Origin of the sequence: Paenarthrobacter sp. CCNWLY172 (assembly GCF_037402035.1) — a bacterium.
Taxonomy (GTDB): Bacteria; Actinomycetota; Actinomycetes; order Actinomycetales; family Micrococcaceae; genus Arthrobacter.
In genome coordinates this window covers 224,969-282,639 of sequence record NZ_JBBEGB010000004.1, presented here as the reverse complement: position 1 = coordinate 282,639, position 57,671 = coordinate 224,969, and the positions used below count along the sequence as shown (strand labels likewise).

Sequence of the window (57,671 nt, the reverse complement as noted above, 5' to 3'; positions counted from 1 at the left end):
CGCCGAAGCCACGGAAGCGGGCGACTGGCAGGCCAAGTTCCGGGACTCTGAAGAGATCCCCGCCGTGGTCATCGTTGAGAGCGATGCTGCGTTCACCCCGGCCCAACTGGGCGAAGCAGCCCAGCTGAAAGCCGACATTGAGGCACTCAAACTGGGGAGTGCCGTCGTCGGGCCCATTCCTTCGGAAGACGGCAAAGCCGTCCAGTTCATCGTTCCGATGGCGTCCTCTGATGAACTCCGCGAAAAAGTTCAGGAACTGCGCGACGTCGTCCAGCCCGGAGCGCCCGACGGCATGAAGGCCTTTGTTACAGGACCCGCGGGCCTGACCGCCGACCTCGTCAACGCTTTCGGCGGGATCGACGGCATCCTGCTCCTGGTTGCCTTGGGAGCCGTGTTCGTGATCCTGCTGCTGGTGTACCGCTCGGTGGTGCTGCCACTGGCGGTGCTGTTCACCTCGGTCTTTGCGCTGTGTGCGGCTATTTTGCTGGTGTTCGGCATGGCCAAGGCTGGCTGGATCCAGCTCAACGGCCAAAGCCAAGGCATTCTGTCCATTCTGGTGATCGGTGCGGCTACCGACTACGCGCTGTTGTACGTGGCCCGGTTCCGGGAGGCGCTGACCCATACCGCCAACCGCACGCACGCCGTGATCACGGCGTGGAAGGCATCGTTTGAGCCGATCCTCGCTTCCGGGGCCACCGTGATCATCGCGCTGCTCTGCCTGCTGTTCTCCGATCTGAATTCGAACAAGGCGCTGGGCCCGGTGGCCGCCGCCGGCATCCTTTGCTCTTTGTTCGCTGCGCTCACGCTCCTGCCCGCGCTGATGGCATTGCTTGGCCGTGCAGCCTTCTGGCCCTTCCGGCCCAAGCTGCTGCCCGACGACGAACGCGAACCTGAGATTGTCACTGGACTTGAAGGGCAAAAGGGACTGTGGCGCGCCACGGGTCGTCTGGTCTCCAAGCGGCCGCGCGTTGTGTGGGTGGCTTCAGTGCTCCTGCTCCTTGCGGCCTCCACCGGCCTGATGCAGTTGAAGGCCAACGGTGTTCCTCAAACGGACGTCATTCTCTCCGCTTCCGACGCAGTGGACGGACAGGAAGCATTGGCCCGCCACTTCGACGCAGGCAGCGGCAGCCCCGCCGTCGTGGTCGCCTCCGAGGGTTCCGCCCAGCAGGTGCTGGACAAGGTCAAAGCCGCCGACGGCGTGGGCGACGCCTACCTGCTGGCCGACGGAAACGTGCCCATCACCGGCGCTCCCGGTGCTCCTGCTGACCCGGCCGTGCGCGAGGGCAGGGTCCTGATCAATGCGACGCTGAACTCGGCCGGGGACTCCATTGAAGCGGAAGAGGCGGTGAAGTCGCTGCGGGTGGCCGTCAAGGAAGTTGACGCAGACGCGTTGGTGGGTGGAGTCACGGCCACCGCCCTGGACACGAACACCACGGCGCAGCGCGACCTTGTGGTCATCATCCCGATTGTGCTGATCGTCATCCTGTTCATCCTGATGCTCCTGCTGCGATCCGTAGTGGCGCCGGTGTTGCTGGTGCTGTCCGTGGTGCTTTCCTACGGCGCCGCCATGGGTGTCTCGGCGTGGGTGTTCAACGGGGTCTTCGGATTCTCGGGTGCCGATGCCACGGTGCCGTTGTTCGGCTTCGTGTTCCTGGTGGCACTGGGCGTGGACTACAACATCTTCCTGATGAGCCGTGTCCGCGAAGAGTCGTTGAAGCATGGGACCCGCCCGGGAATCCTGCGGGGGCTGGCTGTTACTGGTGGTGTCATCACGTCCGCCGGTGTGGTTTTGGCTGCTACCTTCGCGGCCCTTGGGGTCATCCCCATCATGTTCCTGGTGCAGCTCGCCTTTATCGTGGCGTTCGGTGTGTTGCTGGATACCGTGTTGGTCCGGTCTTTGCTGGTACCTGCCCTCGCGTACGACATCGGCAGCAAGATCTGGTGGCCGAGCAAGCTGAGGCGTTCGGCTTCGGCGGCCCCGGTTGAGCTTCGCGAGGAAGAGGCACCGGTGGGTCGCTAGGTGTTAGCCGTCCACCGGCGAGCGGCGCTCAAGCAGCAGGGTGTCGCGCCATTGTCCGGCGGCGGGTTCGGTGCTCATGCGAGCAATACGGTTCCCGCCGCCCGACGATGGCAAAAAAAGGTGGCCTGATGGTCAACGGCGCCCCGCGGGCACCTTGTTCTGTTTCTGTTTGTCCCGCGACCGGCGTACCTTTTTGCGCTTACGACGCCGTTTCTCCTGGCTGCTGAATGGTGGCCGGGGTGTGCCCTGAAGCGGGCCGCTCCAATAATGCCCTCCCAAGAGGACACCAGCCAGGGCACCGTACGTCCACACGAACGGAAGAGCCATCTGGCTGGTATTACTTCCCAGGAATGCCAGCAAAAAGAACTCCACCGGGATGATCAAAAGGAGTGCGTTCCTGGTAGCGGCCGATGGTGGAAACCGGAACAACGCCCAGCCGCAGATCAAGGCGCCTGCCAAAACGGCGCCGACTGCCGCCGTCGGGCTCTGGAAGATGAAGTGGGCAAGGCCGGCCCCCATCAAGACGGCCGCGCAGGATCCATTAATTAGCGCCTGACGCCGGCCTCCAACGGATTCCTTGCCGGCTTCGATGCTTCCACTGGGTTTCTTCCCCGCCGGACTCCTTCTTCCTGACCACGGGTATCCACTTGCAATTCCCCCGGCGATGACACCCAAGAACCACGATGCGGCGGCAGGAATCCCTAGACCGTCTTCAAACGAAAGCGCTGAATAGGATGCCAAGGGCAATGCACAGAGCATCAGCATGGAAGCGCGCGATGACTGGGGCAGTACCCGAAATGGGAGAAAGGTGTAAGTCGCCCCTGGGGCGAAGAACAAGGATGCCCCAAGCAAGGTGCTGTGGGCCATCCACACAAAGGTGGCCAAAATGACCGCGATCATTCCGCCGTAGAGGATCCGCGGATCCCACTGTTTTGACTTCTTCTTCACGTCAGCATTTCCCCCGGTATCAAGGGTAGATCAGACGGTGACGGTGTTCCGTTCCCGGTAACCGTCCGCGGCGTAAACACCCAGAACGCGGACCTCGGTAGTGAAGAACTCCAGTTCTTCCAAGGCCCGGCGGAGACGGGCGTCTTCGGGGTGGCCTTCGACGTCGGAGAGGAACATGGTGGCAGCGAACTCGTCGCCCACCATGTAGCTTTCCAGCCGTGTCATGTTGAGGCCATTGGTCGCAAAGCCACCAAGTGCTTTGTACAGGGCCGAGGGAACGTTGCGGACCCGGAAGACGAAACTGGTGATCGCAGGGCCGGGCAGCTCTTCCTTGGTAGGGAGCTCGCGTTCCCGGGCCAGGACAACAAAGCGGGTGGTGTTGGTGGGATCGTCCTCGACGCCGGAAGCCAGGACTTCGAGACCGTACAGGCCAGCGGCGAGAGGCGGAGCCAGGGACAGCTTGTGGGGATCATTCCAGTCCCGGACCTCACGGGCTGATCCTGCAGTATCACCGGCGATGACGGGCTTCAGGCCCGCTTCCCGGATGATCCTGCGGCACTGCCCCAGAGCGTGGATGTGGCTGTGAACTTCGGTAGCTCCCTCGATGGTGCTGCCCGGAATGCCCAAAAGGTCGAAGCGGATCGGCAGGAAGTACTCGCCAACGATCTGCAGCTTGGACTGCGGGAGCAGGACATGGATATCGGCCACACGCCCGGCGATGGAGTTCTCAATGGGAATCATGGCCAGATCGACTTCCCCGGTGGACACCAGCTCGAAGGCGTCCTCAAAACTGGCGCAAGGCACGCTCTCGAGTTCAGGGAACATTTCCTTGCACGCGAGATCCGAGTTAGCTCCGGGCTCGCCTTGGTACGCAATCTTCTGGGCCATGATGCTCATGGTTACACGCTGAGCGCCCGGCCTCCCAACCGCGTCCACCCTGTGACTGGACAAGTGGGTGCCACCGACCCTAGGTTCGCAACAAGGATTGGGGGCGGCCGATGACGACTGCGACAGCGTTCAGAAGTAGCGCAACAAACACTGTCAACGAACAGCGGGTTGCAAGGTTTGCGGGCACGACGATCGGCCTGTTCACGCTCTCTTGGGCCATCCTGCTGGCAGGACCACCGGGACAGAACGTGCTGGCATCAGAGCCGTGGCAGCTCGCGTCCCATGGGTTGAGCCTTCTTTCAGCGCGGAGCACTGGGAAAGCAAAAGTAGGTGACAGATAACGTCACTATGAGGGCTCATTGCGACGTTATCTGTCACCTACTTGGGTAAGCGCAGCGGGGGTTAGCCATTGATGACCTGCGGGACCCCCAGTGCTTTGAGGCCCTCGGCGCCGAACTCCAAGCCGTAGCCGGACTGCTTCGCACCGCCGAACGGGACGCGGGGATCCACGGCTCCGTGCTTGTTGATCCACACGGTGCCGGCCTGGATGCGGGATGCTACTTCGCGCGCGGCACCCAAGTCTGAGGACCAGACCGAGGCGCCGAGTCCGACGTCGAGCGCGTTCGCCTTGGCGACTGCCTCATCAACGGTGCTGTACTTGATGATCGGCAGTGCCGGACCGAACTGTTCCTCGGCGACGAGCGGGTTGTCGTTGTCGATGTCCGCCACGAGAGTGGTCGGGTAGAAATTGCCCGGCTGGTCGGCGTCGGGGTTGCCGCCGATCAGCACCCGGGCACCGGAATCGCGAGCGGCTTCCACCAAGCGGGACACGATGTCGTATTGCTGCCGGTTCTGCAGCGGGCCCAGAACGTTGTTCTCATCCAGGCCGTTACCCATGGGCATGGCCTGAGCCACGGCGACAAGTTCGGAGCACACGGCGTCGTACTGGGATTCGTGGACGTACAGGCGCTTCAGTGCCGCACAGGTTTGGCCGGTGTTGATGAACGCACCCCAGAACAGGCCCTCAGCAATCGCCTTGGGGTCGGAGTCCGGAAGGACGATGCCGGCGTCGTTGCCACCGAGTTCCAGCGTGAGCCTCTTGACCGTGTCGGCCGACGATCGAATGATCGCCTTGCCCGTGGCGGTGGAGCCGGTGAACATGACCTTGCCGATCGCGTCGTGCGAGGCCAGCGCTTCACCGACGTCGCGGCCACCGGAGACCACGGACAGCAGGCCCTCGGGCAGCTCCTCGTTGATGATCGAGGCCAGCGCCAGCACGGACAGCGGAGTGTATTCAGAAGGCTTGACCACCACGGCGTTGCCCATGCGCAGCGCTGGTGCGATCTGCCAGACGGTGATCATCATGGGCCAGTTCCATGGGCCAATGGCACCGACGACGCCGATGGGCCGGTAATGCAGTTCAGCGTGGGTCTCGCCGTCGTCCACCACTGTTTCAGGGTCGAGCGGGGTAGCGGCGGTGGCACGAAGCCAAGCTGCGCACGCGCCGACTTCGAAGCGGGCGTTCGGACCGTTCAGCGGCTTGCCTTGCTCGCGGGAGAGCAGTTGGGCGAGTTCTTCCGCGGAGCGTTCGACGGCGTCGGCTGCTTTCATGAGCGCAGCTGACCTGGCGTCGTGGCCCAGGGCAGCCCAGGCAGGTTGCGCTGCCGTGGCGGCGGTGATGGCTGCTTCAAGATCCTGGACGGTGTGCACGGGGGCTTCGCCAACGGCTTCACCCGTAGCAGGGTCAAGGATGGTGCGGCTGTTCTGGCCGTTGGCCGGGGTGATCGAGGCCAGCAGGGCGTCGTAAGTCTCCATTGGTACTCCGCTCGGGTAGTAAGTCTTGGCGGCCGGTGAGGCGCGCGCCGGTGTTTCCAGTGTGGTCGGCGTCACGCAGTTGGGCCTTGTCTATGCACGAACAGCCATTGACGGGAAGCGAACGCTTTCCGTGCGTGCCGCCGTGCCCGATAATCGAGCTTGTGACTCTTGCTTCCCTTGCGGCCTTCGCCGGTCTCTGCCTCGTCCTGTCCGTCACTCCCGGTCCGGACACATTCCTCGTGCTGCGGATCGCGCTGAACCGGCCCAGCGCTGGTATCGCTGCGGCTGCAGGGTCTGCCGTTGGTGCGATTGCCTGGGCTGCGTTGGTGGGCGTCGGTCTGGCCGCCATCCTGGAGCAGTCCGCGGAATTGTTCCGTTGGGTCAAGATCGCCGGCGGCCTGTACTTGCTGTATTTGGGCGTCTCTTCATTCATGAAGTCCCGGAAAGCGGCAAAAGCAGGTGCCGACGGTTCTGCACCGGAGGCGGCCCTCCCGTACAGCAGGCTTTCCGCGCTGGGGGCAGGGGCACTGTCCACGCTCCTCAACCCCAAGGTCGGCTTGTTCTACCTGGCCGTGGTGCCGCAGTTCATCCCGCACGGCGGCGACACCATGGGTACCTCGCTTATCCTCGGCGTCGTGGTGGCCGTTATCGCCTTCGCCTATCTTTCGATGATCGCCGTCGTGGCCTTCAAGGCGATGCGGTGGCTCAAACGACCCAAGGTGAGCACCGTCGTCGAGCGTGTCAGCAGCGGTGTGATTGCCGGTCTTGGCGTGGGCGTGGTGGCCTCGGGCGCCACCAGCTAGCTGGCAAGCAGCGCGAGGTAGTTATCCAACTGCCCCGCAAGATCCTGCGAGAAATGTTCAGCAGGGGACAGCGCCACAACAATTTGCGCGCCGAGCATCATGTTCAGCAAGTGGTCAGCGACGGCGGCGTCCCCGATGGGGGCTTTGATCTCACCGGCCGCGCGGGCTGCTGCGGTGTGCGCGGTGATGGTGGTGTGCCACTGGCTCATGGACTCGCTGTGGAGCGCAGCCATGTCAGCGTCGTTGAGCGCCTTCTGCCAGAACGGGATGACGATGCGGGCTTCGTTGACGCGTTCCTCATCCAGGGGCAGGACTTCAGTGCAGAACGCGCGAAGCGCAGCGACGCCTGACAGCCCCTCGGTCATGGTGGCGATGCGCTGGTTGGTGCGGTTGAAGACGTGCCCGAAAGCGGATGTCAGCAGCAGGTCCTTGGTGGGGAAGTAGGGCTTGAGGGCGCCGTTGGCGAAGCCTGCTTCCTCGGCAATCTCCCGCATGGTGGCACCTTCCATGCCGAGCCTTGCGATGATCCGCCACGTTGCGTCAACCAGTTCGAGGCGTCGTTGATCGTGGTCCACAATCTTTGGCACTGAGTGGGCTCCCGGAAAAATATTTGGCAGAAAGGTCTTGTGACCCATCTTACGTTTTGGTTATTCTCTACACCTATAGAAAATAAATCCTGACCCATCATAGGTCCCGGAACACTAGGCAGCCATGACGCCCACAGCAACTGAGACAGTAAACCAGTACGGCCTGGCAACAGGGGCCGAAATCTCCCAAGTGCAGGGGATTCTCCAAGCCGCCGGCCTCCTTGGTGACGGACACCGGATCGCCTACCTTGGGCTGGTGGACCCTTCCCGCGGTGCCAGTGAGGAGGACCGCCGATTCCGCGTCTTCATCCACGACATCTCGGGCGGAGCTCCCACGGACGTCCTTGTTTCGGTGACCCGCGGCGAGCTGGTGTCCGCCAAGGAACTGGACACCAAGGTTTCCGGCGAACTGCCCGTGCTCGAAGAAGAATTCGAGGTTGTCGAGACGCTCCTCGCTACTGATGAGCGCTGGCTGACCGCGCTGGCAGCCCGGGACCTGGACGTTGAAAAGGTCCGCGTGGCTCCGCTGTCCGCGGGCGTCTTTGAGTACGCCGAAGAGAAAGGCCGCCGCATCCTCCGCGGTCTTGCGTTTGTGCAGGACTTCCCGGAGGACAGCGCCTGGGCCCACCCCGTGGACGGCCTGGTGGCTTACGTGGATGTGGTCAACAAGGAAGTCACCCAGGTCATCGATCTTGGGGTGATGCCCATCCCCGCGGAGCACGGGAATTACACGGATCCCGAACTGACGGGCCCGCTTCGCACCACGCAGAAGCCCATCAGCATCACCCAGCCTGAGGGTCCGAGCTTCACGGTCACGGATGGGAACCACGTGGAGTGGGAGAAGTGGAGCGTGGACGTCGGCTTCGATGTCCGGGAAGGAGTTGTCCTCCACAACCTGTCGTTCAAGGATGGCGACAAGAAGCGCCCCATCATCAACCGTGCCTCGATCGCCGAGATGGTGGTTCCGTACGGCGATCCCTCTCCCATCCGGTCCTGGCAGAACTACTTCGACACCGGCGAGTACCTGGTGGGCCAGTACGCCAACTCCCTGGAACTCGGTTGCGATTGCCTGGGTGACATCACCTACCTCAGTCCAGTCATCAGCGACGCTTTCGGCAACCCCCGTGAAATCCGCAACGGCATCTGCATGCACGAGGAAGACTGGGGCATCCTCTCCAAGCACTCCGACCTCTGGACTGGCATCAACTACACCCGCCGCAACCGCCGCTTGGTGATCTCCTTCTTCACCACCATCGGCAACTACGATTACGGCTTCTACTGGTACCTCTACCTGGACGGCACCATCGAATTCGAAGCCAAGGCCACCGGCGTCGTGTTTACCAGCGCCTTCCCGGAGGGCGGTTCGGACAACATCTCCCAGCTCGCTCCCGGCCTAGGTGCCCCTTTCCACCAGCACCTCTTCAGCGCCCGCTTGGACATGGCCATTGATGGCTTCACCAACCGTGTGGAGGAAGAAGATGTGGTCCGCCAGGCCATGGGCGAAGGGAATGAGCGCGGCAATGCGTTCTCCCGCAAACGCACCGTCCTCACCAAAGAGTCCGAGGCCGTCCGCGAAGCCGACGCACGGGCGGGCCGCACCTGGATCATTTCCAACCCGGAATCGAAGAACCGCCTCGGCGAACCCGTCGGCTACAAACTCCACGCCGAGAACCAGCCCACGCTGCTGGCCGACCCCGGTTCCTCCATAGCGAAGCGCGCGGCCTTCGCCACCAAGGACGTATGGGTCACCCGCTACGCCGACGAGGAGCGCTACCCCACGGGCGACTTCGTGAACCAACACTCCGGCGGTGCCGGTTTGCCGGCCTACGTTGCCCAGGATCGCGACATCGACGGCCAGGACATCGTCCTCTGGCACACGTTCGGCCTCACGCACTTCCCCCGCGTGGAGGACTGGCCGATCATGCCCGTGGACACCGTCGGCTTCAAACTGCGCCCCGAAGGGTTCTTCGACCGCAGCCCGGTGTTGGACGTACCGGCCAGTGCCTCGGGTTCGAGCTGCCACGCCGAGGCCGCCGCTTCCGCCGAAGAACACGGCAAGCCCGCCGGGCACTGTCACTAAAGCGCATCGGGACATCCATAATGGCAATCGTCGCGGGACAGGTCCGGGCGTCCGGGCCTGTCCTGCACCCCCGGATGTGCGCGGCCCTCACGGCTGTCTCTTGCCTGGTGCACCTGTGGCTCGCCGTCTCGGGACATCATGACGCCTGGTTGGGCATCCTCATGATCGGGTTGGCGGCGGTCTGCGTCCCGTGCACGGTCCACATTTGGCGGCACAGCCGGGTTGGTGCCCTGCATCAAGTGACCATGTCCGCTGTGGCCATGGTGGGACTTCACGCTGTCCTGCTCTTCGGAGCAGGCGGTGCCGGCCACGCCCACGGCGGCAGGCCGTCGTCGAACGTTGGTGACACGTCCGGCACAGTTGTTTCCTCCGGCTCTGCCGGGTTGTTGCTGGTCATCGGACTGGAAATCACGACGGCGTTACTCGCCGCCACGCTGGTAGCACGCCTGCGGCGCCGGGCAGCTGTGGCGTCCTGACCCTGTTTGCCGGAGTGGCCGCGGGAACTCAACCAGAGCAGGTTGAGAACACTCAACACGGAATCCAAAGAAGGTCAGGAAGCAACGCCTGAGCTACCCGTCCAGCGAGACCCGCGTCAGCTTGTCCGGGTTGGACACCTGACGCAGCTCACGGATGCTGCCATCCGGGGCGGTGTCGATCACCAGGATGTCGGAGCGGCCATGATGCCTGAGCACCAGGGCCGCATCGCTGTTGACCTCGATGACCCAAGCACGTACCGGCTGCGCAGGATCGAAAACCACCGCCTTGCCGAGGATGCCCGCAAAAAACCGCGCAATCCTGGCCGCCCCGAACAGCGGGTTCATGGCGCTCTTGACCTTGCCCCCGCCGTCGGCCCAGAGAACGGCGTCCCGGTCCAGCATGGCAACAACCGTGTCGATTTCACCCTGCTCGATGGCACGAACCAGCTTCTCCAAGGCCGCGCGATCCTTGGCCCGGGGAGCGGGGGCTTCAGGATCGATCTCCAGGCGACGTTCGGCCCGTGAAATCATCTGGCGGATGGCGGCAGGGGATTTTTCCAGGATGTCCGCAATTTCCGGGGCGGACATTGCGAAGGCCCGGTGCAACACGAGCGCCGCCCTGGCCTCAGGCGCCAATTGTTCGGCCAGATGCAGCAGGGTCAAGGACAGGAGCTCGCGGTTGGCTATGGTTTCTTCCGGAAGTTTGGACACATCCACTGGTTCGGGCAGCCAAGGCCCGGTGTACTCCTCGCGCACTGCGGCGAGTTGCCGTACCCGATCAACAGAGCGCCGCACACACACCGTTGTCAGCCACGCCGGCCAGGAATCCACGCCGGCCGCTTCGGATTTGCGTTCCCGCTGCACGGCGTCGATCGCCACCTCGGAAACCACGTCCTCCGCATGCCCGAAGTCGCCCAGCATTCGGTAAGCGATTCCGAGGAGGCGATTCCGTTCACTCTGCCACGCCGACGTGGCTGACACCGCAAGAGTCATGCTGCCAACGCTACCTTTCAGACGATCGGGTTCTTCTCATCTACCGGCGGTTCCATCTGCGTGCTGACGGCAATCCTGTTCCACACATTGATGGTGGAGATGGCGAGAATCAGGCCGCCCATCTGGCTGTCGTCGAAGTGGGTGGCAGCAGCGTTCCAAATCTCGTCCGTGACTGTCTCCGGGCCCAGCTGGGTTACGGCATCCGTCAGGGCAAGTACGGCCTGTTCGCGGGCGTCGAAGAACACTTTCGAATGCTGCCACGCCGCCACGGCATGCAGCTTCCTCTCCGGAATTCCGCGCTTCCGGCCGTCCGTGGCGTGCATGTCCACACAGAAGCCGCAGCCGTTGAGTATTGAGGCGCGGAGCTTGATCAGTTCATACAGATCTGGATCGACTGACTTGCGGGCATAGCCTTCCAGCCCGGTGACGGCGGCGTAGCCGAGTTTGTTGCTGCGGCCGATATTGATGCGGGTCATGCTGACGTCCCTTCAGAGATGGTGCCTTACATCAGGGATGTCGGATGCTGGACCGAAAGTGTGACAGCTGCGGCACATTGTTAGAGTCGATCGATGCGCGCCGTAGTTTTTGATGAGGTCCGGACCCAGCCCGACGTCAGGGAAGTAGCCAAGCCCCAGGCTCCCGTTGGAGGCGTGGTGGTGAAAGTGCTGGCGACAGGCATGTGCCGCAGCGACTGGCACGCTTGGGCCGGCCACGATGACATCGCAATGCCCCACGTGCCGGGTCACGAGCTCGCCGGTGTCATCGACGCGGTCGGGGAAGGCGTCCAGCATTGGAAGGTGGGCGACCGCGTCACCGTGCCCTTCGTCTGCGGATGTGGCACGTGCGAATGGTGCCTGGCCGGCGATGCCCAGGTTTGCCCGGACCAGCAGCAGCCCGGTTTCACCCATTGGGGTTCCTTCGCCGAATTTGTGGCCCTGCACGCCGCCGACAGCAACCTGGTTGCCATTCCTGACAGCATTGAATATACGACGGCGGCAAGCCTCGGTTGCCGCTTCGCCACGGCATACCGAGCGTTGGCAGCCCGTGCGCAGGTGAAAGCCGGTGAATGGGTCACTGTGGTTGGCGCGGGCGGTGTGGGGCTGAGCGCTGTGATGATCGCCAAGGCCATGGGCGCACGGGTGATTGCCGTGGACCGGAACCCCGAGGCTCTGACCGTCGCTGCACGCTTGGGCGCCGAACATACTGTCCTCGCTGATGGTACGGATATTCCGGCCGCAATCAATGCCCTTTCCGGCGGAGGCAGCCACGTGGCGGTGGACGCCGTCGGAAGTGAACAGACCTGCGCCGACGCGATCCTCAGCCTCCGCAGACGAGGCCGGCATGTGCAGATCGGCTTGTTGCCGTCCATCGACGGCAACCCGCAAGTGCCCATGGCCCGTGTGATCGGTTGGGAACTGGACCTCTTGGGCAGCCACGGCATGGCTGCGGTGGATTATCCGGGCATGATGTCGCTCATTGAACAGGGTGCCCTCCAGCCGCAGATGCTCATCGAACGCACCATTGGCTTGGAAGAAGCTGCTGCACTGCTGCCGGGCTTCGACAAGGCCAACCCTGCCGGCATGACCATGGTGGACCCTGCCCGGTAAGGGGCGCGGGCGCCCAAGGAAGTAGCAGCAGAGCGCGCTTTGAGCGATCAGAACGCGCTCAATTGCGATTTATTTGGGAGCGTCCGCAGGGCGGTTCCGGTAGGCGGCGAGGAAATGGTCGATCCGGCGCACTGCTTCCTCGATGTCCTCCACGGCGGGCAGGATCACGAAGCGGAAATGGTCCGGCGTGGGCCAGTTGAAGGCGGTGCCGTGTGAGACCAGGATCTTCTGCTCCTGCAGGAGTTGGAGGACAAACTTCTCGTCGCTCTCAATGGGGTAGATCCCCGGATCCAGCTTCGGGAAAAGGTACATGGCACCGGCTGCCGGAACGCAGCTGACGCCCGGGATCGCGGTGAGGAGTTTCCATGCCAGATCCCGCTGATCGCGGAGCCGGCCGCCGGGACGAATGAGCGCTTCGATGCTTTGGTATCCACCCAGGCAGGTTTGGATGGCGTGCTGGGCTGGGACATTGGCGCACAATCGCAGCGAGGCCAGCAGCTCCAAGGATTCCCGATAGGCCGCGGTGGCCGTCAACGGGCCGGTGACGGCAACCCAACCTGCCCGGTAGCCGGGCATGCGGTATGCCTTGGACAACCCGCTGAACGTCAGGACGCAGACGTCGTCAGCAACAGCCGCCGTATGAATATGCGGTGCGTCCACGTACCGGATCTTCTCGTAGATCTCATCCGAGAACAGGACGAGGTCATGCTTCCTGGCAAGCGCGGCGAACTGCTCCAGAATGTGGCGCGGATAGACGGCGCCGGTGGGGTTGTTCGGGTTGATGATGACGATGCCCTTGGTGCGGGGGGTGATCTTGGCTTCGACGTCGGACATGTCCGGCCACCAGTTCTCATCCTCATCGCACAGGTAGTGCACGGGGTTGCCGCCGGTGAGTGTCACGGCCGCGGTCCACAAAGGGTAGTCCGGGGCAGGGATAAGGATCTCGTCGCCGTTCTCCATGAAGGCCTGCAGGGTCATGGAGATGAGCTCGCTGACGCCGTTGCCAATGAAAACATCCTCGACGCCGATGGTCATCAGTCCGCGGGTCTGGTAGTACTGCGAGATGGCGGTTCGGGCGGAAAAAATGCCTTTGGAGTCGCTGTACCCCTGGGCTCCGCGGAGGTGGTGGATCATGTCCACCACAACGGACTCCGGCGCCTCCAACCCAAACGGCGCCGTGTCCCCAAGGTTCATCTTGAGGATACGATGCCCCTCGGCCTCCATGGCCTTGGCCGCTTGGAGGATGGGTCCACGGAGTTCGTAGCGGACATTCTGGAGTTTGCTGGAGTGCTGCATCGGACGCATGGTTGATCATTTCATGGCACCGGCCCGGGCGGGCAAATGGTTTCAGACAACCCAGCGAATGATGACAGGAAGTCTCTTTGTGCTGGCCGAAACTTCCCGCTCGGTGCCGTCCACCGCAACAGCGAAGTGTTGAACCTCCTCAGCGGACGCCAAAACCTCAAAGTGCCCTGTCGCATCGCTGACGGCGGCCGTAGCCGATGAATGGGCATGGATATAGGCGTCGGGGATGCCCTTGTTGTGTGAGTCCACCAGCCGTCCCCGGATCCGGCGGCCAGCAGCTGGTTTGCCCGGGGCAGGTTGGGCGGGAGGGTCGGAAGGTTCTTCGAACCGGAGGGATACCGGGATGCGTACCAGGAACCCCAGACCCTGCTGGATGGCCCCGGAGTATTCCTCGGGCCGGAATTCGCCGTTGGACACTACGGAGTACTGGCTGTGGAGTTCCACGGCCAGCAGCAATTGCTCCATGTTGTCCAGCTGTTCCGGACCGTGGCATTCCACCGCCACCCTCAGCTCAAGGTCCAGGACAGGCCCTTCGCGCCGGGACCTGCCCACGCGGTTGAGCGTGACGGCCCGGACGGTGACCGGAGCGTCAGGTGGGGGAACAACGGCGGTGGGGGAGCCGTCGTCGAACCTTACATGCTGAGGGGCGACGGCGTCGGAAAGTACCCCCAGGAGGTCGGACAGCGACGAACGCACATGGCCCACGGCAGAACCCCAGCCGGACAGAGATCCACTACTTCAACTGGAACTAGGCTACTCCCGCCGTTCCCCGTAGTCACTGGGATTCAAACCCAAGTAGGTAACAGCACATGTCGCAATGAGGGCTCATTGGAGCACGTGCTGTCACCTACTTGGGTGAACCACGCTCAGGCGAGGCCGGGGACTCCGTCGGTGATCGTGTAGGACTTCTTGGTGCTGACCGGAGCGCCCGGTGTGGTGATGTAGTCCAGCACACGGAAGTCCGCGGTCATGGCGTCCTTGGTGATGCGGGTGTTCACGTAGCCGCGGTTGTCGTTGTAGAACTTCAGGTGCGGGTTCCAGGCCATGGTGGGGTCGGTGGTGGATCCCGTGCCATTGCCCGTAGAGGTGATGGATGAGCACACCAGTTCCGAGCCCACCACAGCTGCCGCCGGGTCCTTGTAATCCACCTTGAGGTCGGTGGCCCAGTGGCGGTGAACGTCGCCGGTCAGTACGACGGCGTTGCGGACCTTTGCGTCCACCCAGCCTTGGGTGATGCGGCGGCGGGAAGCGGCGTAACCGTCCCAGCCATCCATGGAGACGTCGTCGATTTCCGGCGCCTTGTCACGGTCCCGCTCGGCGAAGAAGACCTGCTGGCCCAGAATGTCCCACCGCTGCGTGGAGTTCTTGAAGCCGTCCAGCAGCCATTTCTCCTGCTCGGCGCCGGTGATGGTGCGGTTCTCGTCCAGGCGTTCGGCCACGTTCTTCCGCCAGCCATCGCCCGCCAGCTGGTCGTCGCGGTACTGGCGCGTGTCCATCATGTGGAAGTTGGCCAGCTGGCCCCATTGGATAGTGCGGTAGATCTTCATGTCGAACCCGGCGGGGACTGATGAGCGGCGCAGCGGCATGTTCTCGTAGTAAGCCTGGAACGCTGCCGAGCGACGCTGCCGGAAGTGTTCCGTGGTGTCGTTGAGCTGGCTCGCGTCGTTGTTCTCGGGGATCTCATCCGCCCAGTTGTTGTCCACTTCGTGGTCATCCCACACCACCAGCCACGGTGCGATCGCGTGCGCTGCCTGCAGATCGGCGTCGGACTTGTACTGGGCATGCCGCTGGCGGTAGCCCGCCAGGGTGCTGGTCTCGGGTCCTTCATGATCGCGCGGGTTGCCGCCGCCGATCACGTAGCTGCCCTTCTTGTACTCGTAGAGGTAGTCGCCAAGGTGCAGCACCAGGTCAGGGTGGTCCTCGGCCAGCCGCTTGTACGCCGTGAAATAGCCGTGCTCGAATTGGGCGCAGCTGGCGAACGCCATGGCCAGGGCCGCGGGGGTCTCGCCGGACGCCGGACTGGTCAGAGTGCGGCCAACCTCGCTCACGTGCCGCCCGGTGCGGAAACGATAGAAGTACTCCCGTCCCGGCCGGAGGCCACTGAGTTCTGCGTGCACCGAGTGGGCGGTTTCGATCCTGGCATGTTCGACGCCGCGGGCTACTACCCGGCGCATCGCCGGGTCTTCCGCGACTTCCCAGGCGACGGCGACGGAGCGGGAAGGCATGCTGCCCAGGCCGTCCTCGGCCACGGGGTTCACCGCCAGGCGGGTCCAGATGACAAAGCCGTCGGGCCACGGTTCGCCCGACGCGATGCCAAGCGTGAACGGATCGGTGCGGAGACCGGCGTCGTCCGCTGTTGAAACCGCGACGGCGGCCTGCGGCAGGGCGGCTGACACACCGGCGGCGAGTCCGGCACCCAGGCCGGCTGAGATGAGGGACCTGCGGGAGATTTTTTCCATAAGACCGACCCTAGGAAACCGGGGTTGACTGGACCCAAGGACGGCGTGAATGCGTGGTTAATTGTGTGACAAGAGGTGTCACCCCACCCCGGGGCGGTGTCTGCCCGCAGGGAGGCTCGTCTATGCTCAGTTCATGATCAAGGGGGAGCGCCCTCAGCGGCCGGGTGTGGTGACATTCTCGGTGGTGCTGATGTACATCGGTGGCATTGCCCAGATCCTTCTCGGGATCCTGACGATTTTCCTGCGGTACACCCCGGAAGCCCAGTCCGGCGGCATCGCCTTGCCCATCACCTTGCTGGGTGCCGGAATGATCTTGTTCGGGCTGCTTGTCATTGGACTTGCCTCCGGCGTGGCGCGGGGAAGCAACGCGGCACGCCGTGGGGCAACGGCGGTCATGCTGCTGGGGCTGGTCTTTGCCGTGCTGGACCTCATCATTGCCGGGGATGGAGACTGGTTGGCAGTCATCTCCCAGTCCATTGCCACGGTCGCCGTGCTGGTGCCGCTGTGGGTCGGACGCGGACGCCGCTACTTCGAGACCCGCTGATGCAGTGCCTCCTGGGCATCCCGGTAGGCAACGCGGCGATGAACGAAGCGGACGATCTCAATCAGCGCGATGCAGGCTACGGACGTTCCCAGGATCAGGAGTGCCGTGGGAAGCGTTGGGTCGGTGAATTGCAGGAAGTCCCGGGCGATCGGAACGGAATAGACCAGGACCAGCCCGATCATCATGGCGCCGATGACCAGCCCTTTGAAGCGTGTGACAGGGCGTGAGAGCACCACAAGGATCCAGATGCCGATGATTGTCAGGATGAGGGTTGACCCGGTCCTTATTTCGGCTTCCGGAATCTGCAGATTGGCGGCGAGGCGGGCGTAGGAGGCAAGGCCCAGGGTCACGGAGACACCCGCCGGCACGGCGAAGGTCAAGGAGCGCCGGAGGAAACCCGGAATATAACGCTGGGCGTTAGGCAGCAAGGCCAGGAAGAACGCCGGAATGCCGATGGTCAAACCATCAGTGACTGAGAGCTGCCGGGGAAGGAACGGGAAAGGCAGCAGGAGAATGCCGAACGCGATGGCCAGGAACGTGGCGTAGGCGGTTTTCGTCAAGAACAGCATGGAGACGCGCTCGATGTTGGCGATGACCTGCCGGCCTTCAGCCACCACGCTGGGCAGGTGCGAGAATTTTCCGTCAAGGAGCACCAACCGGGCCACCGCCTTGGTAGCTGCCGCACCGGAGTTCATGGCGACACCGATGTCGGCCTCCTTGATGGCCAAGGCATCGTTCACCCCGTCTCCGGTCATGGCCACCGTGCGGCCGGCCGCCTTCAATGCCACCACGATCCGCTTCTTCTGGTCCGGGGTCACCCGGCCGAAAACCACGTTGTTGTTGATGACGTCCAGGAATTCCTGGTCATTATCCGGCAACTCGCGGGCGTCAAAGCCGTGCGGCGCATCGAGCCCGACCTCCCGGGCTATGGCTGCTACTGTCTGCGGGTTGTCACCCGAAATGATGCGGACATCCACGTCCTGTGCCGCGAAGTAGGTGAGCGTCTCCGCAGCATCAGGGCGGATGTTCTCCTTGAAAGTCAGGAGCGCAACCGGGACGGCGTCCGATGGTACGGTCTCGTCATCGGTGGGCGTTCCGTGGGCCAGGACCAGTGTGCGGCGACCGGTGGTGGCCAACTCTGCGGCTTGAGTGGCCAGCTGCAGCCGCTCCGGATTGGTGGAATTGTCCCCGGGGAACACCATTTCGGGGCCGCCCAGGATCCACATGCCGTCGTCGAAAATCACCGCGCTCCATTTGCGCGCTGACGAGAAGGGAACCCGGTCGATTGGCGCGTCCGGGGGCGGAGTGGTGAAGTGCCCTGCAAGGCTGCGGGCCGTGGCGTTGGCATCGTTCTGCACCCCGTACCAGGAGAGCACGGCCTCCCAACCGGGGCGTTTGGTCAGGGGATGCGCGGTGTCGAAAATGATGTCGCCTTGGGTGAGCGTCCCGGTCTTGTCGAGGCAGATGATGTCTACGCGCGCCAGGCCCTCGACGGCGGGTAGCTCCTGCACCAGGACCTGTTGGCGGGCGAGCTTCACCGCGCCTACGGCGAAGGTAATGCTGGTCATCAGCACCAGCCCCAATGGGACCATGGCGACGACGGCGGCAATGGTCGCCGTCGCCGCGTCACGCCAAGCGCCACTCGCCGAAGCCTCAGCCCACCCGCCTTGGGCAATCATCTGGGCGTTCAGAACCAACAACGCCACGGGACCCACGAACCACGTGACCCATTTCAGGACGCGGTCTATGGAGGACCGAAGTTCCGAGGCCACCAGGGAGAAGCGCTTGGCTTCGGCCGCGAGGGAATTCGCAAAGGAATCCGCGCCCACCCGGTCCACCACCGCTGTGCCTTCCCCGGCCACCACCACGGACCCGGACAGGACGCGATCGCCGTCGGCCTTTTCCACGGCGTCCGACTCCCCGGTCAGCATGGACTCGTCCACTTGGAGGCCCCGTGATCCGGCCACTAGCCCGTCGGCGGGCACTTGGTCACCGGCCCGGAGGACCAGGGTGTCATCCAGCACTACGTCGTCCAGATCGATTTCGGCCTCGGAGCCGTTGCGCATCACCCTGGCGTGCGGGGCGTTCAGGAGGGCGAGGCGGTCCAGGGCACGTTTGGCCCGATACTCCTGGACGCTGCCGATCACCGCGTTGGCAATGGCACTGAACCCGAACAGGGCATCCTGCCAGCGGCCGATCGCGAAAAGGACAATGAAGCAGGCCAGGATGATGCCGTTGAACAGGGTCAGCACGTTGGCGCGGACAATGCTCCACACGCTGCGGCTGGTGTCCTGGACGAACGCGTTGGTTTGTCCGGCGGCGACCCGCTCGGCGACCTCGGCAGTGCTGAGCCCTTGCGCTGCAGGCGCTTGTTGGACGGCAGCCCCGGCTTGGTCCTTCTCGTTTGGCACTCAGGCCCCCGTCGTTGAGTCGGTTCAGGGATGGGTGGTGCGATGGGATTGAGTATGCCAGCCGCGGCGGGGTATGTCGCCGTAGTGATGGTGGTGTTGATTACCGCCCTGGTTCGTGCTGGGACGGCGGTACGCACCTGCCGTCGAACGCTTCCGTTTTTGCCTGCTCTAAAGTGCCGCCGGCTCCGCGAGCGGCGCGGGCTGCGCCCGTCCCCGCACAACGATCAGTGCGATGACAGCGATCACTATGTAGACCATATTGGCCGGGCCGGCCAGCAACACCAGCGGGCTCTGGGGTCCCGCAGCCGCCTGGTTAATACCGCCCGTGGACAGGAAGAGTGTGGGGTCGTAGAGGGCGTGCACGATCATGGGCCAGATGAGGTTGCCCGTGACCCGCAGGGTCAAATACATGCAGATGCAGCGTCTCAGCGAACCCATCGATTGGCGCTGGCAGGAGCACTGGAATGACGACGACGGACTCTAGCCCGCCGCGGCTCCTGGACTGCTGCTACCTTGCCAACCGCTCGGCACCCTTCCACCACGCCACTGTTGCCGCTGCAGCTTCCGGCAGGGGAGTCGGGTGTATCCCCAGAAGTCTCTGGCTTTCCGAGGAGTCCATCACGAACGGGCGCTCGAACTGGTACAGGAGTTCGGCCAGCTCGCGCATGTCCGTGGAGAAGATGCCCGCCACTCGCAGTACCCAACCCGGTATGGCACCCACCTTGGGTGCAGCAACACCAGCGGCGTTAGCGTGCGCGGTTGCCATTTCCCGTTGGGTCACAGCCGGGCCGGTGGGGGCATGCAGCACGCTGTTCCAGAGTTCGGGCTTCCGGGCAGCTGCAATCATGGCCGCTGCGAGGTCCGGGACGTACGTGAAGGAGTGGGGCTGGTCCGTAGCTCCGATGAACTGCACGGCCTTGCCCGCCAGAATCGGCGTGACCATGCGCTCGCCGGCATGAGCTGTCTTCACGCGTGGCCCGAAGAAGTCGCCGGCCACCACGCTGATCGTGTTGGTTGCGTGGGCCTGCCGCGCCTTCAGCAACGCAGTCCGAATGCCGCGTTTGCCTCCGGTTGCTTCCCGCGGGCTCGATTCCGTCATGATCCGGTCCGGCTCGCTGTACGAGTAGAGACTTTCGGGGAAGACGACGACGGCGCCCGCGGCCGCCGCTGCGTCCATCACCACTTGCTCGGCGTGGGGGAGTTCGGCGGCCCACGCTGCTGCCCTGTAGGCGGATCCGTGGATGCAGTGGAAGACGGCGCTCGCACCTTCCACTGCTTGATTCAACTGCGCAGGGTCCGAGGCGTCCGCCCGGACCCGCTCAATAAGGGGATGCTCCGGACCGCTGCCCGAGCGCGTCAGAACGCGTACCTGATGCCCTTGGTCTGCCAGTTGCTCCGCGACGGTGTAGCCAACGGGGCCTGCTCCTGTGACGACGTACATGGGGTCCTCTTCCGGGGTTGATGTCGCAAAGATCAAAAGCGAGAGCACTGCTCTCTCAATCAGAATGAGCGTTCATCGTCGGAATGTCAAGAGCACTGCTCTCATTTGTTGACAGCGCTCTCGATTGTGGCAAGCTGTGGTCATGACTTCTGCCGAACCCGCCGCCGCCAAAGGTAAGGGCAAGCCCCTCACGCCCCGCGAACGTGCCCGCACGCAGACGATCGCCGACATCATCCGGCTCGGACGCGAACACCTTGCTGTTCATGGTGCGGCCGCTCTTTCACTCCGCGCAGTGGCGAGGGATCTCGGCGTCGTGTCCTCTGCCGTGTACCGCTACGTGGAGAATCGGGATGAACTCCTCACGCTCCTGCTGATCGACGCCTACAACCAGCTTGGCGACGACGTCGATGAAGCAGTGAATGCCGAAGCGCACGATGACTTCGCAGCGCAGTTCAGGGCGCTGGCCCATGCGGTGCGTACGTGGGCCATCCGCGAACCGGCCAGCTATTCCCTCCTTTTCGGCAGCCCCGTGCCGGGATATCAAGCGCCGGGTGAGCGCACTACCGTCCCGGGAACCCGGGTCATTGTTCGGCTCGTCGGTATCCTCGATGCCGCCTACCGGGCAGGCGCGATCAACGCCGCGGTGAGTCCCGCCGTCGTGGTTCCCGAAGGGTTGGCCGCGGACCTGGCAGCCATTCGCGGCGAGATGAATCTCGCCGCGCCCGACGCCACCTTGGCGCGGGGCGTTCTGGTGTGGACGTCCGTGTTTGGGGCCATTAGTTTTGAGGTTTTCGGGCAGTACGGGCGCGATACCTTCGCCGCCCGCGATGAGCTCTTCGACCACCAGCTGAGCGTCCTCCAGGGTGTGGTGGGGCTCCAAGGCTAGGGCGCTACAGTATTCAGATGGTTCGAGGGCTGGCAGACATCGGTGCGGAGGGCGTCCTGCTCGCCGGTGCCGGACGCGCCATTCTCCTGCAAATCGCCGACCCCAAAGTAGGGCACGGCGTAGCTGAGCACAGCAATTTCGCTGAGCGTCCCATGGACCGGCTGCGCGCCACTATGACGTACGTCTACGTGGTGGTCTACGGGTCAGAGGAGCAGCTCAAAACCGTTCGTCGCGCCGTCAACCGCGCCCACGCGCCGGTTCGCCGGGAACCCGATGGCGCCACCAAGGGATACAACGCTTTCGACGCCGAGTCCCAGGTGTGGGTGGTCGCCACCCTCTACGAGACCGCTGTCACCGTTTACGAGCAGATCCACGGAAAGCTCGACGACGACACCGCCGACCGCATTTACCGCGAGTACGCGCGGATCGGGACAGCCCTGCAGCTTCCGGCGGACAGGTGGCCGGCCGACCGTGCTGCGTTCGCTGCCTACTGGGACGATCAGGTGCGCGGACTCCACCCCGACGATAAAGCGCTGAGGGTTGCCCGGGACCTGCTCTATCCTGCTGGTGGACCGCTATTCCTGCGGCTGGTGATGCCGCTGGCACGCTTCCTGACCGCTGGCCTGTTGCCGGACCATCTGCGTGAAGGCTTCGGTTTTGAGTGGAGTGCCGGCCAAGCCCGCCGGTTCGAGCGGACCATGCGGATGATGGGCCGTGTTTATCCGCGGCTGCCGGAGAGGATCCGGCACTGGCCCCGCGACTACTATCTGGGCCGGCTTGTTGTGGAAGCCGAGGTCCCGCATGCGTAGTTCCACCTCGGTGGAAGAGTCCATCGACGCCCTTGCCCACCGCTACTTGGACCGGTTCCGGGGAGGCCGCCTGCAGGCCGGGCTCACCGAGTTCGTGGTCTTTGGGCTCAAGCAGGCCTGGGCGTGCGTGTTCGGCGCTGCGTTGCTCGCCGTGATCATCGGGGCCCGTCTCTGGTATCCCTCGGATGCAGGGCTGGCCAGGAACGATTTCCTGACCCTTGCCGCCGTCGTCATTCAAGTCCTGATGATCGCTTTCAAGCTGGAGACACTGCGGGAACTGCGGGTGATCCTGCTGTTCCATGTGGTGGGCACGGTGATGGAGTTGTTCAAGACGGACGTCGGATCCTGGGCCTATGAGGCGGAGGGTGTCCTGCGGATCGGCGCCGTGCCCTTGTTCAGCGGGTTCATGTACGCCGCCGTTGGGTCCTACATGGTGCGGGTTTTCCGGCTGTTCGACCTCCGCTTCGATCGATACCCCCGCCGGTGGATCACGGCCCTCGTTGCTGCCGCGATCTACGTGAACTTCTTCTCGCACCACTACATCTTCGACGCGCGCTGGGTGCTGCTGGCCGCCGTCGTGCTTGTCTATGGGCGGTGCGTGATGCACTTCAGGGTGTTCCGCCGTCGCTTCCGTATGCCCATTCTGGTGTCTTTCTTGCTGGTGGCCCTCTTCATTTGGTTCGCCGAGAACATCGGCACGTGGTCCCGTGCATGGCTGTACCCGAACCAGCTGGAGGGCTGGCAGGCGGTCTCCATCGACAAGCTTTTGGCCTGGTTCCTGCTCATGATCATTTCCGTGGTGCTGGTGGCGTGGGTGTACAAGCCGGAGCCGCTCGATGCTCCTGCTGACGCGGAGACTCCTAGGCTTCGCCGCGTAGCGCCTTGAGTGCGGCACGCCGGGCCTGAAGCAAGGGCTCGACGTCGGACACCCGGGTTAGGCGGACGGCTTTCGGTGGGTTCGGGGTGCCTTGGGCATCAATCACGACGCCGAATCCGCCCACGGAGCCGGCCGCCAGCCACGAGGTGGTTCCCGGCCAGAGGGTGAAATCGGCGGGGATGCCTTCAACGGTGATGGTGAATCGCTCGGCCACGAGGGCTTTGAAGGTTGCGTCCTGGCGATGGAGCTCCTCCAAGCTGTGTGGGATTCCTGCCGAGGCGCGCCATCGGTTTCTGGCAGTCTCGCCGGGATCCTGGTTTGTTGTGATCACGTCAACCAGAGGGCCTGTGGGCGAGAAGGCATCGCCGTGCACCACGCTGCCCTCACTTCCGTCGAGTTGCCAGGATCCCAGCGTGAGGGGGGCGTCCCAGGCCTCTAGACAGAACAGTGGGAGAAGGTGCACGCCGTCGCGGACCTCTTGGTCTAGCCGGTCGTTCATCGCCCAGAACTCGTCCGGAGGCACGTATCCAGTGATCTCCATCGCGCCAGTCTGGCAGTTCACCGTCGGCGAAACCAGCCCTTGCGCCCCGTGATTCCCGGGGAATTTCCCAGCCAAATATTCAAACTTGAGCGCACTTCGCTCAAGTTTCGATTGACTTAACCCTGAGGCTGAGTACAGTTGAGTGCAGAACGCTCAACTAGCCGATTGTTGAGCAGGCTTCCGGCAGGTAAACGCACAGCGGACCACTGCCAGGTGCAATCTCCAACATCGGCCATTGAAAGGAAACAAGATATGTCACGTGCAGTAGGTATCGACCTCGGAACCACCAACTCCGTGGTCTCTGTTCTCGAAGGTGGCGAGCCCACCGTTATCGCCAACGCAGAAGGCGGCCGCACCACGCCGTCCGTCGTTGCGTTCTCCAAGTCCGGCGAAGTCCTGGTTGGTGAAATCGCCAAGCGCCAGGCTGTCAACAACATCGACCGCACCATCGCGTCCGTCAAGCGCCACATGGGCACTGACTGGAATGTCGCCGTCGATGACAAGAAGTACACGCCGCAGGAAATTTCCGCGCGTATCCTCATGAAGCTTAAGAACGACGCCGAGAGCTACTTGGGCGAAAAGGTCACCGACGCTGTGATCACCGTTCCGGCCTACTTCAATGACGCCGAGCGCCAGTCCACCAAGGAAGCCGGCGAAATCGCAGGCCTCAACGTCCTCCGCATTGTCAACGAGCCCACCGCGGCTGCACTGGCCTACGGCCTGGACAAGGGCAAGGAAGACGAACTCATCCTGGTCTTCGACCTCGGTGGCGGAACCTTCGACGTCTCCCTCCTCGAGGTTGGCAAGGACGAAGACAACTTCTCCACCATCCAGGTTCGCGCAACCGCCGGTGACAACCGCCTCGGTGGCGACGACTGGGACAACCGCGTCGTCGAGTGGCTCCTGAGCCAGCTCAAGGTCAAGGGCATCGACCTCTCCAAGGACAAGATCGCCCTCCAGCGTCTCCGTGAAGCTGCAGAGCAGGCCAAGAAGGAACTGTCCTCCTCCACCAGCACCAACATCTCCCTCCAGTACCTGTCCGTCACCCCCGACGGCCCGGTTCACTTGGACGAGCAGCTGACCCGCGCCAAGTTCCAGGACCTCACCAAGGACCTGCTGGACCGCACCAAGAAGCCGTTCCAGGACGTCATCGCAGAAGCCGGCATCAAGGTTTCCGACATCGACCACATCGTGCTCGTCGGTGGCTCCACCCGTATGCCTGCTGTCTCCGAGCTCGTCAAGGAACTCGCCGGCGGCAAGGAGCCGAACAAGGGCGTCAACCCGGACGAGGTTGTGGCCGTTGGTGCCGCTCTGCAGGCCGGTGTCCTGAAGGGCGAGCGCAAGGACGTCCTCCTCATCGACGTCACCCCGCTGTCCCTCGGCATCGAAACCAAGGGTGGCGTGATGACGCACCTTATCGAGCGCAACACCGCTATCCCCACCAAGCGTTCCGAGACCTTCACCACCGCTGACGACAACCAGCCGTCCGTGGCCATCCAGGTCTTCCAGGGCGAGCGTGAATTCACCCGCGACAACAAGCCGCTGGGCACGTTCGAACTGACGGGCATCGCTCCGGCACCGCGTGGTGTTCCGCAGGTCGAGGTCACCTTCGACATCGACGCCAACGGCATCGTCCACGTGTCCGCCAAGGACAAGGGCACCGGCAAGGAACAGTCCATGACCATCACCGGTGGCACGGCACTGTCCAAGGACGACATTGACCGCATGGTTCGTGAGGCCGAAGAGCACGCCGCTGAGGACAAGGCCCGCCGCGAAGCTACGGACACCCGTAACTCCGCAGAGCAGCTCGCCTACTCGGTGGACAAGCTGATCGCCGACAACGACGACAAGCTGCCCGAAGAGGTCAAGACCGAGGTCAAGGCCGACGTCGACGCCCTCAAGTCCGCGCTGGAAGGCACCGACGACGCAGCCGTAAAGACTGCGTTCGAGAAGCTCCAGGCCTCGCAGACCAAGCTCGGCGAAGCCATCTACTCGCAGGCCGCCGCAGCTGATGCTCCGGGTGCCGGTGCTGAAGGTGCTCCTGCCGGTGAAAAGGCTGCTGACGACGAAGACATCGTTGATGCCGAAATCATCGACGAAGACGAAGCGAAGAAGTAGCCATGCCTCACCACGGCAACGAAGCAGAGCACTCTGAAGGCAACGAGCCGCGCAAGCCAGTCATTCGGGACAACCGCAAGGTTGACCCGGAGACCGGCGAGGCACGTCAGCCTGACAGCGAAGTTACGGCTCCCACCGACGGCAACGCCGCTCCCACGGACGGTGACGCCCTCTCCCAGGCTGAGGAAATCCTCAACGGGGTAGAGGTGCCGGCCGAGGAATCGGTAGCCTCCGGTGCCGCGGCTGAAGCCCAGGCAGCGGAGCTCCGTAACGACCTCCTCCGCCTTCAGGCTGAGTACGTCAACTACCGCAAGCGCGTCGAACGCGACCGCGCCGTAGCAGGAGAGATGGCCGTCATCGGCGTCTTGAACTCCCTGCTCCCGGTGCTGGACGACGTCGACGCCGCACGCCAGCACGGTGACCTCGAAGACGGCCCCTTCGCCGCCATCGCCACCAAGCTGGAGAGTGCGCTGAAGACGTACGGACTGGAACGCATCGCGGACACCGGAGTCGAATTCGACCCCACCATCCACGAGGCACTCATCCAGCAGCCCGGCGAGGACATCGAGGTTGACACGGTCAGCCAGGTACTGCGCTCCGGATACCGCTCAGGCGAGCGGGTCCTGCGTGCGGCCCAGGTCATCGTGGCTGTCCCGGCGTAGGTTCCACCTTGTCGCTACACCGGATATGGGGCGGTGCCCTCCACACCGCCGCCCCATATCCGGTTTCGCGCCCGCTGTAAGCTCGCCTGAGGTGAGTTGAATGGGCCGTACTCATTATTGATTTGAAAGGAAACGCTCTTGGCCAGCCAGGACTGGGTTGAAAAGGATTTTTACGCGATCCTTGGTATTGCCAAGGACGCGTCCGACGCGGATATCAAGAAGGCTTACCGCAAGCTTGCCCGGCAGTACCACCCGGATACGAATTCGGGGGATGCTGCTGCGGAGAAGAAGTTCAAGGACATTTCCGAGGCTTACTCGGTGTTGTCGAGTCCTGAGGACCGGCAGCAGTATGACGCCATCCGTGCCATGGGCGGTGCACGGTTTGCTCCGGGTGCCGGTGCCGGCCGCGGTGGTGCGGGAGCCAACGGTGGGTTCGAGGACTTGTTCGGTGGTTTGTTTGGTGGTGGGCCCGGTGCCCGTCAGCCTGCGGGCGGCGGTATCCCGCCCGAGTTTGCCGACCTGTTCGGTGGCGGCTTCGGCGGCGCAGGCCAGACCGGATTCCAGCGGGCTCCGCAGAAGGGATCGGACCGTACGGCGACCACGTCCATCTCGTTTGCCGGCTCCATCAAGGGCACCACAGTGAGCCTGCGCGAAAGCAACGGCAACGTGATCGACGTCAAGATCCCGGCCGGAATCAAGGACGGGCAGAAAGTCCGTCAGCGCGGCAAGGGCAACGTTGGCCCGGCCGGCAATGGCGATCTCATCATCACGGTGAGCGTGAAGCCGCATGACTTCTTCCACCGCGACGGCGACAACATTCGCATCCACGTGCCCGTCACGTTCGCGGAGGCGGCGCTTGGCGCCACCATCGAGGTTCCCACGCTCGACGGCGACACCGTCAAGGTACGCGTTCCGGCCGGAACACCGTCGGGCCGTACCCTCCGGGTCAAGGGCCGTGGCGTGAAAACGTCCAAGGCCACCGGAGACCTGCTGGTGACCATCGACGTCGCGGTCCCCCAAAACCTGAACAAGGAAGCGGAGGAAGCCGTGAAGGCGTTCGCTGCCGCCACCACCGACGCCGACCCGCGTCACGACCTGGCCGCAAAGGCCCGGTTGTAAGGAGGCGGTCATGGCTATCGACGTCAACCAGCCGATATTTGTCATCTCCGTCGCTGCGGAGCTTGCCGATATGCATCCGCAGACGTTGCGCCAGTACGACCGTTTGGGCATCGTTTCGCCCAGCCGTGCGCCCGGGAAGTCCCGCCGCTACTCGCAGAACGACGTCAACAAACTGCGGGAGGTCCAGCGCCTCTCGCAGTCCGGCGTCTCGCTTGAAGGCATCAAGCGCATCCTAGACCTCGAAAACCAGGTAGCTGCGCTGCAGTACCGGGTGGCCGAGCTGACAGAAGAATTGTCCCGCCGTCGCTCACCAGTGGACGCGCGCATCTTTGCGGCAGGCGCGGCGGGCGACGTCGTCAGCCTGGCCCGTGGGCAGAGGCCGCGGGCGCGATCGCAGGCCGTTGTGGTGTGGAGGCCGCGGGTCGGGGAGTAGCCAGCTACGCCCGGCTTCGGTCCCAGCTCACCACTACCCGGGCTGCACCCTCTTCAGTCCGTTCCACGTTGGTGACGATCTGCGATTCTTTGGCACCCATGGCACGGATCTGCCGCCGGTAATCCTCAAGATGCTCCTGCAGCGACGCTTCAGTCCATTCACCGGGCCGCATTCTGGTGGAAATCTCCACCGGTTCTTCGCGGACCAGGATCTCGTCAGGCTGTTCGGGTTGTTCGGGCTGCGAAGGTTCGGGGTTTGGAGTTTGCGGAGCCAGCATCCGGACGGCGAAAGCTCCGCCGGCGATTCCGGCAACGAGGCCTGCTGCGATGAGCCAGAGGGTGCGGCCGGGACCGCGCCGTTTGGAACCCGTTCCGCTGAGGTTTGCCTTGGTGGAGTCTCTGCGTGCCATGGGGAGTTCAACTTTCCGTCGGCGATAGGTAGTCCGTGCATGAGCAGGCCGTAACCCGCCACACCATCGTAAGCATGCTGAGTTGGACCTGTGGCTTGATCGCCAAAACGGGCAGATAATGTAGGCATGGCACGGCAAGCAGCGCGCGTGCTGATGGCTCGATCATCGTGAGGGTGATGACGGTGTCGTTGTCCGATGAAGAACGCAGGAGCTTGGAAGAGCTGGAGCGGGAACTCGCTTCGACCGATCCGGATCTCGCATCCGAGCTGACATCGGGCCGGCCCCGGGGACAGGCTGCCCGCACCATCCTCGGGAGTCTGGCCGTTTTAGGTGGCTTTGCGATGGTGATCGCCGGGATCATCACCCAGCTTGTTGTTTTGGGCGTGCTGGGATTCCTTCTGGCCAGCGGCGGGGCGTATTGGTTGCTGTCCGGGACCTCGCTTAGGAGAAAGTCTGGAAGGCACGACGGCGAACCCGTACCTTAGCCCTCAGGCCCGCCGGACTCGGGCCCGCCGGACTCGGGCACTCAGCGATAGTGATGCTGGTGCGGGGACGTCCCCTAGGGAACCGGCGGCACGGGCGGCTGGACCGGAGCCTCAGGCTGCTTCACGGGCTCAGGTTCGCCCGGGGGAACCATCATGCGCCACGCCAGGACAGCGCCCGCGCCGGCAACAGCCCCGATGAGCAGGCCGATCATCCACCCGGACAGGCGCGGTGCGCGCTGCCGGCTGTTCCGCTTCAGGGCCTGCGTTGTCCTTGTCACAGCTTTGGCCGCCGCGCGCTGGGCTTCCTTGGCGGCCTTCTTGTTGCCCGTCAGCGTAAGCATGACGCCGTGAACCACGGACGGAACATCGGCATGATTGATGCGGGTCAAGGCCCACTTCACCACCGCATCGGCCTGGGACGACGTGCCGTCCGCCGCGTGTGATACCCACTCCCGGGCCAGATCCTGCGCGGCGGGAATGATGTTCTGTGCTTTGTACATAGTGCACCCCTCCAAGCGTAGATGTCCCCGTTAGCCAGCCTACGCCGGAGCCCCTGTGTCCAACAGATGCCACCGGCGCAGTCGGGTCAGTCGCGGACTACGGCAGCCAACTCCACCGGGCTCTCCAGCCCAGCCCACTGACCGCTGAGGGTCAGCTCGCTGTGCAGTTCCGGAGCCGCGGCCGAGTTGGCGGAAGCGTCCGCTGCCACGTCAACCACCCGGGTCACTTTCAACCGCAACTCGCCGGCATCAATGATGGTCACGCCGCTGCCCGAGACCGGTGCCGAGGCACTCAGGGCGGGGACGCCGCCGTCGAGCTTTCCGCTGCCTTTGACCGTCACTGAGCTGGGGCGGGGCTCCGGCTCGCCGTCAACGATCAGTTGGGCCTCTTCCTGGCCCGTCAGAATGGCGGTGGCGAGAGCCTTGACGTAAATGGGGTCGGCGCATGCGTCGTACACCCACCTCTTGCCCAGGACCGAGTGATCCATGGTGCCGATGAGCCACTCCTCAGCGCCGGCCAGCTCGTAGCCCCGATAGCTGAGGGGAACCTGGTAGATGCGATCGCCCGCCGCGACCACGTGTGTCTCGATCCCGACCTCGCCGGCGGGATCGTCAAAACGGTAGGCGCCAATAAGCTCCGGCGTGCCATCCTGGATGAACCAGGGCTGCTTCGGCAGGTAGCCGGCGATGAGTTCGAGCTTGGACGGGGAAAGGTTTGCCTTGTGAATGATCGCCATGGTCTCCAGCCTAGGGCAGGGTGTGGCGGCTCCCGAAGACCAGCGGGCTGACCGGCTTCCCTAAGCGCCGGGTTTCGAAGCCAGGGAGCCGGGGGCAGCGCCCACCATCCCCTCCACCGCGCGGGCCAGGTGTGTGCCGCGATCGTTGACGCCATCCCAGCGGACCAAGGCCTGCGCATTCAGGCCGTCCACCATGCCGAGGATCTGCCAGGCGACGGCGGCGGCATCGGAAACGTTGAACGCTCCGCTCGCGTTTCCGTCCTCCACTACTCCTTGGAAGACCTCCTGCCAGGCATCCATTTGCTCGCGGACTGAGGCGGCCAGCGTCTCGTTGCGCCGTCCCAGCGTCCAGGCTTCCACCCAGATTGCCGTGACGTCGAGCCTGCTGTTGTCCAGGAGGGTGTCCACCAGCAGTCCGAGCCGTTCCGAGGGGCCTGGACGCTGGCTCAGCAGGCCTGCAACTTCCTGGGTTTCCGCGGCCACGATGCTGGCGAATGTGCTGGAGACCAGCGCATCCATATTGGGCTGATAGTGCGCCACCAGGCCGGAAGCGACGCCCACGCGTGCGGCAACATTGCGCAGGGTGAGTGAGGTGAGACCCGCCTCGAGGGCGAGCTCGCGGGCGGCTTCGGTGATTTCTGCGGCGCGTTCTGCCGGTGACTTCCGGAGTGCGCGCTTCTGTGGAGTGCTTGACATCAAGGACCAGTCTAGATTACCTTTTCAGCATTGTTGATCGTATGATCAACAAGAGAATTGCACTGAAGACGAAGGAGTCACCCATGGCTTGGAGAATGCCGGCCGAAACCGCACCGCATGAGCGCACCTGGATGGCGTTCCCCCGCACCGGCCTGACCCTTGGCGACGACGCCGCCTCGGCCGAAGAGGCGTATAAGGCCTGGACCGCCGTCGCCCACGCAGTGGCGGAATTCGAACCGGTCACCATGGTGGTGGACCCGAGCGAGCGCGAACGCGCCGCCCGGATGCTGGGTGGCGGGATCGAACAGATTGAGGCGCCGCTGGATGAGTTCTGGATGCGCGACGTCGGACCCACCTTTGTGCTGGACGATGAACGTCCCGGCGTGCTTGGTGCTGTGGACTGGATCTTCAACGGCTGGGGTGCGCCGGCGTGGTCCGAGTGGCAGAAGAGTGCCGGCATGGGCCGTTTCGTCGCGGAACAGTCCGGTGCCGAACTGGTCAGCTCGCTGCTGGTCAACGAGGGCGGCGCCATCCACGTGGACGGCGAAGGAACCGTGCTGATTACCGAAACCGTGCAGCTGGATCCGGGTCGGAACCCCTTCGCCGACAAGGCCGCAGTTGAGGCTGAGCTGGCCCGCACCATCGGCGCCACAAAAGTCATTTGGGTACCCCGCGGACTGACCCGCGACTACGAGGACTTGGGCACACGCGGCCACATCGACATGGTGGCCACCCTGCCCACCCCCGGCCGTATCCTGCTGCACTCCCAGACCAACCCGGAGCACCCGGATTACGAAGTCAGCCGCATGCTCCAGGCATTCCTGGAAACCCAGACGGATGCAGCGGACAAGCCGTTCGAGATTGTGCCGCTGCCTGCGCCGGAAACTTTGCGCGACGAAGACGGCTTTGTGGACTGGAGCTACGTCAACCACCTGGTGGTCAATGGTGGCGTCATCGCCTGTGGCTACGGTGAAGAACGTGCCGAATCCCTCGCGGCCGAGATCCTGGCCGAGGCCTACCCCGGCCGCCGCGTGGTCACCGTGGATGCCCGACCGATCCTGGCCCGCGGTGGCGGCATCCACTGCATCACCCAGCAGCAGCCGCGCCTCAGCAGGGCGCAATTCGCCGGGGATGAGGCGTAATGGCCAACTTCGACGTCGTAGAAGCCTCCATCGCGCAACTGCGCGAGGCCCTGGAGGCAGGCGAGGTGACCAGCGAACAGCTCACCAAGGCCTACCTCGAGCGCATCGAGGCCTATGACCGCAATGGCATCAAGCTCAACGCAATGGTGGTCATGAACCCCGAGGCCTTGGCGGAGGCCCGGGCTTCGGATGAACGCCGGGCGCAGGGGATTGTGCGCGGCCCTCTGGACGGTATTCCTTACACAGCCAAGGACAGCTATCTGGCCAAGGGCCTCACTGCCGCGGCCGGCTCGCCGGCCTTTGAGAATCTGGTGGCGCAACGGGATGCGTTCACCATCGAGCGGCTTCGGGATGCCGGTGCGGTGCTGATCGGCCTCACCAACATGCCGCCCATGGCCAACGGCGGCATGCAGCGTGGCGTCTATGGCCGCGCCGAAAGCCCGTACAACGCTGAGTACCTGACGGCAGCCTTCGGCTCCGGTTCCTCCAACGGTTCCGGAACCGCGACGGCGGCCAGCTTCGCGGCCTTCGGCCTGGGTGAGGAGACCTGGTCAAGTGGCCGCGCACCGGCGTCGAACAATGCCTTGTGCGCCTACACGCCCTCGCGCGGCGTCATCTCGGTGCGCGGCAACTGGCCATTGGTCCCCACCATGGACGTAGTGGTCCCGCACACCCGCACCATGGCCGACATGCTCGAGCTGCTGGACGTCATTGTGGCCGACGACGCCGAGTCCCGCGGTGATTTTTGGCGCGCCCAGCCGTGGGTTTCGCTTCCGAAGTCCTCCGAAGTCCGGCCGGAGTCTTACGTGGCGCTGGCTTCGGAAACGCTCGACGCCGGACGGCTGGCGTTGCGGGGTAAGCGTTTCGGAGTGCCGCGCATGTACATCAACGCAGACCCGGCCGCCGGGACCAGTGAGCAGCCGGGCATCGGTGGCCCCACCGGGCAGCGAATCGAAACGCGGGCTTCCGTGATTGACCTGTGGGAAGCAGCGAAGCGCGACCTCGAGGCCGCGGGAGCCGAGGTCGTCCTGGTGGACTTCCCCGTGGTCTCAAATTACGAAGGCGACCGGCCGGGAGCGCCTACCATCGCCACCCGCGGCCTGGTCAGTTCCGCGTACCTCAAGCGTGAAATCGAGGACCTCTCGGCCTGGGCATGGGACGATTTCCTTCGCGCCAACGGTGATCCTGCCCTCAACAGGCTTGCCGATGTTGACGGCGCTGCGATCTTCCCGCACCCGAAGGGCGCCCTGGCAGACCGCTACACCGGATTCGACGACCACATCTCCGAATATCCCCGGCATGTCCGCGAATACGGCGTATCCCAATTCACTGAGATCCCCGAGCTGGAAGACGGAGCGCGCGGGCTGGAAGAGACCCGGCGGGTTGACCTGGAGGACTGGATGGACGGGCTCGGACTGGACGCAGTCCTGTTCCCTGCCGCGGCCGACGTCGGATTAGCCGACATGGACGTCAACCCTGCCTCCGCGGACCTCGGCTGGCGAAATGGGGTCTGGGTGTCCAATGGCAACCTCGTCCCACGCCACCTCGGCATCCCCACTGTCACGGTGCCGATGGGAACCATGGCAGACATTGGTATGCCCGTAGGCCTCACCTTTGCTGGCCGCGCCTACGACGACACGGCACTGCTGACGATGGCTGCCGCTTTCGAAGCGACGGGCTCGCGGCGCACGACTCCGCCCCGGACGCCGGCGCTGTAGCGGCGGAGATTCGCCTCCGTGTGGTGGCCGATGCGTGGCCGGGCCCCGGCTCTGATTACAATCAAAGGGACGTCGACCACTGAGGGAATCATGAAGAAACTCACCACTGTCCTGATCGCTGCCGGGCTCATCGCCTCGGCATCCGCCTGTTCCGCCCAGCAGCAGCTGACCACAGCGGAAACCTGCGACCGCGTTAACGTCGTGGTACCCAGCTTCCCGCAGAGCCCGAGCCAGACTGCAGCGAACCGTGCTGCCAATGCGGTCCGGCCCATCGAGTCCGTGGCTTCCAACGACATGAAGCCGGTTGTCACGGCAATCCTGGGATACCTGGATGCTCTGGCCGAGAAGGAGCCGACCGACGATGGCAAGAAGGCGGAGCACCAGGCAAAGCTGGACGAGGCCAACTCGGCCTTCCAGGAAGCCGGCACCAAGTACGGCGAGCTCTGCCGCGGCTAATGACGCCCGCGCGCTGAACACGCAGTCGCTCAACATACAGGGCTGAACATACAGAAGGGACCGGTTGATCGACCGGTCCCTTCTGTATGTCGCAAACGCACTCTCATATCCCGTCACCTTGGAAGGAAGCCTCTCTCACTCTCCTGGAGAAAGTGAGAGAGGGCGGACGGGAAGGGCTTGGGATGTGAGAGAGGGCTACTTTTCGTCGGGGCCCAGGTCAGGCCCGACGGCGAAACCCACCTCGCGCGTCGCGCTTCCGTGGAGTTCCAGGATGGCGAGCTCGTTGGCGCCTTCGCGGATCAGCGGACCAGGAACGTACAGCGTGCGCTGCGGTCCGCGGCTCCAGTAACGGCCAAGGTTGAATCCGTTCACGAAAACAACACCCTTTGTCCAGCCATCGAGGCGGAGGAATCGGTCTCCCGGGCCATCGGCGTCAAAGGTCGCAAAGGAAACGGACGGACCAGCCACGCCGGCCGCAGCATCGCCGGGTGGCAGCGGCACCGCGGCCGAGCGGAATGCCTCCAGCGAGCCCAGGTCCACGGCACCCACTTCCCAGTCCACAACCTCCACGCCGTTCAGCAGCGCCGGTCCGATCAAACCCTTGGCTTCGCCGATTCTCTGCCCGTAATTCACCCGGCCTTGGTCCTCAAGGAGAACCTGCAGGCGGCCACCACCGGGGATGACAACCGAGCGCTCGCCCAGTTCCCGGCTCAGCACCCCCACGGGCACGCCGTCCAGGAAGAACTGTGCCCTGTCACGGACCTCTGTGAATGACAGGACCCCGCCACCAGGAAGTGAGGCCTCGTACAAATAGAAGCCGCGGTACTGCCCAGTCACCTCGACGGGCGGAACGGTTCCTGGTACCAAAGACGTAACTACGGCGTCGGAGAGCGCAGGCGCCGTCGAAGAAACCGCCACCACTGAAGCAGGGACGGGCGCCCGGAGAGCCGGCACCTCGGCCGGAACCGGGAAATGCTTGGCAATGACGTCCCGGAAGGCGAAATACTTGGCCGTCGGATGCCCGTCCTCGGAGAGGGGAGCGTCGTAGTCGTACGAGGTGATGGTGGGCTCGTAGATGCCTTTGTCGTTCGCCCCATTGCTGAAGCCGAAGTTGGTGCCGCCGTGGAACATGTAGATGTTCACTGAAGCCCCGGCGGTGAGCAGGGCATCGAGTTCGGCGGCGGAAGCCGCGGCGTCGGTGGTGTGGTGGTGTGTTCCCCAGTTGTCGAACCAGCCGTTCCAGAACTCTGCGCACATGAGCGGCCCCGAGGGCTGCCTCTCCCGCAAGAAGCCGAGCCGCTCCTCAACACGCGAACCAAACGTTCCCGTCTTGTGCAGTTCGGGCAGTGATCCGTCCTCGATCATGGTCCCAAACGGCTGGTCGCAGGTGAACAGCGGAACATCAACACCCGAGCGCTTGGACAGGTCCACCAGTTGCTGCAGGTACTCCTTGTCGTTCCCGTAGGCGCCGTACTCGTTCTCAATCTGGAGCATGATCACTGGACCGCCCTGAGTGATCTGTCGAGGCACCACCAAAGCCAGCACAGACTCCATATAGGAAGAGATAGCCGCCAAGTAGCCCGGTTCGCGGCTGCGGACACCTACGGTGGGGTCGGTGAACAGCCAGGCGGGCAGCCCTCCGTTGTCCCATTCGGCGCAGATGTAGGGGCCGGGTCGGACAATGGCGTGCATCCCGGAAGCGGCAACCAGGTCCAGGAAGCGACCCAGGTCTAGCCCGCCGTCGGCAACAAACGAACCAGGCTCGGGCGAGTGCTCATTCCAGGGCACATACGTTTCGATGGTGTTCAAACCCATCAACCGGGCCTTATGGATCCGGTCGGCCCACAGATCGGGGTGAACCCGGAAGTAGTGGATGGCTCCGGAGAGGATGCGGAACGGCTGATCGTCCAGGAGGAAGTCCTGATCGCCGATGGCGAAGATGCTCAAGAAGGGTCCTAACAGGGTCTACGCGGAACGCAGCACGGCGTGGAAAGCGTACGCGGCATTGCTCCAGATCACGAACAGCAGCGGTGCCGGCGCCAACGCTATACCCAGGACCGGCTGCATCACGGAGGCGGACACGATGATCCCCAGCAGGATCAGCATGGCCACGCTGAGGTACCAGCGCTGCGCCACTAGATAAAGCGAAGCCTTCAGGATGCTTTTCAGCTTCGCTTCAGGCAGAAGTACGACGCCGGCAATCGCCGTGACGGCAAGGCTCACCGTCACGGCGGCTGCTACGACGATCACCGGCACCAGCAGCGCAGCGCCAGGAAGGCTCTGGACGTTGTTCTGGACGACGGCCAGGTCCACGCCGAGGAACAGCAGCACGGCCACAGCGCCCACACCCAGCACCGCGGCCTTCGCGAAACTGCGTTTGTATCCCCGAAGGAAAGCGGCGACCGGCTTGACCGCGCCGTCGTCGTCGTTCAACGCCTTGAAGGCAGCGAAGATGCCGGCGAGCGACGGCGCAATGGTGACGGAGAGCGCCAGGAAGAACGGCCACGCAGCGGCGGGGTCGGCCACCAGCGAAAGGCTGAGGACCAGCGGGGCGTTGGCCACGGCGAGCAGGGCGTTGCCGGCCAGGAACGTGTAGATGAACCCGAAGATGTTCCCGAAGGTTTCGAATCCCGGTCCGGCCCACCGCCGTCGTTTCTGCCCAGCCACAACACTCATCCTTTCATCCCGCTGGTCGCGATGCCCTGGATGAAGTAGCGCTGGCCGATGAGGAAGATGATGAGGATCGGGATCACGGAGATCACGGAGCCGGTCATGATCATGGCGTACTCGGCGTCGAACTGGCCCACGAAGGACCGCAAGCCCAGCTGGACGGTCCAGAGTCGGTTGGACGTGAGGTAGATGAAGGGACCCATGTAGTCGTTCCACGTGTTCACGAACGTGAGCAGGGCAAGGCTGGCGAGGGCCGGCTTGGACAGGGGCAGGATGACGCGGGCCCAGATGCCGTATTCGCTCAAGCCATCGATGCGGGCCGCTTCGCAGAGCTCGTCCGGGATGGTCATGTAGTACTGGCGCATCAGGAACACGCCGAACGCGCCGAACGCCTGCAAGAGAATGAGGGCGTTGAAGCTGTTGGTCAGGCCAAGGTTCTGCATCATGATGTACTGCGGCACCATGTAGGCCTGCCACGGAACGGCGATAGTACCGATGTATGCGAGGAACAGCACGTCGCGGCCCGGGAAGCGGACCTTGGAGAAACCGTAGGCAGCCAGTGAGCCCGTGAGGACCTGCAGGCAGGTGATGATCACGGCGAGGTACAGCGAGTTCTGCAGGTAGCCCATCATGGGGATACGGGTCCAGATGTCCGTGTAGTTGCTCCACACGAACTCCTGCGGAATCCACTGGATGGGAACCGTGAGGACCTGGTTGTTCTCCTTCAATGACGAGGAAAGCATCCAGATGAAAGGCACCATCAGTGCCGCCACCAGGACCACCAGGACACCGTAGATCACGATGTTCGCGGTCCGCTTCTTCTGCTCGCGCGGGGAACGCTGACGGTCAGTACGACGGCGGTCTTCCGCAGTAGGTGCGCCGTTTGGGAGCGGTGCTGCGTCCGTCACATGAGTGGCTTTAAGGTCTTCGGCCATGTTGGTCATCAGCGTTCCCTCCGCTGTTGGATCTTGAACTGCAGGACGGTAACCGTCAGCACGATGATGAACAGGACCAGCGAAATGGCAGAGGAGTACCCGAACTTCCCTTCGCCGATGCCCTCCTGGTAGATCAGCTGGGACAGCACCGTGGTGGAGCGGCCGGGGCCACCGTTGGTCATGACCACAATGAGGTCGAACACCTTGAAGCTGGAAACCGTCAGCATGACCACCACAAAGAACGTGGTGGGACGCAGGGACGGGATGGTGACGTTCCAGAAGCGCTGCCAAGCACTGGCGCCGTCTACTTCGGCGGCTTCATACAGTTCGGTGGGGATCGCCTGCAGGCCGGCTAAGTAGAGGACCATGTAGTAGCCCATGTCGCGCCACACACTGGTGATGATGACAGCGGGCATGGCCCAATCGGAACTGGAGGTCCAGCCCGGCGGGTTGGCGATGCCGATGGCACCGAGGAACTGGTTGATGGGGCCGCTGTCCGGGCTGAACAACATGTTCCAGACGACGGCGACGGCCACCAGCGAGGTGATGTACGGGAAGAAGATGGCAACGCGGAAGAAGCCGATGCCCTTGAGCTTGCGGTTCAGCAGCATGGCCAGGATAAGGGCCAAGGCCATGGTGAGCGGGACGTGGCCCAAAGCGTAGACAAGGGTGTTCCGCAGCGCGATCCAGAAGGAGTCGGATGCGAACATGCGCTCGAAGTTGGCCAGGCCAACCCATTTGGGAGCGCTGAATGAGGTCCATTCCATGAAGGAGAGCGCGAAAGCGGCCACGACTGGAATGAGGGTGAAGGCCAGGAAGCCCAGGAAGTTCGGAAGGATGAACGTCCAGCCGATCAGCGTGTTGCGCCTGGCTTGCTTCCTGTTGCCGCGGCTGTGCACGGGGGCAGGTGCCTGGGTGATTGTTTCTGTAGTCATGATGACCGCTCCCGGCGTCGGGGGCGTTCCTCCATTTCAGGATCCGGAGAATTCAGGTCCGGGTCCGGTGCCGCGTCCAGGGACGCAGCACCGGAACCAGTGGCTTGCCTGGCCTTACTTGCCCAGGACTTCGCTGGTGACGCGCTTGCCCATCTCGGCTAGGCCATCACTGACGGAGCGCTCGCCGACCATGATGAGGTCGTGCTCCTGGTTGAGGATCTTGTCCGTGGCGGCAGACTTGTCGCTGACGGGCATTTCCAGGGCGGTCTGATCTGGGGCGAAAGCCTTCTTGGAGAGCTCGTCCGTAGGCAGGCCGTCCAGCTTGAAGTACTCAGCGGTGACGGACTCGTTCTGCAGCGCCGGGACAACACCGATCTTGGAGATGGCCTTGGCGCCCTCTTCACCGGCGGCCCACTCAATGAACTTCTTTGCCTCATCGGAGTGGGTGGCGTTCTTGTTCACGGCGAAGGCCGTGGGCGAACCGAACGTGGTGACCTTGCCGTCGTCGTTCTTCTGCGGAAGTGGAGCCAGGCCCCAGTTGACGTTGGTCTTGCCGTCCTTCTTGGCCTGCAGGATGCCCGCCGTGTACCAGGTGCCCATGGGCATCATGGCAGCCTGGCCGGTCTCGAACATGGTGCGGTAGCTGGTCTTCTGGCTCTTGGCGGTGCCGAAGTCCAGGGTGGTGCCGGACTTCTGGAGGTCCAGGGCGGTGTTGTACTGGTCCTCCATGAAGCCGTAGTCGCCGCTGTTTTGGTCAGCGTCGTTCTGGGCCGCTGCGATGGCCTGGACCACGGAACGCCAGATGTGGTGGTAGGTGCCGTACGTCTTCTTTCCGCCGGCCTCGGTGGTGAGCTTCTTGGCGATCTCCGTGTACTTCTCCCAGGTCAGGTCCTTCGGCTCCTCGATGCCGGCAGCCTTGAACAGGTCCTTGTTGTAGTACAGGAGCCAGAAGTCCTGGCGGTAGGGAGCAGCGAAGTACTTGCCGTCGATGTCGAACGCGTCCAGGCCAGCGAGGTTGTCCTTGCCCACCTTGTCCACCACGCTGTTGATCTCCTGCAGCTGGCCGTTGCTGGCGTAGCGGGAGTAGTCGATCACGTTCTTCATGGTGAGCACGTCAGTGGTGTCGCCACCGGCCAGCATGGTGGTGACCTTCTGGGGGTAGTCATCAGCAAGGATGTCCACGGGTTCGATGTCCACGGTGGGGTTGGCGGCCTCGTAGCCGTCAAAGAGGGCCTTGAACTCGGGGGTGCCCTCGTAGTTCCAGACTGAGACGGTCAGCCGGGTCTTGCCTTCGGCCGCCTGCGGTTCGGCGGGACCGGCAGCGCCGGCACAGCCGGTGAGTCCGAGCCCTGCAGTCACCGCAAGGGCGATTGCGGCGAGGGTTGTGCGCTTCATTGCGTTCTCCTTTAGTACTGGGTTACAAGTTTGCCGCAGCTGCGGCTTCATGGTGCTTGGGTTCAGGCGCTGAGGCCAAGGTCCTCATGGACTACCTGGGCCAGGAGGTCCTTGCCGGCGAGGTATCGTTCAAGGTCATCGAGTGCGGCATCGGACATCCGCCGGGTTTCAGTCCCGAGCGAACCTGCGATGTGCGGGGTGATGATGACGTTGGGGAGGTCGTACAGGGTGGACTCAGCCGGCAACGGTTCAGGTTCCGTGACGTCCAGCAGCGCCGTGATTCGACCGGTGGCGCACTCCTTTTCGAGGGCTTCCGTGTCTACGAGCGAACCGCGGGCGGTGTTGATGAGCGTCGCGTGGTCCTTCATGGCGCCGAGCTGGGCCGTGCTGATCATGTTGCGGGTTTCGGGGAGTGCGGGTGCGTGGATGGTGACCACATCAGATACGGGCAGGAGTTCTTCGAGGGTGACCAGTATGCCGCCGGCCGCCGCCACGTCCAGTGGATCGGCGTACGGGTCGCTGACCAGGCAGGTGACGTCCTGGAGTTGTTGGACCAATTGGACCACCCTGCGGCCAATGCGGGAGAACCCGACGACGCCTACCACCCGGCCGATGTTGCCCAGTTCGCCGCGATCACCGATGTAGCTCCAGTCTTCCCGGTGCGTCCGGGCGTCGTTGGCCAGCACATGCGCCTTCTTGCCCGCCAGGACGATCGAAGCGAAGGTGAACTCGGCCACCGGGATCGCGTTGGCGTCGGCGCCGTTGGTGACGGTGATGCCGCGATCCCACAGTTCTTCACTGACGAAGCTGCGCACTGTTCCTGCACAGTGGAACACTGCCCGGAGCTTGGGCATGCGTTCCAAACGCTCAGCGTTGAGGTGCGGCACTCCCCAGCTGGTGAGGAGGATTTCCACCTCTTCCAAACGGCCCAGCAATCCGGGTTCGTCCAGGGAATCCGTCCACGGCTGATCGCCGAGATCCACCATTTTGGACAGCCGCTCCAGTCGCGTGGAATCGAACTGGTCAGCAAAGGTTCCGCTATTCATGACCAGCAGTGCCTGGGGCTTGAGCGACATTGAGGGGATCCTCCCTTCGAAGTTTTTGGCGGCCTGTTCGACCGTGATTTATGTGTTGCATCACATCTAATAATCAGTACATACTCATAAACAAGACAGTACATTCAACTCAATCGAACTTGATCTAAAACATTCAAGATCGAACAAATGAGAGAAGAATTTATATGGCAACCGGCATCCCCGCCGTTGACGCGCCACCACTGAGGCCCCTGTTGGGCGCATGGGGTACGTCTGCAGGCGCACCGGCTCTGATGGAGTCGCTCCGCGGCGCCCGGGACCGCCTCGCCGTCCGTCCAGCGTCCGACGCCGGATGGCAGCGCGCTGCTGGCCGCCCCCTCGCGGAACTGCGCGCCCAAGCAGCGGAGGAAAAGGGGAGTCACTGGCCCCAACCGCTCGTGTCCCATTACGCGCGCTACTTCCGCGACGGCAACCGCACGGCCTACGAGGGGCTGGTGGCGGGGCGGCAGCAGCGACTGACGCGCGCCGTCGTGATGGCTGCTGTGGCTGGTCCTGCCTCCGACGACGGTTGGCTTAACGAGGTGATTGACGGCGCCTTCCTCCTGTGCGAGCAGAGTTCGTGGAGCTGGGCCGCGCACGACGACGTGTTCACCCGCAGTGGCGATGTGGTCCCTGAGCGTTCCCGGCCGTACCTCGATCTCGGCGCAGGGGAGGTGGCGGCGCAGCTCGCGTGGCTGGACCATGTGCTCGGTTCACAGCTCGATGAACGTGCTCCCGGTCTGCGTCGACGCATCCGTCTGGAGACACAGGAACGGGTCATCCGGCCGTTCCTGGACAGGCTCGACTGGCATTGGCTGGGGTTGGACGGCGACGTTCATAATTGGAATCCGTGGATCCACTCGAACATCATCGCCGCGGCATTGCTGCTGGTGGATGACCCTGGGTTGCAGGCGGCGGTTATTGCACGCTGCATCGAGGGCCTGGACCGCTTCCTCGCCTCCATTCCCGCCGACGGTGCCATCGACGAAGGCTTCGCCTATTGGTGGAACGGGGCCGGCCGCGCGCTCGAAGGCCTTGCCCTGCTGGAGGAGGCAAGCGGCGGCGAGCTCGATCCGGACCTGCCCGTCATCCGCGCACTGGTGGCATTCCCGCACCGCATGCACTTGGGGCATGGATGGTTCCTCAACGTTGCCGACGGCCCGGCCCGCGCCCACCACGGACTCCCGTGGGACATGCTGCAACGCTGGGCTGTCCGGCTGGGGGACTCTGAGGCCGCCGCGCACGCGGCCGCCTTTGCCGCCGTCGAACCCGAACCCAACGCCGCCGCCGGCCTGGGCCGCGTCCTCACCCAACTGAGTGACAGCAAACGTCGCAATGAGCGTCCATTGGGACATGTGCTGTTACCTAGTTGGGGGACGTACCTTCCGTCCGTCCAGATCTTGGTGGCGCGGCAGACTCCGGGCTCATTCGTCGGGCTCACCCTCGCGGCCAAGGGCGGACACAACGGCGAGCACCACAACCACCGCGACGTCGGTTCAGTGGTGGTCGCCGTGGATGGTGTGCCCCTCTTGGTCGACGCCGGCCAGCCCACGTACACCGCGCAAACGTTCGGACCTGATCGGTACCGGATTCGGGCCATGCAGAGTGCGTGGCATAGCGTCCCCGCACCGTTCGGACTGGAGCAGGGGACCGGGTCTTCGTTCGCGGCGACCGTTCTCCAGGAGCCGACCCTTGAGGAACCCACCCTCGCGCTGGGACTGGGAGCGGCCTACGGTTTGGACCACGCTGAGCAATGGATCCGCACCTCGCTCATGAACCGTGAGCTGGGGACCGTGGTGATTGACGACCGCTGGAACCTGCCCGAACCCGCGCCTGAGGGCACGCGTCCGCCTGAGGGAACGCCCGACGTCGACATCACCTATCTGGTTGCCGGCACCGTCAGCGTCGGTACAGACGCGACCGCGAGCGTCGCGCCCGCCGGGATTCCGGCTGCGGAAACCGGCAGGGGCCTGCACCTGCGCTGGAAGCCGGCCACCGCCGTCGTACTCGTGGACGAATGGCACCTCGACGATCCTCTCCTCAGCGACATCTGGGGCGAAAAATTGACCCGGATCCGTTTCCGTATGCCCACCGAAAACCGCGCTTCGGGCGCGTTTACCCTCACAGTGGAGGCAACATCTTGAGTTCTGAACAGACCCCGGAAGCGGGCGGCAAGTCCCTCTTTTCCCTGCAGCGCCGTGAACGGCTCATGGAGGAGCTGCGGGCGCATGGAGCCATCACCGTGCGCGATATTGCCGCGAAGTTGGGCGTCAGTGAACTGACTATCCGGCGTGATGTGAACACCCTCGCCGACGAAGGACTCGTGTCCCGCGTCCATGGCGGCGCCACGCTGCCCAGCCCGTTAGACCGTTCGGTGGCTGTGGGGCGGCCGTCGGCGCACAGCTACTCCATTGGCATGGTGGTTCCGTCGCTGGACTATTACTGGCCGCAGGTGATTTCCGGTGCGCGTGGCGAGGCCGAGGCGCAGAACCTCCGCATCCTGGTCCGTGGCTCCGCCTACGACGCTGCCGACAACCGCCGCCAGGTCCAGGCGTTGCTGGATACCCAGAACATCGACGGGCTGATCGTGGCCCCCGATATGGGCGGTGAGCACGGGAAGGAATTGCTGAGGTGGCTCAATGCCCTGCCCATTCCGGTGATCCTGGCCGAACGGCGGGCGCCGTCGGAAATCCCCGCGCATCGTCTGGAGTGGGTCGCCACCGATCATTCCTTTGGCGCCGGGATGGCCGTGCGCCATCTGTGGCAGGAGGGGCACCGGATGATCGGATGCCTCACGGATTCCACCAGCCCCACCAGCCCGCATGTGGTCCGCGGTTGGAAACAGGCCCTTGCCGCGCTCAAGATTCCGCTGGAAAAGTCCATCCACGAGGACTCAGCCAAGCTGGACAACGGCGATCGTGCCAAGCACTTTGATCACGTCCTGGATCTGTGCCGTTCCACCGGAACTACGGCAATGCTGGTGCACTCGGACACCCAGGCTGTGGCGTTCGTGCAGCACTGCGTGGACCGGGGCGTGGATGTTCCAGGCAGCATGGCGATTGTGGGGTACGACGACGAAGTGGCCTACCTTGCCGAGCCCGCCATCTCCGCGGTTAGGCCACCCAAAAGCTACGTCGGCAAGGTGGCGGTGCAGCTCGTGGCTGCGCGCCTGGCCGAAGGAAGGATGCGCCCTGTGCATCGCATTGACCTGAACCCCGAGCTGATTGTGCGGGAATCCTCCGTAGGCGCACCGCGAGGGTTGGCTGGAGTCGTCCTGGAGGATTCGCTCTGATGCTTCTGCCGCCCCTGGATTACCAGCTCTCACCCTTCACCGGCCTGACCCGCGAGCACTGGTGTGCGTACGCGGATCACCTCCTGCGTTCGGCGCATCAGTTCGGCACGGACGATCACGCCAACATCCACCTGCCCGGAGCCAACAGCCGCTACGGCCCGCGAAGTGATTCTCTGGAAGCCTTCGCCCGGACGTTCCTGCTGGCCTCTTTCCGGATGGCGGGCGACCCTGCCAGCACGGGCTGGATCGCCGAGTGGTACGCCGCCGGACTGGACGCCGGAACCAATCCCGCCAATCCGGACCGGTGGCCGACGCCTGGTGAGCTGGGGCAGGCGAAGGTGGAGGCGGCGTCGTTGGCTGTTGGCCTGGCACTGACCCGCGATGTCCTGTGGGACAAACTGCCGGAGCGCGTGCAGGAGCAGCTCATCGCATGGTTCGAGACCGTGATCGGTGAGGAGTACCCGCCCATCAACTGGGTCTGGTTCCAAATTGTGGTGGAGACATTCCTGGCATCCGTGGGCGGCCGGTACTCCGATGAGGACATCGACGCCGGACTCGCCATCCATGACTCCCTGTACCGGGGCGGTGGCTGGTTCGCGGACGGTTCCGAGCGTGCCTACGACCACTACGTGGGCTGGGCATTCCAGGTGTATCCGCAGCTCTGGGCGTTGATGGCGCCTTCTGACCCCCGGGTTACTGCTCGCAAAACGCTCGACGGCGACCGGCTGGCTGATTTCCTGGACGACGCTGCGTTCCTTGTGGGCGCGAACGGTGCTCCGCTCATTCAAGGCCGGAGTTTGATCTACCGGTTCGCGGCCGCCGCGCCGTTCTGGGTGGGGGAGTTGTCCGGGCACACACGCTTGTCACCTGGCGTTTCCCGGCGTGCGGCCTCTGGGATGCTCGGCTACTTTGCCCGGCACGGCTCCATCACGGAGGACGGGTTGCTTTCCATCGGGTGGCACGGCGAGTTCGCGGGCATGAAGCAGGCCTACTCCGGCGCTGGGTCACCCTATTGGGCGGCGAAGGGGATGCTCGGGCTCGCGCTGCCCGCGGATCACCGGGTGTGGGCTGCGGTGGAGGCGCCTTTGCCCGTTGAGGTTGCCGACACGCAGCGGCTGATCGCAGCCCCGGGCTGGCAGGTGGACGGGACTCGAGCCGACGGCGTGGTCCGGATCCGGAACCACGCCACGGACCACGCCGTCGTGGGTGCTGTGGTGGCGGACTCGCCGCTGTATGCGCGGATCGGGTACTCCACCCACACGTTCCCGGACCTGACACCCGAGTCCGTGGACAATGCGGTGGCGTTCGTTGATTCCGATGGCCGACTCACGCATCGGACGGGTTTTGAGTACCTCGGCTCGTACTCCGAGGGCGGGGTTCAGGTGGGAGCTTCCCGGTTCGCCGCCCACTGGATTGAACCCGACCCCGACGCCGGCCCCGATCACGGCAGCGGGGTAGCCGGCGTTGCGACTCCCGGGCCATCGGTCACCGTGGTTTCGGCGACGCGTGGGGCAGTAGAGCTCCGGCTGGTGCGTGTTTCCGGGGCTTCCGGCTCTTCCTCGGGGAGTGCCTTGCGGATCGGCGGCTGGCCGGTGGATGCTGCGTCGTCGGTGGTGGGCTCTGTGATGCCAGTTCCAGGATTCGGCATGTCGTTGGATTCGTCCGGGACGTTCGTCCGCTCTGGTGCCCACCCCATGGGTTCGGAGCTCACCATTCCATGGGTGGGAACCTCGGGTACCGCGCACGACGGTGACTACGCCGCCGTCGTCGTCCTCGCTGGTGACGGAGGTGCTTCGACGGATGCGGCTGTCACGTATGTTGCCGGGGAAGGGGAGGTCGAGGGGGATGGTCGGTTCGTGTTCTCGGATGGCGCCTCCGTGAGCATCTCGCAGCTTGCCCGTTTCGATGCGTAGCTGCGGGTTAGACGACTCCTACCGTCTAGTGTGCAGCGGGTCATCGAATCGGGCGAGCTCACCCTGCAGTAGGCTCGCGGGATGAGCCAAACCGATGATCGAGCACGCTTCCTCGCGGCATATGACCAGGACCTCCGCACCGACGCCGAGACCCCGAGTGCCCTCAAAGTGACCCAGCACGGCCCTGTGCGTTTGGTGACCTTCATGAAGGGCCGGGGCTTCGTCACGTACCAGGATCTCGGTGACGCGGATTCGCAGACCATCAAACGGCTCGTAGCCGAGGCCATCGCTTATTTCCGCGCTGAACCTGACATCACCAGGGTCGAATGGAAATCCCGCGGGCATGACCACGCGCCGGGATTGCACGAAGCGTTGATCGAAAACGGCTTCACCCAGGATGATCCCGAGTCGATCATGATCGGTGAAGCCCAGGCATTAAGCACAGCTGTGCCACTTCCCGACGGCGTGACCCTGCGGCAGGTCACGGAGGAACCGGACGTGCGGGCCATGAGCGCCATGCAGGACGAAGTGTTCGGCGAACCCGTGTCAGATGAGATGGCTGATGCCCTGCTGCGCCGTCTCTCCCTCGATGACGGGATGCAGTTGTGGGTGGCCGAAGCTGAAGGGCAGATCGTCAGCGCCGGACGTTTGGAACCGGTTCCAGGCACAACCTTCGCCGGTATCTGGGGCGGCGCCACCAGGGAAGAGTGGCGCGGTCGGGGGATTTACCGGGCATTGACGGCCCGCCGTGCGCAGGCCGCACTCGAGCTGGGAAAGACCCTCATCCACAGTGATTCCACCGAATTCTCGAGGCCAATCCTGGAGCGCTCCGGGCTGCTCAAGGTCTCCACCACCACCCCGTACCGCTGGGTGCGTGACTGAAAGCTCAGATGGCTTTGGCGGCCAACCGCCTGTTCAGTCGATCAACCTCATCCAAGACTTCCATTGCTGCCCAGGCGCGATTCCGCTGCGATTGCGAGACGAGGGACAGTACGCCGGCTTCGGTCATTCGGTTCAGCGTTTTGTATATGGACGTTTCCTCAACACCAGCGATGTATGCTGCCCGGTGCGCTTCGAAAACGGGCTGTTCCAGCAGCCAAGGGACGAGCTTTGCTTCCGCAGAGTTTTTCCTGGGGCGGAGTAAGTCGGTCCACAATGCCGGGAGCTCATCGAGAGCCGTGACCGATTCACTGGCGGCTTGGGAAGCACGCATCGCAGACTTTGCCAGATAGAGGACGAATGGATCCACGTCACCGTTGCGGTAGTTGTTGAGTAAGGAAAAGTAGGTCTCCACGTCCGCTACCATCGCAGAGGCTATGGGAGTGACCGTGTTCTTGGTCAGTCCTCTACGCCGTGAAATGGAACCGATCAGAGCACGTCCTATGCGGCCATTACCGTCGGTAAAAGGGTGGATGGACTCGAAGTGGGCATGGGCAATGGCCGCCTGCGCCACGATGGGGATGTCCTTTCGGGCACAGAATGCCATGAGGTCGTCCATGAGTTCGGGTACCAGCGCCGGGGGAGGGGGAACGTGGATGGCTCCTCGAGGTGAATAGTCACTTCCGCCGATCCAATTTTGCACATCCCGGAATGAACCAGCGTTGTGCCCGTCCATTGGGTCATCTTTCATCAGGGCTTTGTGGGCCTTAAGTAGAGCCTCCACACGGACCTCGCCAGTGTCCCCCGCATCGCTAATCATGCTCTGCACGGCTTCCGCCGCTGCCACCATGGATCTCGCTTGATCGGTGGCCTTTAGCCCGATCATGGCGCGGGCGTAGTCGTTTCGATTGGCGTCGACGTGTTCGATCTTTGAAGAGGAGACCGCTTCGCTTCGCAGCAGAAAGCCGCTGATGGCAGCCATGCGAGAACCCGCCGACACGTCCAACGATGCGACGGCAACAGCGGCCTCTTCGAGTGCCACGATCGTTTCCCGGCTGGGTTCGAACCAAAGCCCCGCAATTTTGGGGGGAAGTGAAACTTCGACTTCGGTGAATAAGCGGTCCTCCCGTGGGGGACGACCTGAGGATTTCCAGGGCATGACCTTGTTTCTATGCGCTGGCCAAGCTGGCAAGAGGTGCTCCAAAGCCTAGTAGGGTGTCCTTTACTGTTATTTTAGCCTTTAAATAACAGTAAAGGGCACGTAGCTGTTCATTTGCACGTACTCATCACAGTTGTGTCAAGGCGCAGCAAGGCCCCTCAGGATCAGAATCCCGAGGGGCCTCACTAGCTCAAAGTGCCAGGACTACTTTCCGGCCGCGAAGCTGCTCACGCACTGCCCCTGGTTCGTGAACACGGGGTGTGGGCTGGTGGTCCACCCACCGTCCTTGCACGCGTCTTTGCCGGTGGACACGCTCACGCGGTACACCTTGGTGGTGCCGTCCGGCGCCGTCACGGTGATCACCGCCGTCGGGCTTTCCGCCGTTGCCTGCTGAACTGTCACCTTTGCGTTGGTGTCCAGCGGGTAGCCGACGACGACGGGAGTCGCCGACGTCGATAACACCCGGTAGTCGGTGGTCGCCGGGTCGAAGCCCACCACGGAGGCCTGGTTGACCAGGAGCCGGCCGAGGTCGGCGTTGCCGGCTTCCGCCAGGCGCGAGCCCGTGATGGCAACCTCCGCCACCTTGGTGTACGACGCCGTGGTCACGAACGAAACCCTGATCCCACGGGTGGTGACGGGGTCGAAACGGACGGTGGTCGGTGAAGAGATGGAGAGTCCCGTAATGGTTCCCGCGGAGGTGTCCTTCCATGTTCCGGAGGCGTCCTGGTACTGGACTTTGAGGCTCGCCGCAGCCTTTTCCGCAGACGTGACGGTCACGGAGGAAACGGTGTAGTCGCGGCTGAAGGCGTAGCTCAGGCTGTCACCGGCACGGCCGCCGCTCACCCAGTTGGACCAGCGCGTGGAGGCGTTGGCATCGCAGGTGTTCTTCGCGATGTAGGAGCCCTCGGTGTAGCTTGCGGTGGCCGTGGTGGTGGGGTCGTCCTTGCAGATATTGGCTACTGGAACGCGGTCCACCACAATAATGGTCAGCGTGGCCGGGAGGCGGTCGGCGGTTCCGGGCACCGTGACCGTTCCCGGGTTTTGCAGAGCTGACTCTGCCACTGCGGACCAGTCCCACGTGACGGCCAGTGGGTTCCGGGCGGGACCATCGGCGATCTGTCCAGGAACGCTGGCCGGGGCCAAGGCCTGTATGGAAGCCACCGATGATCCGGTTCCAACGGTCACGGAAACAGGGTCCGTGGCGATGTAGGAGCCCACCGTGACCGTGAGAACGGCTTCGAAGGTTTGACCGTACGGGTCAACCCCTGAACCGTAGACCGTTACTTTGCCGGCCTTCTGCCACGAGGAAGGATCCACCGGTGCCCAGGTGACGGCCAACTGCTTGCCGGGGCCTGCCTCGTAAACGGGCGTGACCGTGGCTGGCAGGACTGGAGCCGTCCCTACGGGCGTGCTCAGCTCAACAGGGGAAACTCCCAAGAGCTTGAGGTCTGCAATGTCGGTGAAGGCCCACGCCTGGTGCGGACTGGCCAACGCCGTAGCCGTGGTTCCGGTGGACGAAGCAAGTGCCACAGACGTTCCAGCAGCAGTCTGGTTGCCCGAAACCTGCAGGGCAATCGCGGCACCTGCGTTCACCAGGGACCACTGTTTGCCGTTCTCCGTGGTCACTATCCACTGTGCAGAAGGAGTGGCCTTGGCCTGTTCCAACGTCAATGTAGACAGTGAAGCCGCACCGCTCTGGCTGCCGTTCAGCACTCCACCGTTGCCTGTGAGCACTCGGCCGTCCTTGTTTGTAAGAACCCAGCGACGATCGTTCGCAAACTCATCTTCCGTAGACACGGCCTTGAACGTCCACATCTGCGGAGCCACACCGGCAGCATCCGTGCCCATTTCTTCAATTGAGGCAGAACCATTGGAGCGGCCCGTCAGGTATTTGCCGCTCGCCTCACCGCTGAGGTGATAGCTGTGGCCGTCCTGCACAGGCGCGGCATCGTCCGAAACTCCACTGACGCCGTCGACGACGAACGTCACCACGGATGCGGCGGGAACGTCAAGCGTCGCGGACTTGGAAACGGTGTCGACGGCGACTGGCGCGCCCTTGACGAGTGCATTCTTCTCAATGTCATCCAGCGGCGACTTGGTGGTGACCACGGGCGTGACCTTGGCGCCGGGCGCGATGCTGCCGAAGCGGCTGAGATCAATGGTGACTTTTTCCGCCGTCGGGGTGTCATTGAAGTGGACCAGGGTGGCGCCGTTGCCGTCAGCGCGGAGGGCACTAGCAGTTTTGGCGTTGTCGTTCTGGATGAGGAAGTCGCCGGGCCGGATGTAGTGCGTGAAGTTCCTGGTGGTGTTGTATTTCTGGTTGGTCAGGACTTTGCACTTGGCTTGTTCCAGGGATGCGCCATCGTTGATGCGGCGGTTGGAGAAGCCTTCGCGGCCTTCGTAATTGCAGTCGAAGTCGATGTAGATGGAGCCCCAGCCCTTGTCTGCCTTTTCCTGCTTGTACGTGTCCTCCACAGGCTGCCAGAAGACCCACGCATTGGGGTCGAGCTCACGGAGATCGTTGACCATGCGGCCGGCGATGCCCAGGCCGTTGGTGATGTTGGAACGGTCCCAGCCGCTGGTCGAGTCGCCGAGCGCAGGGTTGCCCGTCCAGAAGCCGCCCACTTCGCTCATCCACAGCGGCTTGTCGGTGGAACCGGCGAGGTCGCGGACCCTTCGGCGGTCGTTGGTGCCGTAGGTGTGGACGTTGAGCTGCGCTACAGCGTCTTTGGCTTCCTGGCTGTAGCCGTTCCAGTTGGTCATGAACTTGCTGGGATCCGTCTCGTCCATCGCGGAGATGACGGCGTCCGTGGTGCCCTTTTTGAGCTCGGCGGCCAACAGCTTGGTCACGCGGTCCTGGGCGGCGGGATAGATCAGCGCGCCCTCCTGCTTTTGGGTGTACGTGGTGGGCGGCTTGCCGGTGGCGGCGTTGATGTCCGTGCCCCAGTAGCCCGAGTTCGGCTCGTTGAACGGATCTATGGTGTCCACTGTGATGCCGCTGCCCTTTTCGAGGAGCTCGACGGCGTTCTTCATGTAGGCCGCGAACTTGGCTTCCGCTTCGGGCAGGAGGTTTTCACCCTTGGCGGTGTTCACTTGGCCGGATACGTACCCGCTCTTGGTCATGAACCACGGCGGGGAATTGCTGAACGCTTCCCAGTGGGTGATCTGCTGGTCTGCGGCGAGGCGTTCCACCCACCACCGCTGGTTCTTGTCGGCGTCGGGGTTGTAGGACACGGGGTCGTCCGGGTTCCAGGCGTTCAGGAACGCGAGCTTGTTGGCCTGCGTTTTGTCCACGGTTCCGTCCGGGTTGTAAAGGTTCGACGCCGGCTGGCCGGGTTGCGCTTCAGCCACCGGCTTCCACCATCCCTCCACAGCGCTGCCATCGTTGAGGTAGTTGGCTACGTCTGAAGCATTTCCGCCGCCCACGTTGTAGCGGGCGATGTTGAGGTTGAGTCCGTCCTCCCCGAAAACCTTCTGGTACAGCTCCTCCCGCAGCTCGGGGGAGTAGCCCGCCGTCGCATTCGCGAACCACACCAGGCTGGTTCCCCACCCTTCGAACGCTTCGCCGCGGGTGGCGGGGTTCGGGGTGATGGTGACAGCTGTTGCGTCGTTGGCTTGTGCTTGTGGTGTGGTTGCGGGCAAAAGTGCCAGGCTCGCGGCTGCTGTAACGGCTGCCGCCAGGACTGCCACTGGCCGTCGGATTCTTCGCGCGGAAAACGCCATGGGTGGACCTCATCGTCGGGGTTTCATCGGGTGCTGCCCGGTTTCCGGGAAGGCCGGGCAAAGCCGAGACTATGAGGCTCTTGGGGGCGCAACAAGGCACTCGAACAGGCTCGTTCGTGGTCAGTCAGAAGTGGTCACAGGTGTAACAACTTTGCCCTCCTCTGGGTCATGGTTGTATAGATGTATACAAGTACACTTCTCTTGAGGCGGCACGCATGGCAGAACAACCACGGAACACGGGGGCGCACCTTGTCTACGGCGAGTTGAAGCGCCGGATCCTTAGCCTCGAGCTGAAACCTGGTGAGCGTATCTACGAACCCGCCATGGCCACTGCCCTGCAAGTCAGCCGCACGCCCCTTCGGGAAGCCATCCGCCGGTTGGTTTCAGAGAGCTTGCTGGAGCAGCAGCCCACCGGGGGAGTGCTGGTTCCCGCGCTCGATGAGAAGGTCATTTCCGAGCTGTACGATGTTCGCGCAGCGTTGGAGTCCCTGATGGCACGGGAGGCCTGCGCCAACGCCACCGGCGCGGACCTTGAAGAACTCCGCGGGATACTGGCACGCAATGCTGCCATGGTGGAGTTCGCCGACGAGGCCATGAAGTACGGGGTTGCCCTGCATGCTGCGATCGCCAGGATCGCCGGGAACTCCTGGGCCCAGCGGTTCCATGAGCAGATCGCCAGCCAGGTTGAGCGCTACCGATACTTCACCAACCATGCCCCCGAACGCCGCGATGAAGCACTCGCCAATCACAGGCTCTTGGTCGAAGCGATAGCTTCAAAGGATGCGGAGAAGGCAGCCAAGGTCGCCTTCGATCATGTCATCGGCGCAAGGGATGAGACCTTGCGGGTTATCTCCAGTTCCGGCCTCGTGGTCGAATGATCGGCGAACTTGGAAGGCGTTCGTCCACGGCCCTCCTGATCCACTCGACGCTCATCCAGGCCGTCACGTTCCTGGTCCGCCCGGCCACCACGTACCGCGCACTCGAATTGGATGTTCCCGGGTTCGCCCTTGGCCTTCTCGCCGCCAGCTACGCTGTGTTTCCCCTGCTGCTCGCCCTACCCATCGGCGGACTGGTGGACCGCCTCGGTGAGCGTCGGCTCATGGCGATCGGGGCCGCCGTCGTACTGGGCTGTTCTGCTTTTCTGCTGTTCTGGGGAACGTCAGTTCCTGCGCTTGTAGCCGGGACGGCACTTCTTGGTGCAGGCCAGCTGGCCTGTGTTGTGGGGCAGCAAGCGGTGGTCGCGAACAACGCGGCGTCGTCGCGCTTGGACTCTGCCTTCGGGTACCTGACCTTCGCCGCGTCTCTGGGCCAGGCCTTGGGACCGTTGGCCATTTCCGTGGTTGGCGGTGCTTCCGTTCGCCCGAACACGCAGGCGATCTTCCTTCTCGCGACTGCCATGAGCTTGGTGATGTTCCTGACCACGTTCGTGATCTCTGCGAAGGTCAGTCGAGGCCGGCGCACGCCGAAGGGCACTGGCACCAAGGGCAGTTCACTGGCACTTCTCAGGACGCCCGGCGTGATCCGCGCGCTGGCAACTAGCGCCACCGTCCTGGCAGTAGTGGACCTGACAGTGGTCTACCTTCCGGCACTCGGCGCCGAACGCGGCCTCACGGCGGCCACGGTGGGGCTGATGCTGACCGTCCGGGCGGTGTTCTCCATGGTTTCCCGGCTGGGACTCGGCAGCGTGTCCCGCAAGCTGGGGCGCATGAAGTTGCTAATCCTGAGCCTGGCCATCTCCACTGCTGCACTGGCTGTGGCCGCCATCCCGATGCCCGAGTGGCTGCTGTTTGTCGTCATGGCGTTCCTCGGCCTCGGGCTGGGAATTGGCCAACCACTGACAATGTCCTGGCTCTCGGCCCAAGCGCCGGAAGGCCAACGCGGGCGGGCGCTGGCCTTGAGGCTTGCCGGAAACAGGGTGGGCCAAGTGGTCCTGCCCAGCGTCATCGGCGTGGTGGCGGTAGGCCTTGGGGCGGCGGGCGTGTTCCTGGCGTCCGCGGTAGCCGTCGGCGGAACAATGCTGTTACTGCGCGGTGTGCGGCTGGACGACTGACCGGGAGATCACTCAGCGAACAGCGCCGCCAGGTCGTCCGCCGTCAACGAGCCACCGGCCAAGGCGTCACCTTCCATCACATCTGCGAACAGCTGCGATTTCTTGGCCTTGAGTGCCATGACCTTCTCTTCGATGGTGTCCTTCGCAACCAGTCGGTAGACCATCACGTTCCTGGCCTGCCCAATACGGTGCGTGCGGTCCACAGCCTGGGCTTCGGACGCCGGGTTCCACCACGGATCCAGCAGGAACACGTAGTCGGCTTCCGTCAGGTTGAGCCCAAAGCCACCAGCCTTCAGCGAGATCAGGAACACCGGTGCGGCACCGTTCTTGAACTCGCTGACCACGTCGCCGCGGTTCCGGGTGCTGCCGTCGAGGTAGCAGTACTCCACGCCCTCTTCGTCCAGGCGCTCGCGGACCTTCCCCAGGAACCCGGTGAACTGGCTGAAGATCAGCGTCCGGTGGCCCTCGGAAATGACGTCCTCCAGCTGCTCGAACAACACATCCAGCTTGGAGGACCGAACCCCGGACAAAGACGAATCCACCAACGACGCATCCAAACTCAGCTGCCGCAGCAACGTCAACGACTGGAAGATGGTGAAGCGGTTCTTGTTCACGTCATCAATCAGACCCAGGATCTTCTGTCGCTCACGCTGCAGGTGCGTCTGGTAAACCTTCTGGTGCCGCGGGTTCAGCACGACCTCCAGGATCTGCTCCTGCTTGGGTGGCAGATCCTTGATGACCTGCTCTTTGGTGCGGCGCATCATCAGCGGACGCACACGACGCCGGAGCTTGCCCAGCTGCGCCGAGTCGCCGTTCTTTTCCACCGGCTTTTGATAGTTCTCGGCGAACCGTTTGGGGCTCGGGAACAGGCCCGGCGCAACAATCGACGTCAGCGCCCAGAACTCCATCAGGTTGTTCTCCAGCGGCGTGCCTGTGATGGCCAACTTGAACCTGGCCGGCAGCTTCCGCGCGCACTGGTACGCCTTGGACTGGTGGTTCTTCACGAACTGCGCCTCGTCCAGCATCAGTCCGGCCCACTGGAACGATGCATAGGCGTCGTAATCAATGCGGAAGAGGGCATAAGAGGTAATAACGACGTCGGCACCCGCCAACGCTTCGACAGGGGACAGGCCGCTCTTGGCGAAAGTTTCACCGACGGTGCGCACCACGAGCCCGGGAGCGAACCGCTGCGCTTCCAGGGCCCAGTTGCTCACGACACTCGTAGGGGCAACCACCAGGAAGGGAGCTCGCGGAGTCACCTCAGCAGAGTCACCCTGTGCGGCGGCAGCCGTCTCCGCAGCCAGGTCCTTCGCCGCGCAGATCAGCGCAATGGCCTGCACGGTCTTACCCAGGCCCATGTCGTCGGCAAGCACACCGCCGAGGCTGTGCTTGTACAGGAAGCTGAGCCAGTTGAACCCTTCGAGCTGATACGGACGCAGCTCAGCGTTAAGGCCGGCCGGCAGCGGCAGCCCGGTCACGCCGTCGTCGAGCAATCCGCCCACAGCCTCACGCCACGCGGCGGCTTGCTCGTCCACAATCCCGAGCTGGGCGAGCTCGTCCCAGAGCCCGGCCTGGAAGCGGCTGATCTGCAGGGTGCCGTCCTTATTGTCCGGGTTGTCCTGCAGGGAGCGGGCCTCGTCGATGAGCGCGCGCAGCTGGTGCAACTCGGGCAGGTCCAGCGAGAAGTAGGCTCCGCTGGGCAGCAGCATGCGGCTCATCCCGGCCGCGAGGGCCGAGAACACTGCGGCAAAGGAGACGGGTTCGCCCTCAAGCGTGATCACGATGCCGAGGTCGAACCAGTCGCCGCTGGCCGTTTCCTTGGTGGAGATGGACACCACGGGAGCTTCGGCAGCTTCACGGTAATCCGCGATGTCACCGGACGTTTCCACTACGACGTCGGGCAGTTCCCGCAGCGCCGGCAGTACCTCTTCGGTGAACGCCAGGGTGTCCAGGCCACCCAATTCAACGCTTGCTGCGAGACGCGGAGCGCCCCAGCCACCGGTGGCGGACTCGGCCAACGCCGAAACCACATCCCACGGCCGGCCAAGCGACTCAAGGATGCGGGCTTCTTCGGGGTCGTCCCTGTAGCCACGGTCCTCTGGATGCCGCCACAAGGGTTGGGCGGTGACCAGGGTGCCGGACTTGTAATGCCACTCCCAGTGCAACCGGACCTTGTGATCGTTGCCATAATTGGCCAGCAGGGACAGTGTGGGGACAGCCAGGGTGGGCAGCTCCACCGATTCGTCCGCGGCCTGCACCGGCGTGGATTGTCGCAATTTGGGGTAGAACGAGGTCAGGAACCGGCTCTCATCCTCGGCCGGAATCTGAAGCGTTTGGCCGTCCATGACGAATTCCAGGAGCTCGTCCGTGATGCCGCCCTCGATCGGGGCAAGGGTGATCAGGTTCTTCTGCTGCGGCACTCCGGGCAGGACGTCCCCGGAATGCGTGAAGAAGATTCCGTTGGCCGGCTTGCCCAGGAAGCCCACCGAGGCAGCGTCAACCGGCTCCCCGGCCACGGTGACTGACGGCGCGAGTTGCAGGCCGCCGTCGTGCGTTTCCGTTGTGGCGTCCGGGGCTGCGTCCAATCGCGCCAAACTCAGTCCGACGACGGCGGGTTGCGCCTCCACGCGGACGGGCTCGCTCCCGGCGGAGTGGATGAGGGGGATGCCGGCTTTGGTGGCGTCGGTGAGGAGGGTCCAGAGGTTCTTGGCAGCGAAGTCGTTCAGGCTCAGCCACATGGCCCCCGACGGTTGCTGTCGGCCATTACTTGAACCGTGGGCGGCGAGGAATGTCTGAAGCCATTCGACGTGGACCTCGTTGAATTCCCGCCGGAAGCTGACATAGCTGAGGTTGTTCCAGGAGACGTCGCCGCGGATCCATTTGCCCTTGGCGCCCATCATGACGGGACGCGCCTTGAGCTGGCGGACGCTGCGCATGGGGTCCCGGCGGCCTGTGTAGGAGAAGTGCGCGGCGGGCTCTTCCACCTCGAACTGGAGCGCGAGTTGGATGCCTGCCGCGCTCGGAGCAGTGCCTGGCTTCGTGATCAGCCTGTTGAGCGCTTGTTCCCACGCCGGACGGGCGGCGCCGCCCTGCTGGCCCGAGCCAACCCTGGAGGTTTGAATTCCAGGAGCCTGGGAAAGGAGCTGTGCCCGGATGGTGGGGTGGTCCTCCGCAGTGAAGAGCAGCGCGGCGACGTGCTTGCAGTCCTTGCGGACCGGGCAACTGCAGATGCCTACCGTGCAGCTCCAGCCGCTGGGCTTCCGAACCAGTTTTGCCGACGTCGAATAAGGCTGCGGACCGGCCCCGCGGACCTTGCCCATCAGAAGGCCCGTGGCTGCGTCGAAAGTAATCCCGCTGACGCGGCTGCCCATGGCATAGGCCAGTCCGGCCGCCAGGGAGCGGTCGTTAATGGCAGGAGTCTGTATGGCCAGTTCCCAGGTTTCGTCTGTGTGGGACGGCATGCGTCGGGCTACTTTCGGCAGGAGGTTATCTGCTCAATCTTAGTCAGCAGAAAACGGCTCCCAAACTTCGCCCTCCGTTAACCTCTTCCTCGATTGCCGCGCCGCTCCCACGCGTACGTTGAAAGTGTCCGGAGCACCATCAGCTTTCAGCAGTGAGGATTTCCCATGACTACCAACGAGTACCCCGTCGTCCTGAACAAGACCAGCTTCGAAGCCGGCAA

General features: G+C 63.7%; 49 protein-coding genes (2 of these 49 running past the window's edge). 24 read left to right on the top strand and 25 right to left on the bottom strand.

The genetic code is table 11. The features are described 5' to 3' along the window. Positions 1-2,020, top strand: partial view of an MMPL family transporter gene (locus WBN73_RS08040; protein WP_337339863.1) — the 3' portion only. The gene continues 152 nt to the left of window position 1, outside the view; 2,020 of the gene's 2,172 nt are visible here — the last part of the coding sequence; its start codon lies beyond the left edge, outside the window; the stop codon is at positions 2,018-2,020. 978 nt (positions 2,021-2,998) lie between these two features. Here WBN73_RS08040 and WBN73_RS08035 read toward each other — a convergent pair. Both WBN73_RS08035 and WBN73_RS08030 read right to left on the bottom strand, forming a co-directional pair. Next, positions 2,999-3,856, bottom strand: a complete 858-nt coding sequence (locus tag WBN73_RS08035; RefSeq protein ID WP_280628044.1) for a prephenate dehydratase — start codon at positions 3,854-3,856, stop codon at positions 2,999-3,001. A 402-nt stretch (positions 3,857-4,258) separates the two neighbouring features. Beyond that, positions 4,259-5,671, bottom strand: a complete 1,413-nt coding sequence (locus WBN73_RS08030) for an aldehyde dehydrogenase family protein (protein ID WP_280628043.1) — start codon at positions 5,669-5,671, stop codon at positions 4,259-4,261. Between the two features lie 161 nt (positions 5,672-5,832). Between WBN73_RS08030 and WBN73_RS08025 the strand changes: the two genes are divergently transcribed. Further along, a complete protein-coding gene (locus tag WBN73_RS08025) occupies positions 5,833-6,474 on the top strand; it encodes a LysE family translocator (RefSeq protein WP_337339864.1) in 642 nt (213 codons plus the stop codon). Here the strand turns inward: WBN73_RS08025 and WBN73_RS08020 are convergent. Beyond that, a complete protein-coding gene (locus WBN73_RS08020; RefSeq protein ID WP_337339865.1) occupies positions 6,471-7,061 on the bottom strand; it encodes a TetR/AcrR family transcriptional regulator in 591 nt (196 codons plus the stop codon). The genes WBN73_RS08025 and WBN73_RS08020 overlap by 4 nt on opposite strands. A 124-nt stretch (positions 7,062-7,185) precedes the next feature. On the opposite strand from WBN73_RS08020, the gene WBN73_RS08015 reads away from it, so the two are divergent. Both WBN73_RS08015 and WBN73_RS08010 read left to right on the top strand, forming a co-directional pair. Continuing rightward, entirely contained in the window at positions 7,186-9,141 is a 1,956-nt protein-coding gene (locus WBN73_RS08015) for a primary-amine oxidase (protein WP_337339866.1), read from the top strand. A 20-nt stretch (positions 9,142-9,161) separates the two neighbouring features. Further along, positions 9,162-9,617: a hypothetical protein gene (locus WBN73_RS08010; RefSeq protein WP_207595130.1), complete on the top strand. Its 456-nt coding sequence runs from the start codon at positions 9,162-9,164 to the stop codon at positions 9,615-9,617. A gap of 93 nt (positions 9,618-9,710) precedes the next feature. On the opposite strand, the gene WBN73_RS08005 is transcribed toward WBN73_RS08010, so the two are convergent. Next, positions 9,711-10,610 carry a sigma-70 family RNA polymerase sigma factor gene (locus tag WBN73_RS08005; protein ID WP_337339867.1) on the bottom strand — a complete coding sequence of 300 codons (900 nt, stop codon included), beginning with the start codon at positions 10,608-10,610 and terminating at the stop codon, positions 9,711-9,713. A gap of 17 nt (positions 10,611-10,627) precedes the next feature. Then, a complete protein-coding gene (locus tag WBN73_RS08000; protein ID WP_337339868.1) occupies positions 10,628-11,086 on the bottom strand; it encodes a carboxymuconolactone decarboxylase family protein in 459 nt (152 codons plus the stop codon). Between the two features lie 93 nt (positions 11,087-11,179). Between WBN73_RS08000 and WBN73_RS07995 the strand changes: the two genes are divergently transcribed. Beyond that, positions 11,180-12,217, top strand: a complete 1,038-nt coding sequence (locus WBN73_RS07995; RefSeq protein ID WP_207595124.1) for a zinc-dependent alcohol dehydrogenase family protein — start codon at positions 11,180-11,182, stop codon at positions 12,215-12,217. A gap of 69 nt (positions 12,218-12,286) precedes the next feature. Here the strand turns inward: WBN73_RS07995 and WBN73_RS07990 are convergent, their stop codons facing one another. The 3 genes from WBN73_RS07990 to WBN73_RS07980 all read right to left on the bottom strand — a co-directional run bounded on the left by WBN73_RS07990 (position 12,287) and on the right by WBN73_RS07980 (position 15,981). Beyond that, complete coding sequence (locus WBN73_RS07990; RefSeq protein ID WP_337339869.1) at positions 12,287-13,522, bottom strand: pyridoxal phosphate-dependent aminotransferase; 1,236 nt, start codon at positions 13,520-13,522, stop codon at positions 12,287-12,289. A gap of 42 nt (positions 13,523-13,564) precedes the next feature. Further along, a complete protein-coding gene (locus tag WBN73_RS07985; protein ID WP_337339870.1) occupies positions 13,565-14,227 on the bottom strand; it encodes a hypothetical protein in 663 nt (220 codons plus the stop codon). A gap of 161 nt (positions 14,228-14,388) precedes the next feature. Continuing rightward, a complete protein-coding gene (locus WBN73_RS07980) occupies positions 14,389-15,981 on the bottom strand; it encodes an alkaline phosphatase D family protein (RefSeq protein ID WP_337339871.1) in 1,593 nt (530 codons plus the stop codon). Positions 15,982-16,114: 133 nt separating this feature from the next. Here WBN73_RS07980 and WBN73_RS07975 point away from each other — a divergent pair, with 133 nt between their 5' ends. Further along, positions 16,115-16,525, top strand: coding sequence for a hypothetical protein (locus WBN73_RS07975; protein WP_337339872.1), 411 nt, complete (start codon positions 16,115-16,117; stop codon positions 16,523-16,525). Here WBN73_RS07975 and WBN73_RS07970 read toward each other — a convergent pair. The 3 genes from WBN73_RS07970 to WBN73_RS07960 all read right to left on the bottom strand — a co-directional run bounded on the left by WBN73_RS07970 (position 16,507) and on the right by WBN73_RS07960 (position 20,377). Continuing rightward, entirely contained in the window at positions 16,507-18,936 is a 2,430-nt protein-coding gene (locus WBN73_RS07970) for an HAD-IC family P-type ATPase (RefSeq protein ID WP_337339873.1), read from the bottom strand. The two genes, WBN73_RS07975 and WBN73_RS07970, sit on opposite strands and share 19 nt — an antisense overlap. A gap of 168 nt (positions 18,937-19,104) precedes the next feature. Then, positions 19,105-19,347, bottom strand: a complete 243-nt coding sequence (locus WBN73_RS07965) for a hypothetical protein (protein ID WP_337339874.1) — start codon at positions 19,345-19,347, stop codon at positions 19,105-19,107. Between the two features lie 97 nt (positions 19,348-19,444). After that, positions 19,445-20,377 carry an NAD-dependent epimerase/dehydratase family protein gene (locus tag WBN73_RS07960; protein ID WP_337339875.1) on the bottom strand — a complete coding sequence of 311 codons (933 nt, stop codon included), beginning with the start codon at positions 20,375-20,377 and terminating at the stop codon, positions 19,445-19,447. Positions 20,378-20,519: 142 nt separating this feature from the next. Here WBN73_RS07960 and WBN73_RS07955 point away from each other — a divergent pair, with 142 nt between their 5' ends. Genes WBN73_RS07955 through WBN73_RS07945 form a run of 3 tightly spaced genes read left to right on the top strand, consistent with a single transcriptional unit; the run spans position 20,520 to position 22,958 of the window. Further along, positions 20,520-21,263, top strand: coding sequence for a TetR/AcrR family transcriptional regulator (locus WBN73_RS07955; RefSeq protein WP_337339876.1), 744 nt, complete (start codon positions 20,520-20,522; stop codon positions 21,261-21,263). A gap of 17 nt (positions 21,264-21,280) precedes the next feature. Further along, positions 21,281-22,072: an oxygenase MpaB family protein gene (locus WBN73_RS07950; RefSeq protein ID WP_337339877.1), complete on the top strand. Its 792-nt coding sequence runs from the start codon at positions 21,281-21,283 to the stop codon at positions 22,070-22,072. Then, positions 22,065-22,958 (top strand): DUF817 domain-containing protein, encoded by an 894-nt coding sequence (locus tag WBN73_RS07945; RefSeq protein ID WP_207595108.1) that lies wholly within the window; start codon positions 22,065-22,067, stop codon positions 22,956-22,958. The genes WBN73_RS07950 and WBN73_RS07945 overlap by 8 nt, the downstream gene beginning before the upstream one ends. On the opposite strand, the gene WBN73_RS07940 is transcribed toward WBN73_RS07945, so the two are convergent. Further along, positions 22,933-23,490 (bottom strand): hypothetical protein, encoded by a 558-nt coding sequence (locus WBN73_RS07940; RefSeq protein ID WP_337339878.1) that lies wholly within the window; start codon positions 23,488-23,490, stop codon positions 22,933-22,935. The genes WBN73_RS07945 and WBN73_RS07940 overlap by 26 nt on opposite strands. 252 nt (positions 23,491-23,742) lie before the next feature. Here WBN73_RS07940 and dnaK point away from each other — a divergent pair, with 252 nt between their 5' ends. From dnaK to WBN73_RS07920, 4 genes are all read left to right on the top strand, one after another. After that, on the top strand, positions 23,743-25,608 hold the full coding sequence (dnaK, locus tag WBN73_RS07935; RefSeq protein WP_207595104.1) for a molecular chaperone DnaK: 1,866 nt from the start codon (positions 23,743-23,745) through the stop codon (positions 25,606-25,608). A 2-nt stretch (positions 25,609-25,610) separates the two neighbouring features. After that, positions 25,611-26,270 carry a nucleotide exchange factor GrpE gene (locus WBN73_RS07930; RefSeq protein ID WP_337339879.1) on the top strand — a complete coding sequence of 220 codons (660 nt, stop codon included), beginning with the start codon at positions 25,611-25,613 and terminating at the stop codon, positions 26,268-26,270. Between the two features lie 138 nt (positions 26,271-26,408). Then, positions 26,409-27,389, top strand: a complete 981-nt coding sequence (locus WBN73_RS07925) for a DnaJ C-terminal domain-containing protein (protein ID WP_207595100.1) — start codon at positions 26,409-26,411, stop codon at positions 27,387-27,389. A gap of 10 nt (positions 27,390-27,399) precedes the next feature. Next, positions 27,400-27,822, top strand: coding sequence for a heat shock protein transcriptional repressor HspR (locus WBN73_RS07920; RefSeq protein WP_207595098.1), 423 nt, complete (start codon positions 27,400-27,402; stop codon positions 27,820-27,822). 4 nt (positions 27,823-27,826) lie between these two features. Here WBN73_RS07920 and WBN73_RS07915 read toward each other — a convergent pair whose 3' ends face one another. Continuing rightward, positions 27,827-28,231, bottom strand: coding sequence for a hypothetical protein (locus tag WBN73_RS07915; RefSeq protein WP_337339880.1), 405 nt, complete (start codon positions 28,229-28,231; stop codon positions 27,827-27,829). A 176-nt stretch (positions 28,232-28,407) separates the two neighbouring features. Between WBN73_RS07915 and WBN73_RS07910 the strand changes: the two genes are divergently transcribed. Further along, positions 28,408-28,716, top strand: a complete 309-nt coding sequence (locus WBN73_RS07910; protein ID WP_280623917.1) for a DUF3040 domain-containing protein — start codon at positions 28,408-28,410, stop codon at positions 28,714-28,716. A gap of 74 nt (positions 28,717-28,790) precedes the next feature. Here WBN73_RS07910 and WBN73_RS07905 read toward each other — a convergent pair whose 3' ends face one another. From WBN73_RS07905 to WBN73_RS07895, 3 genes are all read right to left on the bottom strand, one after another. After that, a complete protein-coding gene (locus WBN73_RS07905) occupies positions 28,791-29,216 on the bottom strand; it encodes a hypothetical protein (RefSeq protein ID WP_280623915.1) in 426 nt (141 codons plus the stop codon). 86 nt (positions 29,217-29,302) lie between these two features. After that, the gene (locus tag WBN73_RS07900; protein ID WP_207595094.1) at positions 29,303-29,953 is read right to left on the bottom strand and encodes a CG0192-related protein; all 651 of its coding nucleotides are present in this window, start codon (positions 29,951-29,953) and stop codon (positions 29,303-29,305) included. A gap of 60 nt (positions 29,954-30,013) precedes the next feature. Next, positions 30,014-30,649: a TetR/AcrR family transcriptional regulator gene (locus tag WBN73_RS07895; RefSeq protein WP_337339881.1), complete on the bottom strand. Its 636-nt coding sequence runs from the start codon at positions 30,647-30,649 to the stop codon at positions 30,014-30,016. Between the two features lie 83 nt (positions 30,650-30,732). Here WBN73_RS07895 and WBN73_RS07890 point away from each other — a divergent pair, with 83 nt between their 5' ends. From WBN73_RS07890 to WBN73_RS07880, 3 genes are all read left to right on the top strand, one after another. Next, positions 30,733-31,791: an agmatine deiminase family protein gene (locus WBN73_RS07890; protein ID WP_337339882.1), complete on the top strand. Its 1,059-nt coding sequence runs from the start codon at positions 30,733-30,735 to the stop codon at positions 31,789-31,791. Further along, on the top strand, positions 31,791-33,509 hold the full coding sequence (locus WBN73_RS07885) for an amidase (RefSeq protein ID WP_337339883.1): 1,719 nt from the start codon (positions 31,791-31,793) through the stop codon (positions 33,507-33,509). Before WBN73_RS07890 ends, WBN73_RS07885 begins: the two co-directional genes overlap by 1 nt. A gap of 90 nt (positions 33,510-33,599) precedes the next feature. Then, on the top strand, positions 33,600-33,965 hold the full coding sequence (locus WBN73_RS07880) for a hypothetical protein (protein WP_207595086.1): 366 nt from the start codon (positions 33,600-33,602) through the stop codon (positions 33,963-33,965). Between the two features lie 195 nt (positions 33,966-34,160). Here the strand turns inward: WBN73_RS07880 and WBN73_RS07875 are convergent, their stop codons facing one another. From WBN73_RS07875 to WBN73_RS07850, 6 genes are all read right to left on the bottom strand, one after another. After that, positions 34,161-35,912, bottom strand: a complete 1,752-nt coding sequence (locus WBN73_RS07875) for a glycoside hydrolase family 35 protein (protein ID WP_337339884.1) — start codon at positions 35,910-35,912, stop codon at positions 34,161-34,163. 18 nt (positions 35,913-35,930) lie between these two features. Continuing rightward, the gene (locus WBN73_RS07870; protein WP_337339885.1) at positions 35,931-36,632 is read right to left on the bottom strand and encodes a DUF624 domain-containing protein; all 702 of its coding nucleotides are present in this window, start codon (positions 36,630-36,632) and stop codon (positions 35,931-35,933) included. Positions 36,633-36,637: 5 nt separating this feature from the next. Next, positions 36,638-37,579, bottom strand: a complete 942-nt coding sequence (locus WBN73_RS07865; protein ID WP_207595082.1) for a carbohydrate ABC transporter permease — start codon at positions 37,577-37,579, stop codon at positions 36,638-36,640. After that, on the bottom strand, positions 37,579-38,505 hold the full coding sequence (locus WBN73_RS07860; RefSeq protein WP_089596338.1) for a carbohydrate ABC transporter permease: 927 nt from the start codon (positions 38,503-38,505) through the stop codon (positions 37,579-37,581). The genes WBN73_RS07865 and WBN73_RS07860 overlap by 1 nt, the downstream gene beginning before the upstream one ends. A 114-nt stretch (positions 38,506-38,619) precedes the next feature. Beyond that, on the bottom strand, positions 38,620-39,900 hold the full coding sequence (locus WBN73_RS07855; protein ID WP_337339886.1) for an ABC transporter substrate-binding protein: 1,281 nt from the start codon (positions 39,898-39,900) through the stop codon (positions 38,620-38,622). A gap of 62 nt (positions 39,901-39,962) precedes the next feature. Beyond that, a complete protein-coding gene (locus WBN73_RS07850; protein ID WP_337339887.1) occupies positions 39,963-40,976 on the bottom strand; it encodes a hydroxyacid dehydrogenase in 1,014 nt (337 codons plus the stop codon). A gap of 164 nt (positions 40,977-41,140) precedes the next feature. On the opposite strand from WBN73_RS07850, the gene WBN73_RS07845 reads away from it, so the two are divergent. From WBN73_RS07845 to WBN73_RS07830, 4 genes are all read left to right on the top strand, one after another. Beyond that, positions 41,141-43,117 (top strand): heparinase II/III family protein, encoded by a 1,977-nt coding sequence (locus WBN73_RS07845; RefSeq protein WP_337339888.1) that lies wholly within the window; start codon positions 41,141-41,143, stop codon positions 43,115-43,117. Next, a complete protein-coding gene (locus tag WBN73_RS07840; RefSeq protein WP_337339889.1) occupies positions 43,114-44,265 on the top strand; it encodes a LacI family DNA-binding transcriptional regulator in 1,152 nt (383 codons plus the stop codon). The genes WBN73_RS07845 and WBN73_RS07840 overlap by 4 nt, the downstream gene beginning before the upstream one ends. Further along, on the top strand, positions 44,265-46,178 hold the full coding sequence (locus tag WBN73_RS07835) for a DUF2264 domain-containing protein (protein ID WP_337339890.1): 1,914 nt from the start codon (positions 44,265-44,267) through the stop codon (positions 46,176-46,178). Before WBN73_RS07840 ends, WBN73_RS07835 begins: the two co-directional genes overlap by 1 nt. An 81-nt stretch (positions 46,179-46,259) precedes the next feature. Further along, on the top strand, positions 46,260-47,060 hold the full coding sequence (locus WBN73_RS07830; RefSeq protein WP_337339891.1) for a GNAT family N-acetyltransferase: 801 nt from the start codon (positions 46,260-46,262) through the stop codon (positions 47,058-47,060). A gap of 4 nt (positions 47,061-47,064) precedes the next feature. Here the strand turns inward: WBN73_RS07830 and WBN73_RS07825 are convergent, their stop codons facing one another. Both WBN73_RS07825 and WBN73_RS07820 read right to left on the bottom strand, forming a co-directional pair. Next, positions 47,065-48,099, bottom strand: a complete 1,035-nt coding sequence (locus WBN73_RS07825) for a Fic family protein (RefSeq protein WP_337339892.1) — start codon at positions 48,097-48,099, stop codon at positions 47,065-47,067. A 321-nt stretch (positions 48,100-48,420) separates the two neighbouring features. After that, entirely contained in the window at positions 48,421-51,939 is a 3,519-nt protein-coding gene (locus tag WBN73_RS07820; RefSeq protein ID WP_337339893.1) for an Ig-like domain-containing protein, read from the bottom strand. A gap of 215 nt (positions 51,940-52,154) precedes the next feature. Between WBN73_RS07820 and WBN73_RS07815 the strand changes: the two genes are divergently transcribed. Continuing rightward, a complete protein-coding gene (locus WBN73_RS07815) occupies positions 52,155-52,817 on the top strand; it encodes a GntR family transcriptional regulator (protein ID WP_337339894.1) in 663 nt (220 codons plus the stop codon). Further along, entirely contained in the window at positions 52,814-53,989 is a 1,176-nt protein-coding gene (locus WBN73_RS07810) for an MFS transporter (RefSeq protein ID WP_337339895.1), read from the top strand. The genes WBN73_RS07815 and WBN73_RS07810 overlap by 4 nt, the downstream gene beginning before the upstream one ends. 8 nt (positions 53,990-53,997) lie before the next feature. Here WBN73_RS07810 and WBN73_RS07805 read toward each other — a convergent pair whose 3' ends face one another. Next, complete coding sequence (locus WBN73_RS07805) at positions 53,998-57,450, bottom strand: DEAD/DEAH box helicase (protein ID WP_337339896.1); 3,453 nt, start codon at positions 57,448-57,450, stop codon at positions 53,998-54,000. Positions 57,451-57,615: 165 nt separating this feature from the next. On the opposite strand from WBN73_RS07805, the gene WBN73_RS07800 reads away from it, so the two are divergent. Then, positions 57,616-57,671: the start of a DMP19 family protein gene (locus tag WBN73_RS07800; RefSeq protein WP_337339897.1), read on the top strand. The gene runs 793 nt beyond the window's last position; 56 of the gene's 849 nt are visible here — the first part of the coding sequence; it begins with the start codon at positions 57,616-57,618; the stop codon falls past the right edge of the window.

Coding starts and splice junctions, on each gene's coding strand:
- WBN73_RS08035 (WP_280628044.1), bottom strand. CDS start 3,856: ATGGCCCAGAAGATTGCGTACCAAGGCGAGCCCGGAGCTAACTCGGAT.
- WBN73_RS08030 (WP_280628043.1), bottom strand. CDS start 5,671: ATGGAGACTTACGACGCCCTGCTGGCCTCGATCACCCCGGCCAACGGC.
- WBN73_RS08015 (WP_337339866.1), top strand. CDS start 7,186: ATGACGCCCACAGCAACTGAGACAGTAAACCAGTACGGCCTGGCAACA.
- WBN73_RS08010 (WP_207595130.1), top strand. CDS start 9,162: ATGGCAATCGTCGCGGGACAGGTCCGGGCGTCCGGGCCTGTCCTGCAC.
- WBN73_RS08005 (WP_337339867.1), bottom strand. CDS start 10,610: ATGACTCTTGCGGTGTCAGCCACGTCGGCGTGGCAGAGTGAACGGAAT.
- WBN73_RS08000 (WP_337339868.1), bottom strand. CDS start 11,086: ATGACCCGCATCAATATCGGCCGCAGCAACAAACTCGGCTACGCCGCC.
- WBN73_RS07995 (WP_207595124.1), top strand. CDS start 11,180: ATGCGCGCCGTAGTTTTTGATGAGGTCCGGACCCAGCCCGACGTCAGG.
- WBN73_RS07990 (WP_337339869.1), bottom strand. CDS start 13,522: ATGCGTCCGATGCAGCACTCCAGCAAACTCCAGAATGTCCGCTACGAA.
- WBN73_RS07980 (WP_337339871.1), bottom strand. CDS start 15,981: ATGGAAAAAATCTCCCGCAGGTCCCTCATCTCAGCCGGCCTGGGTGCC.
- WBN73_RS07975 (WP_337339872.1), top strand. CDS start 16,115: ATGATCAAGGGGGAGCGCCCTCAGCGGCCGGGTGTGGTGACATTCTCG.
- WBN73_RS07965 (WP_337339874.1), bottom strand. CDS start 19,347: ATGTATTTGACCCTGCGGGTCACGGGCAACCTCATCTGGCCCATGATC.
- WBN73_RS07960 (WP_337339875.1), bottom strand. CDS start 20,377: ATGTACGTCGTCACAGGAGCAGGCCCCGTTGGCTACACCGTCGCGGAG.
- WBN73_RS07955 (WP_337339876.1), top strand. CDS start 20,520: ATGACTTCTGCCGAACCCGCCGCCGCCAAAGGTAAGGGCAAGCCCCTC.
- WBN73_RS07950 (WP_337339877.1), top strand. CDS start 21,281: ATGGTTCGAGGGCTGGCAGACATCGGTGCGGAGGGCGTCCTGCTCGCC.
- WBN73_RS07945 (WP_207595108.1), top strand. CDS start 22,065: ATGCGTAGTTCCACCTCGGTGGAAGAGTCCATCGACGCCCTTGCCCAC.
- WBN73_RS07940 (WP_337339878.1), bottom strand. CDS start 23,490: ATGGAGATCACTGGATACGTGCCTCCGGACGAGTTCTGGGCGATGAAC.
- dnaK (WP_207595104.1), top strand. CDS start 23,743: ATGTCACGTGCAGTAGGTATCGACCTCGGAACCACCAACTCCGTGGTC.
- WBN73_RS07930 (WP_337339879.1), top strand. CDS start 25,611: ATGCCTCACCACGGCAACGAAGCAGAGCACTCTGAAGGCAACGAGCCG.
- WBN73_RS07920 (WP_207595098.1), top strand. CDS start 27,400: ATGGCTATCGACGTCAACCAGCCGATATTTGTCATCTCCGTCGCTGCG.
- WBN73_RS07915 (WP_337339880.1), bottom strand. CDS start 28,231: ATGGCACGCAGAGACTCCACCAAGGCAAACCTCAGCGGAACGGGTTCC.
- WBN73_RS07910 (WP_280623917.1), top strand. CDS start 28,408: ATGACGGTGTCGTTGTCCGATGAAGAACGCAGGAGCTTGGAAGAGCTG.
- WBN73_RS07905 (WP_280623915.1), bottom strand. CDS start 29,216: ATGTACAAAGCACAGAACATCATTCCCGCCGCGCAGGATCTGGCCCGG.
- WBN73_RS07900 (WP_207595094.1), bottom strand. CDS start 29,953: ATGGCGATCATTCACAAGGCAAACCTTTCCCCGTCCAAGCTCGAACTC.
- WBN73_RS07895 (WP_337339881.1), bottom strand. CDS start 30,649: ATGTCAAGCACTCCACAGAAGCGCGCACTCCGGAAGTCACCGGCAGAA.
- WBN73_RS07890 (WP_337339882.1), top strand. CDS start 30,733: ATGGCTTGGAGAATGCCGGCCGAAACCGCACCGCATGAGCGCACCTGG.
- WBN73_RS07885 (WP_337339883.1), top strand. CDS start 31,791: ATGGCCAACTTCGACGTCGTAGAAGCCTCCATCGCGCAACTGCGCGAG.
- WBN73_RS07880 (WP_207595086.1), top strand. CDS start 33,600: ATGAAGAAACTCACCACTGTCCTGATCGCTGCCGGGCTCATCGCCTCG.
- WBN73_RS07865 (WP_207595082.1), bottom strand. CDS start 37,579: ATGACCAACATGGCCGAAGACCTTAAAGCCACTCATGTGACGGACGCA.
- WBN73_RS07860 (WP_089596338.1), bottom strand. CDS start 38,505: ATGACTACAGAAACAATCACCCAGGCACCTGCCCCCGTGCACAGCCGC.
- WBN73_RS07855 (WP_337339886.1), bottom strand. CDS start 39,900: ATGAAGCGCACAACCCTCGCCGCAATCGCCCTTGCGGTGACTGCAGGG.
- WBN73_RS07850 (WP_337339887.1), bottom strand. CDS start 40,976: ATGTCGCTCAAGCCCCAGGCACTGCTGGTCATGAATAGCGGAACCTTT.
- WBN73_RS07845 (WP_337339888.1), top strand. CDS start 41,141: ATGGCAACCGGCATCCCCGCCGTTGACGCGCCACCACTGAGGCCCCTG.
- WBN73_RS07835 (WP_337339890.1), top strand. CDS start 44,265: ATGCTTCTGCCGCCCCTGGATTACCAGCTCTCACCCTTCACCGGCCTG.
- WBN73_RS07830 (WP_337339891.1), top strand. CDS start 46,260: ATGAGCCAAACCGATGATCGAGCACGCTTCCTCGCGGCATATGACCAG.
- WBN73_RS07820 (WP_337339893.1), bottom strand. CDS start 51,939: ATGGCGTTTTCCGCGCGAAGAATCCGACGGCCAGTGGCAGTCCTGGCG.
- WBN73_RS07815 (WP_337339894.1), top strand. CDS start 52,155: ATGGCAGAACAACCACGGAACACGGGGGCGCACCTTGTCTACGGCGAG.
- WBN73_RS07810 (WP_337339895.1), top strand. CDS start 52,814: ATGATCGGCGAACTTGGAAGGCGTTCGTCCACGGCCCTCCTGATCCAC.
- WBN73_RS07805 (WP_337339896.1), bottom strand. CDS start 57,450: ATGCCGTCCCACACAGACGAAACCTGGGAACTGGCCATACAGACTCCT.